At 54.6% G+C, this 57,671-nt stretch carries 42 protein-coding genes (1 of these 42 running past the window's edge); 34 read left to right on the top strand and 8 right to left on the bottom strand.

What is annotated here, in order from left to right; genetic code table 11:
• Window positions 1–851, top strand: partial view of a SpoIIE family protein phosphatase gene (locus JIN87_RS14670; RefSeq protein WP_200356333.1) — the end only. Its footprint begins 937 nt before the window's first position; only the last 851 of its 1,788 coding nucleotides appear in the window; the start codon falls outside the window, past its left edge; its stop codon occupies window positions 849–851.
• Here the strand turns inward: JIN87_RS14670 and JIN87_RS14665 are convergent.
• Complete coding sequence (locus JIN87_RS14665; RefSeq protein WP_200356332.1) at window positions 848–1,285, bottom strand: GatB/YqeY domain-containing protein; 438 nt, start codon at window positions 1,283–1,285, stop codon at window positions 848–850. The two genes, JIN87_RS14670 and JIN87_RS14665, sit on opposite strands and share 4 nt — an antisense overlap.
• Window positions 1,286–1,432: 147 nt before the next feature.
• Between JIN87_RS14665 and JIN87_RS14660 the strand changes: the two genes are divergently transcribed.
• From JIN87_RS14660 to atzF, 11 genes are all read left to right on the top strand, one after another.
• Window positions 1,433–1,879, top strand: coding sequence for a thioredoxin family protein (locus JIN87_RS14660; protein ID WP_200356331.1), 447 nt, complete (start codon window positions 1,433–1,435; stop codon window positions 1,877–1,879).
• A 199-nt stretch (window positions 1,880–2,078) separates the two neighbouring features.
• Window positions 2,079–2,588 (top strand): GbsR/MarR family transcriptional regulator, encoded by a 510-nt coding sequence (locus tag JIN87_RS14655; protein ID WP_200356330.1) that lies wholly within the window; start codon window positions 2,079–2,081, stop codon window positions 2,586–2,588.
• 222 nt (window positions 2,589–2,810) lie between these two features.
• Window positions 2,811–3,773: a TIGR01777 family oxidoreductase gene (locus tag JIN87_RS14650; RefSeq protein WP_200356329.1), complete on the top strand. Its 963-nt coding sequence runs from the start codon at window positions 2,811–2,813 to the stop codon at window positions 3,771–3,773.
• A 197-nt stretch (window positions 3,774–3,970) separates the two neighbouring features.
• Window positions 3,971–4,951, top strand: a complete 981-nt coding sequence (locus JIN87_RS14645; protein WP_200356328.1) for an ABC transporter substrate-binding protein — start codon at window positions 3,971–3,973, stop codon at window positions 4,949–4,951.
• A gap of 88 nt (window positions 4,952–5,039) precedes the next feature.
• Window positions 5,040–6,446 (top strand): ABC transporter permease, encoded by a 1,407-nt coding sequence (locus tag JIN87_RS14640; protein WP_200356327.1) that lies wholly within the window; start codon window positions 5,040–5,042, stop codon window positions 6,444–6,446.
• A complete protein-coding gene (locus JIN87_RS14635) occupies window positions 6,443–7,342 on the top strand; it encodes an ABC transporter ATP-binding protein (protein WP_200356326.1) in 900 nt (299 codons plus the stop codon). Before JIN87_RS14640 ends, JIN87_RS14635 begins: the two co-directional genes overlap by 4 nt.
• 86 nt (window positions 7,343–7,428) lie before the next feature.
• A complete protein-coding gene (gene nikR / locus JIN87_RS14630; RefSeq protein ID WP_200356325.1) occupies window positions 7,429–7,869 on the top strand; it encodes a nickel-responsive transcriptional regulator NikR in 441 nt (146 codons plus the stop codon).
• A 7-nt stretch (window positions 7,870–7,876) separates the two neighbouring features.
• Entirely contained in the window at window positions 7,877–8,593 is a 717-nt protein-coding gene (locus JIN87_RS14625) for an urea amidolyase associated protein UAAP1 (protein ID WP_200356324.1), read from the top strand.
• Window positions 8,594–8,604: 11 nt separating this feature from the next.
• Window positions 8,605–9,240 (top strand): urea amidolyase associated protein UAAP2, encoded by a 636-nt coding sequence (locus tag JIN87_RS14620; protein ID WP_200356323.1) that lies wholly within the window; start codon window positions 8,605–8,607, stop codon window positions 9,238–9,240.
• 120 nt (window positions 9,241–9,360) lie between these two features.
• Complete coding sequence (gene uca, locus JIN87_RS14615; protein WP_200356322.1) at window positions 9,361–12,948, top strand: urea carboxylase; 3,588 nt, start codon at window positions 9,361–9,363, stop codon at window positions 12,946–12,948.
• 88 nt (window positions 12,949–13,036) lie between these two features.
• The gene (gene atzF, locus JIN87_RS14610; protein WP_200356321.1) at window positions 13,037–14,830 is read left to right on the top strand and encodes an allophanate hydrolase; all 1,794 of its coding nucleotides are present in this window, start codon (window positions 13,037–13,039) and stop codon (window positions 14,828–14,830) included.
• Here atzF and JIN87_RS14605 read toward each other — a convergent pair.
• Window positions 14,827–15,537, bottom strand: coding sequence for a hypothetical protein (locus tag JIN87_RS14605; RefSeq protein WP_200356320.1), 711 nt, complete (start codon window positions 15,535–15,537; stop codon window positions 14,827–14,829). The genes atzF and JIN87_RS14605 overlap by 4 nt on opposite strands.
• Before the next feature lie 114 nt (window positions 15,538–15,651).
• Window positions 15,652–19,026, bottom strand: a complete 3,375-nt coding sequence (locus JIN87_RS14600) for a TonB-dependent receptor plug domain-containing protein (RefSeq protein WP_200356319.1) — start codon at window positions 19,024–19,026, stop codon at window positions 15,652–15,654.
• Between the two features lie 810 nt (window positions 19,027–19,836).
• On the opposite strand from JIN87_RS14600, the gene JIN87_RS14595 reads away from it, so the two are divergent.
• The 3 genes from JIN87_RS14595 to JIN87_RS14585 all read left to right on the top strand — a co-directional run bounded on the left by JIN87_RS14595 (window position 19,837) and on the right by JIN87_RS14585 (window position 22,892).
• Complete coding sequence (locus JIN87_RS14595; protein ID WP_200356318.1) at window positions 19,837–21,258, top strand: hypothetical protein; 1,422 nt, start codon at window positions 19,837–19,839, stop codon at window positions 21,256–21,258.
• Window positions 21,259–21,325: 67 nt separating this feature from the next.
• Window positions 21,326–22,255 carry an alpha/beta hydrolase gene (locus tag JIN87_RS14590; protein WP_200356317.1) on the top strand — a complete coding sequence of 310 codons (930 nt, stop codon included), beginning with the start codon at window positions 21,326–21,328 and terminating at the stop codon, window positions 22,253–22,255.
• Between the two features lie 175 nt (window positions 22,256–22,430).
• Window positions 22,431–22,892, top strand: a complete 462-nt coding sequence (locus JIN87_RS14585; RefSeq protein ID WP_200356316.1) for a helix-turn-helix domain-containing protein — start codon at window positions 22,431–22,433, stop codon at window positions 22,890–22,892.
• Between the two features lie 32 nt (window positions 22,893–22,924).
• Here JIN87_RS14585 and JIN87_RS14580 read toward each other — a convergent pair whose 3' ends face one another.
• The 3 genes from JIN87_RS14580 to JIN87_RS14570 are packed head-to-tail and all read right to left on the bottom strand — an operon-like array spanning window position 22,925 to window position 29,120.
• Window positions 22,925–26,155, bottom strand: a complete 3,231-nt coding sequence (locus JIN87_RS14580; RefSeq protein ID WP_200356315.1) for an efflux RND transporter permease subunit — start codon at window positions 26,153–26,155, stop codon at window positions 22,925–22,927.
• A 28-nt stretch (window positions 26,156–26,183) separates the two neighbouring features.
• Entirely contained in the window at window positions 26,184–27,632 is a 1,449-nt protein-coding gene (locus JIN87_RS14575; protein WP_200356314.1) for an efflux RND transporter periplasmic adaptor subunit, read from the bottom strand.
• Between the two features lie 48 nt (window positions 27,633–27,680).
• Window positions 27,681–29,120, bottom strand: coding sequence for an efflux transporter outer membrane subunit (locus JIN87_RS14570; RefSeq protein WP_200356313.1), 1,440 nt, complete (start codon window positions 29,118–29,120; stop codon window positions 27,681–27,683).
• A 243-nt stretch (window positions 29,121–29,363) separates the two neighbouring features.
• Between JIN87_RS14570 and JIN87_RS14565 the strand changes: the two genes are divergently transcribed.
• From JIN87_RS14565 to pta, 8 genes are all read left to right on the top strand, one after another.
• A complete protein-coding gene (locus JIN87_RS14565) occupies window positions 29,364–29,987 on the top strand; it encodes a TetR/AcrR family transcriptional regulator (protein WP_200356312.1) in 624 nt (207 codons plus the stop codon).
• Between the two features lie 21 nt (window positions 29,988–30,008).
• Window positions 30,009–31,388 (top strand): efflux transporter outer membrane subunit, encoded by a 1,380-nt coding sequence (locus JIN87_RS14560; RefSeq protein WP_200356311.1) that lies wholly within the window; start codon window positions 30,009–30,011, stop codon window positions 31,386–31,388.
• 18 nt (window positions 31,389–31,406) lie between these two features.
• Entirely contained in the window at window positions 31,407–32,624 is a 1,218-nt protein-coding gene (locus JIN87_RS14555) for an efflux RND transporter periplasmic adaptor subunit (protein ID WP_200356310.1), read from the top strand.
• Window positions 32,625–32,645: 21 nt separating this feature from the next.
• Window positions 32,646–35,813: an efflux RND transporter permease subunit gene (locus JIN87_RS14550; RefSeq protein ID WP_200356309.1), complete on the top strand. Its 3,168-nt coding sequence runs from the start codon at window positions 32,646–32,648 to the stop codon at window positions 35,811–35,813.
• Window positions 35,814–36,012: 199 nt separating this feature from the next.
• Window positions 36,013–37,086 carry a LacI family DNA-binding transcriptional regulator gene (locus tag JIN87_RS14545; RefSeq protein ID WP_200356308.1) on the top strand — a complete coding sequence of 358 codons (1,074 nt, stop codon included), beginning with the start codon at window positions 36,013–36,015 and terminating at the stop codon, window positions 37,084–37,086.
• A 196-nt stretch (window positions 37,087–37,282) separates the two neighbouring features.
• Window positions 37,283–38,248, top strand: coding sequence for a MerR family transcriptional regulator (locus JIN87_RS14540; protein WP_200356307.1), 966 nt, complete (start codon window positions 37,283–37,285; stop codon window positions 38,246–38,248).
• Between the two features lie 118 nt (window positions 38,249–38,366).
• Window positions 38,367–39,563 carry an acetate/propionate family kinase gene (locus JIN87_RS14535; protein ID WP_200356306.1) on the top strand — a complete coding sequence of 399 codons (1,197 nt, stop codon included), beginning with the start codon at window positions 38,367–38,369 and terminating at the stop codon, window positions 39,561–39,563.
• Window position 39,564: 1 nt separating this feature from the next.
• Window positions 39,565–41,676 carry a phosphate acetyltransferase gene (gene pta, locus JIN87_RS14530; protein ID WP_200356305.1) on the top strand — a complete coding sequence of 704 codons (2,112 nt, stop codon included), beginning with the start codon at window positions 39,565–39,567 and terminating at the stop codon, window positions 41,674–41,676.
• A gap of 2 nt (window positions 41,677–41,678) precedes the next feature.
• On the opposite strand, the gene JIN87_RS14525 is transcribed toward pta, so the two are convergent.
• Entirely contained in the window at window positions 41,679–42,326 is a 648-nt protein-coding gene (locus JIN87_RS14525; protein ID WP_200356304.1) for a LuxR C-terminal-related transcriptional regulator, read from the bottom strand.
• Between the two features lie 325 nt (window positions 42,327–42,651).
• Between JIN87_RS14525 and JIN87_RS14520 the strand changes: the two genes are divergently transcribed.
• A complete protein-coding gene (locus JIN87_RS14520; protein WP_200356303.1) occupies window positions 42,652–44,133 on the top strand; it encodes a SulP family inorganic anion transporter in 1,482 nt (493 codons plus the stop codon).
• Between the two features lie 39 nt (window positions 44,134–44,172).
• The gene (locus JIN87_RS14515; protein ID WP_200356302.1) at window positions 44,173–45,027 is read left to right on the top strand and encodes a universal stress protein; all 855 of its coding nucleotides are present in this window, start codon (window positions 44,173–44,175) and stop codon (window positions 45,025–45,027) included.
• A 116-nt stretch (window positions 45,028–45,143) separates the two neighbouring features.
• Here JIN87_RS14515 and rpsU read toward each other — a convergent pair whose 3' ends face one another.
• The gene (gene rpsU / locus JIN87_RS14510; RefSeq protein WP_008103948.1) at window positions 45,144–45,341 is read right to left on the bottom strand and encodes a 30S ribosomal protein S21; all 198 of its coding nucleotides are present in this window, start codon (window positions 45,339–45,341) and stop codon (window positions 45,144–45,146) included.
• Window positions 45,342–45,666: 325 nt separating this feature from the next.
• Here rpsU and dnaE point away from each other — a divergent pair, with 325 nt between their 5' ends.
• The 9 genes from dnaE (at window position 45,667) to JIN87_RS14470 (ending at window position 57,604) form a co-directional block, all read left to right on the top strand.
• Entirely contained in the window at window positions 45,667–49,461 is a 3,795-nt protein-coding gene (dnaE, locus tag JIN87_RS14505) for a DNA polymerase III subunit alpha (protein WP_200356301.1), read from the top strand.
• Between the two features lie 151 nt (window positions 49,462–49,612).
• Window positions 49,613–50,134 carry a response regulator gene (locus JIN87_RS14500; RefSeq protein ID WP_200356300.1) on the top strand — a complete coding sequence of 174 codons (522 nt, stop codon included), beginning with the start codon at window positions 49,613–49,615 and terminating at the stop codon, window positions 50,132–50,134.
• Window positions 50,135–50,350: 216 nt separating this feature from the next.
• The gene (locus JIN87_RS14495; protein ID WP_200356299.1) at window positions 50,351–51,742 is read left to right on the top strand and encodes a DEAD/DEAH box helicase; all 1,392 of its coding nucleotides are present in this window, start codon (window positions 50,351–50,353) and stop codon (window positions 51,740–51,742) included.
• Between the two features lie 156 nt (window positions 51,743–51,898).
• Window positions 51,899–52,645 (top strand): DUF5995 family protein, encoded by a 747-nt coding sequence (locus JIN87_RS14490; protein WP_200356298.1) that lies wholly within the window; start codon window positions 51,899–51,901, stop codon window positions 52,643–52,645.
• Window positions 52,646–52,748: 103 nt separating this feature from the next.
• A complete protein-coding gene (locus JIN87_RS14485) occupies window positions 52,749–53,975 on the top strand; it encodes a glycosyltransferase family 4 protein (protein WP_200356297.1) in 1,227 nt (408 codons plus the stop codon).
• A gap of 5 nt (window positions 53,976–53,980) precedes the next feature.
• Entirely contained in the window at window positions 53,981–55,348 is a 1,368-nt protein-coding gene (locus tag JIN87_RS14480; RefSeq protein ID WP_200356296.1) for a helix-turn-helix transcriptional regulator, read from the top strand.
• Window positions 55,349–55,488: 140 nt separating this feature from the next.
• Window positions 55,489–55,755 (top strand): hypothetical protein, encoded by a 267-nt coding sequence (locus tag JIN87_RS28815; protein ID WP_325176391.1) that lies wholly within the window; start codon window positions 55,489–55,491, stop codon window positions 55,753–55,755.
• Window positions 55,701–56,261, top strand: coding sequence for a 3-keto-disaccharide hydrolase (locus JIN87_RS28810; protein ID WP_325176390.1), 561 nt, complete (start codon window positions 55,701–55,703; stop codon window positions 56,259–56,261). Before JIN87_RS28815 ends, JIN87_RS28810 begins: the two co-directional genes overlap by 55 nt.
• 44 nt (window positions 56,262–56,305) lie before the next feature.
• Entirely contained in the window at window positions 56,306–57,604 is a 1,299-nt protein-coding gene (locus JIN87_RS14470; protein WP_200356294.1) for a Gfo/Idh/MocA family protein, read from the top strand.
• Window positions 57,605–57,671: the final 67 nt, after the last annotated feature.

Here is a 57,671-nt window from a genome sequence, read left to right as displayed (position 1 = left end):
AAGAAGCCCGCCACCTCTCGAAGCAGCTCGGAATGAAGAACGCCCAGTTCGAAGCCGAACTCCTCGTCGCTCGCCAACTACAGGAAACGCTCATGTCCATGGGCTTCGACCAGGAGCGGAGCTTCCTTCGCCACGGGCCAAGCTGGAACGTTGAAGCCAGCTACTTCTACAAACCGAGCCATCACCTCGCCGGCGACTTCTTCGATCTCATCCCCATTTCCGACACCAAGCTAGGCATCCTCGTCTGCGACGTCATGGGACACGGCGTTAAAGCCGCCCTCGTCACCATGCTGCTCCGCGGGCTCATTTCCGAGTTTTCAGCCATCCTCGACCAGCCTGCCAAAGTCCTAGCCCAGCTCAACAAACGCCTCTGCGCCCTCGCGGAAGACCAGGAATTCCCACGCTTCACCACCGCGGTCTACCTCATTCTCGACATCGAGAACGGCACCGCCCGAGTCGCCAACGCAGGCCACCCCGGCCCGCTCTGGAAAACCCGAGACGAGACCGGACGCGAAATGTTCGAGCCTTGCCCCTCCGCAGAAATCGGGCCCGCCCTCGGCCTGATCCCGGAACAGGAATTCGTTCGCCACGAGTTTGAGATCACGGAAACCACCGAGTTCCTCCTCTACACAGACGGCATCATCGAGCAAAAGGACGCCATGGGCCACGAGTTCGGCATTCAAAAACTCGAGGAAATTCTCCTCAACAACCAAGGCGACGGCCTGGCCAGCCAGATAAAAACCATAAAGTCCGCCCTCCGACTCACGGCCGGTACCGACGAATTCGACGACGATATCTGCATCGTCGCCGTAAAAATGACTCCTAACGCCCCGCGGGAAAACCTAGACTAGCCTAGGACTTTCTTAACCTCCGCGGAGGCCAGCTTCATATCGAGGGCAGGACCGTTGTCCGACTTTAGCTTCGCCATCACCGCTCCCATGTCACGCATGGACGAGGCACCGGTAGCTTCGACCGCGTCAGCAACCAGCTGCGGGTATTGATCCGCTTCCAGCTTGGCGGGAAGCAAAGCCTTCAGTAAATCCGCGCACGCAGCGATCTCATCCGCCTTGTCATCGCGGCCAACCTTCGCAAACGCCGCCGCCGACTCGGCAAACTTGCCCGCCTCTTTCTCCACCACCGCGAGAACCTTCGCTTCCGCGAAATCTTCGTTGGCTCTCACTTCGCCCTCCTGAATGGCCGCCAAAGCAGCGCCGTAGGCTTCAGTCGCAGTCGCGTCGCGAGCGATTCGGGCCTTTTGATGAAGTTCCTTGAGCTTGTTTTTCATTTCGCCGCCATTGTCGGATCGACTTGCCGCTTGGCAATTGCAAATTCAGGGGGTGAAACTCCTAGGAGAATTTCCTAGTTTCTTGCTTTGCCTACCCGAATCTCCAATTAGAAGTCCGATTCAGTTAAGCGAAATCCCGAATCCACCATGTCCGAATCCAAACGAACGCCCTGGCTCAAGTACGCCCTTTTCGCCGCCGCAATCGCAGCGGCCTACTTTATCAACGTCGAAGTGCAGACCCGACTCGGAGAAAACGTCCTCGAGAAAATGCCTTTGGAACGCCACTCCCTAGACCAAGCCTTCGCCAAAGCGAAAGCCGAAAAAAAGCTCGTTTTAGCCGATCTCTCCGCCATCTGGTGCCCGTCCTGCCGTAGTCTCGACAAACACGTCCTCTCAAACGCTACGGTTCAAAAAGCAATCGAGCAGAAATACGTCTTCGCCCGCATCGAATACGAATCGCCAGAAGGGGAGGCCTTTATGGAACGCTACAACACACGCGCCTTCCCAACCTTGCTCATCCTCTCTCCCGAAGGCGAAAAGGTACGAGAACTGCCCTTCACGACAGAGCCCAGCGAATTCCTGCCACTTCTCTAGCTTCACTTGCTTAGATCAAAACCACTCCCCTGCTTTCCGGCTAAACTTGACATATTATATTTTCAGTATTTTCTGAAAACCTAATCCAAAATATTCGAACCCCAAGAGGTAGCAGCCGCTGTCCCAGCGGCCAAACGCATTGCGCGAGCCACGCTGCAAGCTACCGGCTATTTGAAATCAGAAAGAACAAACTTTTCTCATGAACGAACTCGCTGAAATCAAAGAAGACTTCGTCACCCAATGGGGAGCGCTTGGCAGCCAATGGGGCGTCAATCGCACGATGGCCATGATCCACGCTCTCCTCCTCGTATCCCCCAAAGCGCTGACCACCGACGACATCATGCTAGAACTCTCCGTCAGTCGTGGGAACGCAAATACAAACCTCCGCGAGCTCGTAAGCTGGGGCTTGATACGGCAAATCGTGATCAAGGGCGAACGCAAGGACCACTACGAAGCGGAAAAAGATACCTGGAAAATCTTCTGCATCGTCGCGCGCGAACGTAAACGCCGTGAAACCGAACCAGCCAGCAAGGTCCTCTCCCACTGCATCGATCGCTCGAAAAAGATAAAATCCGCAGAGGGCAAAGAACTGCATCAACAGCTAACCGCTCTAAATGACTTCGTTGACCTAGCCAATACCATCATGGAGAAAGTAGCCTCAAAAGAACAAAGCGCCCTACTCCCCAAAGTTCTCAAGCTGCTCGCCTAGCAGCTTTTTTCATATGATTAGTCAGGCGAGGTAGGGCTGTCTGGCCCAGACAGCCGCAATGCAGGATCGAGTCTCCACGGCGGCCTGCGGCGAGGCCGCCCTACCTTTCACATCCAATGAGATAGTGCCTATTCATAAGAAAACTCGGCTAGCAGCTTTTTTTCAAACTCTAATTTTCAATTTTTCCTGAAAGTTCTATCTAACACGACAAGGTAAACGAAGATGAAAAAAATAGTGATCGCCGGAGGTACCGGATTTCTGGGTCAAGCCCTTGCTACCCATTTTGAGAGCAAAGGCTGGAAAGTCATAGTGCTGACCCGCTCAGAAAACCAAACGCTAGAGGCAGGACAAACAGTCTTCTGGGACGGCAAAGAAACAGGCCCATGGGTCGAGGAACTGGAAGGCGCTAGCGCTCTCGTCAACCTCAGCGGCAAGTCCGTAAACTGCCGCTATCACGCGCGTAACCGACGTGAAATCAGAGACAGCCGGATCCAGCCAACACGCACGCTTGCAAATGCGATCTCCAATGTCGCCAAACCTCCTGCCGTTTGGCTTAACGCTGCGAGCGCCACCATCTACCGACATAGCCTGGAAACACCCATGACCGAAGCAACGGGCGAACTAGGCCATGGGTTCTCGGTAGACGTTTGCCAGGCTTGGGAAAACGCATTCTTCCAAGAACACCTGCCGCAAACACGAAAGATCGCCCTCCGAACGAGCATGGTGCTCGGACATGCGAAAAACAGTGTCTACCCAATTCTCGCTCGTCTAGCGCGTTGCGGGATGGGAGGAAAACTAAGCCACGGCACACAAATGGTAAGCTGGATTCACCAAACCGACTTCAACCGTGCAGTCGAATACGTTATCGAAGACCACGACATCGAAGGCACCGTCAATCTCACCGCTCCCGCTCCAGTCACGAACTCCGTATTCATGAGCACCCTACGTGAGTCCCTTGGCGTTCCCTTTGGTCTACCTCATTACAAACCGATGCTCGAAGTCGCCGCTTGGCTACTGAGAACGGAAACCGAACTCACCCTCAAAAGTCGCTATGTCGTTCCAGAAAAGCTCCTGCAGCACCGCTTTCTATTCCGGTACCCATTCCTCGACGAAGCGCTCCGTGCGTTGAGCGGCAACCGTTCAGATGCCGAATCCTCGATTCGCAACCACTACAGCTTGCCGTAAAACGTGCCGCGCTCAATTCGAGGCGCCACCATAGCTAAATCGCTCGATTTCGAGCGAAATCACCCTTTTTCGAGACGAATTGTCGAGCCTAGGGACGATGGCGCGGTCGCTGCTTTTGCAAACGGGATTACGTAATACGTTTTTTCTCTTTCGTATTACCGACAAGAACCCAATCCGCAAAGCACAGCCGATACCTTATGAAGTTCGCTCGATTCGCCTCCCGCGCCCTTTCCGGGCTCGCCCTCCTCGCCACCTTGCCGTTCACGCAAGCTGAACCTCTCAAAATCGGCTACTCCGACTGGCCAGGCTGGATCGCTTGGGAAATCGGCATCAAAAAGGGCTGGTTCGAAGATGCTGGCGTTGAAGTGGACTTCCAATGGATGGACTACGTCGCTTCCATGGACGCCTATGTCGCTGGCCAACTCGACGCGGTTTGCATGACCAACGGTGACGCCCTCGCCATCGGCGGAACGGGCAAACCATCCGTCGGTATCGTCATCAACGACTACTCCAACGGAAACGACATGCTCGTCGCCGCTCCAGGCATCGATTCCGTATCCGAGCTCAAAGGCAAGAAGATCGGCGTCGAAGAAGGCTTCGTAGCTCACCTTCTCGCCCTTAAGGCTCTCGAATCCGCAGGACTAGGCGCCGATGACGTGGAATGGGTGAACGTCCCAACCAACGAAACTCCACAAGTTCTCGCAACAGGTGCTGTCGACGCAATCGCAGCCTGGCAGCCAAACTCCGGCCAAGCCCTCAAGACAGTTTCTGGATCCTCTCCTGTATTCACTTCAGCTGACGCCCCTGGCATCATCTACGACCTGCTCTACGTTTCTAGCGAAAGCCTCGAAGGCCGCCGCGACGACTGGCAAAAGGTAGCAAACGTCTGGTACCAGATCGTTGAATACATCAACAACGAGAACAACATCGACGAAGCTCTAGAAATCCTCTCCGCTCGCGTCGCTCTATCACCCGAGGAATACGAGCCATTCTTCAAAGGCACCAAAATCCTCCCCCTCCGTCTCGCGAAGAAAGTTTGGGAAGACAACGACTCTCTCAAAAGCGTATACGGTTCCAGCCGCATCGTGAACGACTTTAACGTAGACCAAGGCGTCTACGATGAAGCTCTCAACGTCGAGTCCTACCTCGACCCAAGCTTCACCAAGGCCGTTAAGTAACGGCTCCGCTTCCCCTAAACGCGAATTCGGTCACTCCTCTTAAAACAGTCGGGAACCGCCCACAGTCGGCGGTTCCCACGCTTAAGCCATGCCAAGCGCCAAACCTAAAGGCCCCAGCCCCTTCTCCCATTGGTTCGCCATCGGCAAACCGCTTTCGCCCCGGAGCCGCACCGTACTCACGATTTTCTCATTCATCATCCCGCTCGCTCTATGGAGCGCCGTGAGCTACCTGCCCTTCCTTTGGCACCCGGACATAAAGCTGACCATCTCCGCTGAACGGGAAGGCATTACCACAATCTACACTAGGGGCGACCATCTCAGCCGAGAGTTCTTCCCCCAATTCGAAGCCGGAGTTCAAGCCGAAAACCAAGCGGTCTTCGAAGCCCGGGAATCAGGAGAGGAACTCACTCCTGGACGTCGCAAAAATCTCAAGACACTCCGCCACATCTCAGCCTGGGGACTCGGCAACGGCTATCTAACTCCAAACGAGGCCAAGGATGACAAGCTCATCTACCAGCTATGGGCCCGAGCAGCCGGCGGCGACTTCGGAACGAGCCCTAAGCTCAGTCCTGAAAACATAAAGGTCGTCAAAGACAACTGGATACGCATCCAACATATCGGCGACAAGTTCAGCTCTCGAGCTCTGCCCAACGAAGCTCTGCTAAAGCTCGTCCCTCAAGGCAAACGAAGCAACCCAGTCTATCTGCCCGCTCCCCACGAAGTGGTAATCGCTGGCTACTACGACCTTTTTACCGAACAACGCGACCCGGACGATCCCTCCATGTGGCAAAGAGCCCTTCATTCCATGAAGATCGTCTTTGGCGGATTTCTTCTAGCCGCCCTCGTAGGCGTGCCACTCGCAGTTCTATGCGGCACCTACGACTTCTTCTCCCGCATTTTCGAACCGTTCATCGACTTCTTCCGCTACTTGCCTGCTCCCGCGTTCAGCACCTTGCTGGTCGCGATTTTCCTAGCTCACGACGCTCCCAAAATCGCCCTCGTTTTCGTGGGAACCTTCTTTCAGCTCGTACTAGTGGTCGCCAACACAACACGCGAAATCGACCGCTCCCTGATCGAAGCCTCCCAAACCCTCGGAGCCGACCAGCGAAACATACTCTTCCGCGTAGTGGTTCCGGGAATACTGCCGCAACTCTACAACGATCTACGTATCCTTCTCGGCTGGGCCTGGACATGGCTCGTCATCGCCGAACTCATCGGCGTCAAGTCAGGCCTCACCGAGTTTATCGAGACGCAAGGACGTTGGAGAAATTTCGACCGCGTTTTCCCCGTCATCTTCCTCATCGGCTTCATCGGATTCTTCACCGACCAAATCCTATCCTGGCTCCGTGTTTTTCTCTTCAAATGGACGGGCGAAACGCCAAACGCCTTCTCTCGCCTCGTAGCAAGCAGCGTATCCGCCGGACCACGCTGGTTCCAACGCGAAGTCCTCGACCAACGCCTTGATCCCCTCGCCGAACGGAGAAACAGAAAATGAGCCAAGACAGCACTCTCCCAGACTATAAACGGCAATCCCCCGAGGTAGCTCGACGATTTGCCGAACTGAAGGAACGCCCCGTCAAACTCGACGTACGCTCCCTCGGCAAGACCTTCGATTCAGCCAAAGGCCCAGTCACCGCCTTAAACGACATCTCCTTCCAATGCCACCGCCGCGAAATGATGGGCGTCATCGGCGCTTCCGGCTGCGGGAAATCGACCCTGATCCGCATCCTTGCAGGTCTCGAAACACCAAGCCAAGGCGAAGTTCTCCTCGAAGGAAACGCCGTCACTGGCCCAGGCCCAGACCGCGGCATGGTCTTCCAAAGCTACACCCTATTCCCATGGCTGACCGTGAAAAAGAACGTCATGTTCGGCCTGGAAATGACGGGTAACAGCATGACCGCAGCCGAACGCGAAGCCCGCCAGTGGATCGAGCTTGTCGGACTCTCCAAGTTCGAAAACTCCTACCCGCACGAACTCTCCGGCGGCATGAAACAACGGGTCGCCATCGCCCGGGCTCTCGCCAACCGCCCGAAGATCCTCCTCATGGACGAACCCTTCGGCGCCCTTGACGCCCAGACCAGAGCCTCCATGCAAGCCTACCTTCTCGAGATCTGGCGGCACATCGACCTCACCGTCCTCTTCATTACTCACGACCTCGACGAAGCCGTCTACCTCGCCGATCGCATCCTCGTCCTGAAACCGAATCCCGGTGAAGTCCTCGAGATGATCGAAGTCCCAGTCGCTCGCCCGCGCTCAGCCGACCAGTTTCACGATCCGGAATTCCTCGCCACCAAGGACCGACTTGAAGAACTCATCCACCCGAAAGTCCAAACGGAAAAAATAGAACTGCCAATCGTGCGCATGACCGAGGTCGGCGACGACGTTGAGTAATACTTTTTATCTCTTTCGTAATACTTTTAATTTGACCCAAACGAATCAAAAACTAATCAGCTATGCGTTCAAACTTACTCAGATCGATGCCAAAAAAGGAAACGACAGAGCGTATTAGCATGACCCTTCCCAAGTCCACCTTGCAGCAGTTGGACAAAATGGTGGAAACCCGCGGATACGCCAATCGCTCGCAAGGAATCACCGAAATCATCAACCGCGAGCTCGTCCAACATAGCCAACAGATGGACGACACCGTGATGGCTGGGACTATCACGCTCTTCTACGCACAAACCCGCAACAACCTCGCCGGACGTCTCGCTCAAATCCAGCGCGACTACGTAGCCGAAGTGATCAGCTCACTCCACGTCCAACTCGAGAACAACCACACCATGGAAGTCATTCTGGTGCAAGGACCAGCCGTCAAGCTCCGCCAGATAGCCGACGAACTAATCACCTGCAAAGGCGTGAAAAACGGGAGCCTCAACCTCACCACCACTATTCTTCCCCCGCTCCACCAAAAGAAGTAATTTCACCATGTCACTCATTCACAAAGAAACCCTAACCGGAGCCGGCATGTGGTCCAAAGTGATCAAACGAGGCCGTACCCTCCGCCTCACCGACCTCGAAGGCGGCGCTAATGTAGGCATGCTGCTCTACAACGCTTACGAGAAGCACGAGCGCTACAACATGCCCGACACTCTCAAGGGCCAGTACATCTTCCACCTCAAAGCGCCCTACTGCCTCCACTCAGATATGGGTCGCCTCTTCGCTTCCATCACTGAGGACACAGTAGGTTGGCACGACACAGTATCCGGAGCTACCGACGCGAAAGCCGTATCAGAAAAATACGGACAAGGAGACTACCAAGAACTTCGCAACGAATTCTACCGCAACTCGCAAGAGTGCTTCCTAATCGAGCTCGCCAAATGGGGACTCGGCAAACGCGATCTCGTTCCAAACATCAACTGGTTCTCCAAGGTTGTAGCAGACGAAGAAGGCAAGCTCAGCTTTGTCGAAGGACACTCGAAAGCTGGCGATTCCGTCGAGTTGCGGTTCGAGCTCGATACGCTCGTCGTTCTAAACACCTGCCAACACCCCTTCGATCCAAATACCGAATACGCACCCAAGCCGGTCGAAATTTCGATCTCAGAAGCAGAGCCCGTAGCCGACGACGACGCCTCGCTCCAAGTTCGCTCCGAGAACCAACGTGCCTACCACAACACGACCATTTACAACAATCTCCGCTTCTAAGCCAATCCGCCATGCTCACAGAATCGACACTCGATCCCGCAAACGCAGTCTACCGAAAAGTCATCAAAGCCGGCGACCATTGGAGCCACGTCATCAAAAAAGGGCAAACCTTCCGCATCCTCGATCTCGAAGGTAACCAAGCAGCGGATACTCTGTTCTACAACGCCCACGATCCAGTCGACCGCTACTCGGCGAGCGACACGATCCGCTGCCAACAAGCGCTCTACCTTACCTCGGGCAGCAAGCTTATGTCGAGCGGCGGAAACGAGCTTCTGGAGATCACAGCTGACACCTGCGGTCGCCACGATACGCTGGGCGGCGCTTGCTCCCGCGAGTCCAACACCATGCGTTACGCCATCGAAAAAGAGAATATGCACGCCTGCAGAGACTCCTTCATCTGCGGCCTACATGACCACTCTGACGATCTCGGAAAACGAGACATCACTTGTAACATCAATTTCTTCATGAACGTGCCCGTCACGCCAGAAGGTGGTTTGACTTTCGCGGACGGAATCAGCGCTCCCGGCCGCTATGTCGAAATGGTGGCCAAGATGGACGTCATCGCCCTCATCTCGAATTGCCCGCAGCTCAACAATCCCTGCAACGCCTACAATCCAACCCCTGTCGAGGCCATCATCTGGGATTAAAACCAATCTGCTTCTACTTCTTCATCTTCTTTTCACACATGCCCTTCGCCCACGAAAAAAAACAAAGACCTTCGTGAAACTTAGCGTCCTTCGTGGGCCCAAAACCTCTCAAACGCCAACGTGTTCAAAAAAGTTCTCATAGCAAATCGCGGCGAAATCGCCTGCCGCGTCATTCGCACCCTCCGCAAAATGGGCATCCAGTCCGTCGCCATTTACTCTGACGCCGACCGTTTCGCGCAGCATGTGGATCTGGCGGACGAATCCATTCGCATCGGTCCCGCCCCCGTTAAGCAGAGCTACCTGAACATCGAAGCCATCCTCGACGCCGCCCAATTGACGGGAGCAGAGGCGATTCACCCTGGATACGGACTCCTTTCCGAAAACGCGGACTTCGCAGCCAAAGTTGAAACTGCCGGTCTAGCCTTTATTGGTCCAACTGCGGACCATATGATCAAATTCGGTCTCAAGCACACCGCTCGCGAACTCGCCATAGCGAACAACGCCCCTCTGCTCCCTGGTAGCGATCTCGTGGATACCGAAGATGAAGCCTGCTCAGAAGCAGAGCGTATCGGCTATCCAGTCATGCTCAAGTCGACCGCTGGCGGCGGGGGCATCGGCATGCGCCTTTGCTGGAGCGAGTCCGAACTCCGCGAAGCCTACGAATCAGTAAAACGCCTCGGTGAAAACAACTTCGCCAACAGCGGGATTTTCCTCGAAAAATTCGTTCAACGCGCCCGACATATCGAAGCTCAAATCTTCGGAGATGGCGAAGGCAAAGTCATTGCGCTCGGCGAACGTGACTGCTCTGTACAACGCCGCAACCAGAAGGTCATCGAAGAAACGCCCGCGCCTGCGATCACCGAAGAGCTGCGTAAGAACCTTTTGGATACCGCGGTTCGACTGGCAAGCGCCGTCAACTACCGCTCCGCTGGCACCGTTGAATTCGTTTACGATGTAGACGCCGCAGAGTTCTATTTCCTAGAAGTAAACACACGCCTCCAAGTTGAACACTGCGTTACCGAGGAAGTCACCGGAGTCGACCTCGTTGAGTGGATGGTCAAGCAGGCCGCCCACGAAATGCCGGATCTGGACACTTTGGAGATCAATCCTCAAGGAGCCGCCATTCAGGCCCGCGTCTACGCAGAAGATCCAAACAAAGACTTTCAGCCTTCTTCTGGCCTCCTCACCCAGGTCTCCTTCCCTCAGACGGCTCGTGTAGACTCTTGGATCGAAACCTCCACGGAAGTCTCCGCCTTTTACGACCCGCTCCTAGCGAAAGTCATCACAAAAGGCTCCAACCGCGAGGAAGCGATCGCCAACCTCGCAAGCGAGCTCTCCCAATCCAGCGTCGAAGGCATCGAAACCAACCTCGAATACCTCGAGAATATCCTAGCTGCGGATACGTTCACAAAGGCCGAGCATACTACCAAGTTTTGCGATAGCCTCGACTATCACCCGAGCACCATAGACGTCCTCGAAGCTGGCACTCAAACCACTGTTCAAGACTACCCGGGCCGCGTCGGCTACTGGGATATCGGCGTACCTCCTTCGGGCCCCTTCGACGCCTACGCATTCCGCTTAGGAAACAAGATTCTTGGCAACGACGAAGCCGCAGCCGGCTTAGAAATCACCGTCACAGGTCCAACGCTCGTCTTCAACCACGCCACAACGATAGCCCTCACCGGAGCCAAAACGAACGCGACCCTCAACGGAGAGGAAGTCCCCTTCTGGCAAGCGGTCTCGGTCAAGGCCGGCGACGAACTTGTCTCGGGAAAGGTAATCGAAAACGGATGCCGAGCCTACCTAGCGATTCAAGGCGGGCTCGACGTGCCAGACTATCTTGGCAGCAAATCCACTTTCACTCTCGGGCAATTTGGAGGCCACTGCGGAAGAACGCTAACCGTCGGCGACGTTCTTCACTTCCACAGCACTCCTGACCAAGAGCTCGGCAATATCCAACCGTCCGTGATCCCTGAATACAGCCACCACTGGAACATCCGCGTTCTTTACGGCCCGCACGGAGCCCCAGACTTTTTCACCGACGAAGACATTCAAACCTTTTTCGGCACAGACTGGGAAGTTCACTACAACTCGGCACGAACCGGAGTACGCCTGATTGGTCCCAAACCCAAGTGGGCCCGTACCGATGGCGGCGAAGCAGGTCTCCACCCTTCAAACCTCCACGACAACGCCTACGCGATCGGTACGGTAGACTTCACCGGAGACATGCCGGTTATCCTTGGTCCAGACGGGCCTAGCCTTGGAGGCTTTGTCTGCCCGGCCACCATCATCAAGGCCGACCTCTGGATGATGGGGCAACTCAAGCCTGGCGACACGATTCGCTTCGAAAAGGTAGACCAGACAAGCGCGACACACTTCGAGATCGAACAAGAAACGGTCTTCACCAACCAACCCGCCTCCGAGCCTCAGCCATCAAGCTTCGGCTTAGAGGACGCGATTCTGGAGTTCCATGACGAACAGCCAGAATTCGATCGTCCATCAGTTTGCTACCGTCGTTCGGGAGACAAGTATCTACTCGTCGAATACGGCGAAATGAAACTCGACCTCAAACTGCGTTTTCGAGCCCACGCCCTAATGGAAGCCGTCAAGAGCGCAGACATTCCAGGCATTCTCGAACTCACTCCGGGCATACGCTCTCTTCAAATTCACTACGAAAGCTTGCAGCTTCCCCTCGACGAACTAGTCGACCAACTCAAACGAATTGAAGAAGACCTTCCTCCGATTACAGAGATGAAGGTACCAACTCGCACTGTTTACCTTCCGCTGTCCTGGGACGATGAAGCCACGAAGCTGGCAATCCAGAAGTACGAATCAGTACGCAAGAACGCCCCTTGGTGCCCTTCAAACATCGAGTTCATCCGACGCATCAACGGTCTCGACTCAATACAAGACGTTAAGGACATACTCTTCAACGCGAGCTACCTTGTCATGGGACTGGGCGACGTGTACCTAGGTGCTCCAGTAGCAACTCCAGTCGACCCACGTCACCGCCTCGTCACTACAAAGTACAACCCAGCCCGAACTTGGACCCCCGAGAATGCAGTTGGAATTGGAGGAGCCTACCTCTGTGTCTACGGAATGGAAGGCCCAGGCGGCTACCAGTTCGTGGGCCGAACGGTCCAGATGTGGAACCGCTACAAGCAGACCAAGGATTTCAAGGAAGGTAAGCCATGGCTCCTCCGCTTCTTCGACCAAATCCGCTTCTACGAAGTCTCCGCTGAGGAGCTCCTTGAAATGCGCGAAAACTTCGTGCACGGACGTTTCGAGCTCCGCGTGGAAGAGAGCGAATTCGATTTGGCCGAGTTCAACAAGTTCCTTTCCGACAACGAGGAGAGCATCAAAGAGTTCAAGACGAAGCAACAAGCTGCCTTCGATGCAGAGCGCCAACACTGGATTGAAACCGGTCAAGCGACCTTCGAAGCGGACGAGGCAGCAATCGGTGCCGTCGAAGAAAGCGAGGTTCCTGATGGCTGCCGAGCCATCCAAAGCCACGTCCCTGGAAGCGTATGGAAAATTTGCGTACAGGAGGGTGACTCAGTAAAGAAAGGGGATGTCCTTCTCATAGTCGAATCCATGAAAATGGAGATAAACATCACCGCGTCTTGCGACGGAACCGTGGAATCGCTCCTAACCTCCGAAGGCAACCCTACCAACAAGGGTCAAAACTTAGCGCTAATCAGAGAATAATTGCCCACTAAGACCACGAAGTACCGCTAAGGACACCATAGAAACAACTTCGTGAAACTTAGTGCCCTTCGTGGGCAAATATCCCAACATGACTCTCTCCTTCGACATCACCACACTCCGCCAAGGCTACTTGGCCGGCTCCTTCAAACCTTCGGACATCATTACCGAGGTCCTTTCTCGCATCGAATCTGGCGACTCAAAGATTTGGATATCCGTCGACACAAAGGAACGCCTCCTAGCGCAAGCCGCAGAGCTTGAAACAAAAGATCCAGCGACACTCCCCCTCTACGGCATTCCCTTTGGAGTGAAAGACAACATCGATGTTGCCGAGCTTCCAACCACCGCAGCCTGCCCAGACTACCGATACTTCGCAGAAAAGGACGCAACAGTCGTCGCTCAACTTCGAGCTGCGGGAGCGATCCCCATCGGTAAGACAAATCTAGACCAATTCGCCACTGGCCTCGTCGGCGTCCGCTCACCATACGGAGTCCCCGGAAACGCCTTTGATCCCGAGTACCTCCCAGGCGGCTCTAGCTCTGGTTCAGCCGTATCCGTGGCTCTCGGACAAGTTTCCTTCGCTCTCGGAACCGATACCGCAGGATCTGGACGCGTCCCAGCCTGCTTCAACAATCTCGTCGGTCTAAAACCTTCCCGCGGGTTGCTCAGTGCTAGCGGAGTCGTTCCAGCCTGCAAGTCGCTAGACTGCGTTTCCATCTTCGCTCTCAACGCTAGCGACGCCCAAACCGCGCTCCGCTCAGCAGCTGCGTTCGACCCCAGCGATGCCTATTCACGCCAGGCTCCTGTACAACTCGAAAGCCCTCGCCGAGCCTATCGAGAAGGGATGACATTCGGCGTACCCTCTCCTGAACAACTAAACTTCTTCGGAGACCAAGCCTACCTCAACCTCTATCTCGAAGCGGTCGGGCAACTGGAGTCCCTCGGCTTCAAAAAGCAGGTCGTCGACTTCTCGCCTTTCCTAAGCGCCGCTCGCTTACTCTATGAAGGACCATGGGTTGCTGAACGCTACTGGGCGATCCAAGAGCTGATCAAAGAAGCCCCAGACGCGCTTCACCCCATCACCAAAGCCATCATCGAAAAAGGAATCGATGGGACCGCGGTCGACGCATTCGATGCGTCTTACAAATTACAGGCCTTCCGTCAGGCCACACTTCCACTCTGGGACGAAATCGATTTTCTAGCAACGCCCACCGCTGGGACGCACTACAAGATCGAGGAAGTCGAGGCAGATCCGATCCAACTGAATTCAAACCTTGGATACTATACGAATTTCATGAACTTGCTCGACCTCGCTTCGGTCGCAGTTCCAACTGGTTTCACTCCTAAAAAGCTCCCGTTTGGCATCACTGTCATAGCCCCCGCCTTTCACGACGAAAAGCTACTCCAGGTAGCCAACAAACTCCACGTGGCCAGTGACCTCGCCCTCGGCACGAGCGATCAAAAAGTATTTCCTGAGCTCGCCCCTTTCCCGACCGAGACCCTCTCCATCGCCGTTTGCGGCGCCCATATGTCCGGCCTACCGCTTAACAGCCAACTCACTGAATTGGGAGCGACTTTCAACAGAGCCGAGAAGACAAGCCCCAACTATCGCCTGTTCGCCCTCCCGGGCACAACCCCTCCTAAACCGGGCATGGTACGCGACAGTTCGGCGGGGGCCTCCATCGACCTAGAAATCTGGGAGCTGCCCAAAACCCAATGGGCCGCGTTCATCGAGCAAATCCCCTCTCCGCTCGGGATCGCAAATATCGAGCTAGCGGACGGGACATTCGTCAAAGGCTTTTCGTGCGAAGCTTGGGCTACTTCAAACGCAACAGAGGTCACCAATCACGGTAATTGGAGAAAGTATATCGCAACTCTGGGCTAGCTAATTAGCAGCAGTCTCGGAGTTTGACCTACTTCAGTAGTAGGAGCTCTATGGATACAAGGGGCGACGGGACTATCCGGACACTGGGTTGCGATTCGCCACATGTTTCCAAAGCCAAACGAGTAAGGCTTCGCTCCCGCAAGAGGACGATAGTGCAAATCGTAAAACCGCTCTTTTAAGTACTCGCAGAATCCTGCCCCATCCTCTCCGCCGTAGCGCTTCAAAAGCTCAGATCGGATCTCCGGCACATCTACATACCGCTCGACCTCGTCATTCGCGAAGCCCTCCGACGCTGCTACCGTGTAGCTGCAGAGCAGCGTATCTGTTGGCACCGTGGCGCTATCAGCGTGCAGGTCATAAACATCCACTGGAACAAGATCCGCTGAATCGGCCTTCGGGTAGGCAGGAATCAAATCGAGGGAAGGTTGCAACCCCTCGCATTGAAGCAGCCTTAGATCCTCTATCAATTGCCTTCGAGCTACCTGGCCTTCGGAACTGAGCAATAGAGACATCAGATCATCCTCTTCCAAGCTGGTGATTTCGTCTAAATCCCCCACCACACGAGCAAACTCGTCATAGTCTCCCTTCAATTCACGCTCCCAGCAAATCGCGTTTACCTCCCCACAAAATGGCGTTCCGATCAGCTCCTCGAAGCTGTGAACCACTTTAACGCAGCGGTTTCCTAGACTGTCCCGGCTCAAACTCACTCGAAGACAAACGAGCGACGATTCAACAGACTGTCCACCTCAAAGAGAACAAAGAGAAAAAGCGCCTCCAGCCCAGAACCGGAGACGCTTCGCTATCGATCAAATAATCAGACGCTAAAAACTGAAGGTATTCGAAATCGTCCAGGTGGTAGGAGCTCCGATGCGGAAAGTACCCGCAGAACCATTCGGCTGAACCGTCACCGGATAAAGCTCGCTGCTCTCAAACGCATTGCGAAGATTCAGCTGCACCCGCCAATCGATCCGGTCTGAAAGCGACGTTTCATAGCCGACCCAAAAATCGACATTCGTTTCGCTATCACCCTTGTACGGATTTGGCACATCGTAGGTTTGATTGCCGTCCGCATCGTCGATAACGGGGAACCCGACCGTAGGTGCGTCCTGGGTACGCAAGCTACCTCCGATATTCAAACCATCGAACCTGCCGTCAGTGAAGGTGTAATTCACTACCGCGTTGTAGCGCCATTTCACGAGTTCCGGCACGTCGCTACCAAGCAATGCAGTCCAGAAGTTGAGGCCAGCCATCGTTTCACGGCTATACTTTCCACGAGCGGATTCTCCACCGTCGCCGTCAGGACCTGGTCCCCAGAGACGGATGTCACCTTGCGGAGTATTCGCAAAGTCGTCCCAGCGAGATTGCACCCATTCAGTGTATCCAGCCGCGAGGTTCTCCTGTTTCGCTGAAGTCTCGGAGGCGTTAAAGGAGATGGTCAGGTTTTCCGTAGGATTGTAGATCAACTCGAATTCCGTTCCCTTGGAAATGGTATCCGCAGTAACTACAAGTCCGGCCGGTCCGAAGTTTGTAACGCCCGCTCCATTCGCATAGTCGCCCAGAGCCCAAGCATCCTGGAAATTCCCAGGCACCGGATCAGCGAGCCAAGCATTGATCGCGGCGCTTTGGATAGCGTAAGCCTCGTCAAGCTCGGCTTGCGTGTAAACATCGTCATCACCATCCAAACGGCGAGCCGGACGATAAACCACGTCCTCTCCACTGCTGGACGTGCCAAATACAGTGCTGAACGATCCACGGCCATTGAGAGCGTCAATAGCGGCCTTCTGCCCCCACGCTTCAACCGCACCGATCAGATAGTTCCCTCCGATCGAACCGCCAGCCGTACTGTTGCGAACAATCGTCTCATACTCCGTCACCTTCAGGATAAGGCGATCCTCGAACGCGGAAACAGTGAAGCCATAATCTTCTGTTTCACCGTTTGGAGACGCAACCGGGGTTCCGAACACGTCGATGCGGCTCGCATCCGGCTGGAAGTTTTCGGACTTGCTGTAGTGGAAGCTGAGATCGAATCCGAGTTTGTCCTTGAACGACTTCGGCATGTGCAACACGCCGCTGGTCGTCAAGGAGTCGCCCTTTTCTCGGTTTCCACCGCTGGACGGAATGACCCAATTGGGATCATTGAAGTCGATCGTTCCTGGCAATGAGCCACCAGGAGGGTTGCCAGCATTGGTCGCCGTGTCTTCGTCCTCCCTGTATCCAACCATTGGAACAAAGTTTCCGTCGAAGAGGTATCCCTGCCAAACAAGAGCGTAGGAATCAATCTCACGGTTTAGCTTAGACGCCGTCCGATAAGGACGATCCATCTCGCTCATACCACTGGCATGCACGATTTCCAAAGGCGTGTTAACCCACTGATTCGCAGAATTGTCCCAAGCTCGAACCGTAGAGCTTTGCGGTACGATCACGTTTTGGATACGTCCGATATGAGCTCCAGCCGCGGAGCTTGCTCCCGCAAGACTGTCACCTAGGTAGGAGTAGACGATCGCGTCACGAGCCGCCTGTCCGATTGCGCTTGTATTGTTTGGTCCATAGCCTTGCCCCAAGAACCAAGGCGACCAAGTCCTCGTGACATCATCAATCTCATTGGTGCTGTAGAGAGCGGTGAATACATGCTTACCAAGAATACGAGCGAGCGAATCATTCGCGCTTTCAGTGAAGTCGATCTGACCGTAGGCCGTTGCTCGCATCACTTCGCGATCGCGGTTTTGGATGTAACCTTGAGCGGATCCCCCGCCTCCAATCGTGAACGGACGTCCGACGTTCGGGTTTGGAGAACCATCCATCAAAGTCTCCATCACATCAACAGTCACCACTGCGGCATCGGATGCCAAGAAGGTTTGATACCCCCAGTCAGCAGACTGCTTGTCGTACGCAAGCTCGTATCCAAACTTGTTGTCGAAGAAGTTTTGACGGAAAGTCACATTGTACGAGTCAAACTCGTTGAACTCGCTCTTATTCGGGCCTTCTATCAGTTGATTACGGAAGTCGAAGATCGATGTATCAGTCAAAGACTTCGACTTGAACGCTCCGATCGACGAACCATAGAGTCCCGCATTTGTCGCGTAGTTATTGTAAGCTTGGATACCAACGATATCTCCAGCACTCACAGACGAATCAATGCCTGCATCGGGATTGGGCCACCGTGAAATCGAAGTTACAAATGAACCTTGCTGATCTGGGTCAAATACGTTCACTACGCCGTCCCAGACACGTTGGCCAGGTGCGCCGAGCCAATCGTTGTTTAACTGAGTCGCTGTAGGACCTTCAAAGGTTCCCTTGTTGAGTTCGCTATTAAACCAAGGAGTGATCGCATCCGTAGGAGGAGTTAGACGCGGGCGGTTAGAGTCAACCTCCCCCGTCTCGAAGTTCGCAGACAGCTCCGTGTTATAGCTATCGGACGAGAGCGACTTAGGTCTCCAGTCAAGAGCGCCAAAAACACGTTGGTCGTCACGAAAAGCAGGATCCTGCCGATACTTTCTCTCGTCATTGAGCAAAGCAACGCGAACCGCAAGCTCGTCTTCGATAAGGACTCGATTGAAGTTGCCTGTCAGCCGAAGCGAACCGTAGCTGCCGAAATCTACGCCCACCTTCCCTTCATTCTCGAAAGACGCCCCTTGTAGGCCCGCATTTACGATGCCCGCGGGGCTTCCGATACCAAAAAGAATGGAATTAGGACCTCGCTGCAAATCGATGCGCGTTACGTTGTACGAGTCCCAAGGAATGTCCGAAAGATAGAAGTTTCGAGTATTGTCAGCGGCCGAAAGACCACGTACTCGCGTATTGGATACTGGCTCGCGCCTGATTGTCGGATCGAGATTCGGACCACTGCCCTCACCCAAGAAATTACCGCCTTGTCCAGCGACTTCCGTGCTCGGAGCGTAGACCAACAGGTCTTCAGCATTGTTCGACCCAGTATCAGACAGGAACTCACCGGTCATAACTGATATCGACGAGCCGACATCCTTAAGACTCGATTTCAAGCGAGTACCCGCTAGAGTCGACGTCGCTCTGTATCCGGTATCCTCCGACGCATCTACCGTAAACGGAGACAACTCATAGACCTCGTCGTCCTCTACATCTTGAGCAAGAACGAACGGTGTGCCAATTGATGCAACACCAATTAGCGTCGCCAGTCCCGGGACTGTTTGCGACAAACGTGCAGCGATTTTTGATTCCATATATGTGTTTCAGTTGCGAAACCACCACGCGATTAATCCGCAGTCATGAACCTAATCGTAATCAGTTTCCAACTACTCCTCAACAATCGGGCAACAACAGATCATCAGGAAGCCATTTGCAGGCGTCCCTAGAATTGAGTCCTCAATTGAAAAGGCTAACAAAAGTTAGCGAGAGTCAGGTGCAATACTGACCTAGCAGGTCATGGTGGGGCATCGGGTTTACGGGGCAGTTTCTATTTGTAGTTTAATCGGGATACAGAAGCGTTATGGGATCGCTCCTGTGCGACTAGTTCGTACGCATCATAGAAAAAGCATCCACAGCGAGCAATGTGATCCTTTGTTCGGCGCCCCATGTTCTTTTGCCCGAAGCGACCGACCGTTTTCTCAGCGAGTGCTCCAATCCACCTCGTAAGATTCCCTCAAAGACAAGCCCAACATTCACCCCCAATCGGGCCATAACATCATGGCTTCGAACGAGCTAAGAAATTCCAAGGCACACTCCAATCGATCAGCGCTGGAATCTTCTTTAGCCAACAGATCCGGCTTTTCCGCGAACTCCGACATTCGAACACTCTATTCACAGGAAAACACCAACAAATACCACCAATCTCAAATCCTAGAATACGAAGCTCAAATTCCGCTGCCTAAACAGGCCGCAAAATCGTGCCGTCCCCAATTAAGAAGAAACTCGCCCCGTCGACTTCAGGCTATCCGTAAACTGAAACATTAAACACCGGCGTACTTATCGAAGCATTACTTAAACACCAAAGGCTGACAACTTTGCGGTTTCCACCCTACCGTAGTTTGAGTATGCCTAAACCTCTCCCCGTATCGCTTCGCCGCATCCTCCTGTCGGCCTTTGTCCTTATCGCGTCCATAGCCAACGCCCAAACCAACTTCGTCGAAGACGCCGGCCAAGATGAAGAGGAGTTCTTTTTCCTACTCGAAGGCTACACTCGCTACGGCGGCGATATCGAAGTCATCGACGGCCTCACGGGAGAGAAATACACCAAGAGCAACGAAGTCGTCAAAGAGGTCCACTACACGCTGCCTCAGATCATGGGCGGCTTGCACAACCTCTTGCTCGACTACGAGTCCCGCCACATGGACTACCACCTCAAGATCGGCGAACTCAAAGAAAGCGCCATCGCCGAAGTCGCGAAGGGATTCGGTTTCAAGAATTTCAAAATGGACCGCAGCCAATGGCTCACGCGAGAACGAGCCATCCTCCGACGCCTGCGAGCCGAACCGTTCTTCAAAATCAAGGAAATCGTCATCTGGGAAGTCGACAAGCTGAGAGGCACCTTGCCCGACAACAAATACGCCCGACACATGAAATGGGACCCGGACAGCCTAAGCTGGCACAGCCGCGTCCTCACACACTGGGAAGTCGTGCACAAGCGCTACGGCAAAGACGGGCAGCCCTACTTTTTTTATCCGGAAAAATGGCAAGGCTTGAACCTTCAAACCAACGAAGGCTTCCACATCATAGACGTCGGCCTGCCCGGAGACATACGCCCCGAAGCCTTCAAGGAAGTAGACGTTTCCTACCCGATCATCGTACGCAGCCAAGAAGACGCCCAGGAGCAGATCAAAAAGTTGCAGCGCCAGATCTACCAGAACTTCAGCCACCTCTACGACCCCTTCACCTGGATCGCCCGCCGCAACGTACGTTTCCGCCAGGCCTATTCCTGGGAGCTGCAAAACTACATCGCCGACCGGGGATCCAAGTTCCGAGACCGCAAATGGTTCGACCCGATGATGGCTCGCTTCATCACCGACATCGTCACCGTCGAGCTCGAAGGATTGGAAGAGGTATACGACCTCTACATCACCCAACAGTTCGGCAACTCCAAGAACACCCTCGGCAAGGACCTTGACCTCCTAAATTGGCACGAAGATGAGAAACGCGAGGGCCAGGCCTCGAAGAAGGACGGCAAGATTTGGATCAACTTCGACAATGCCGACGGCGCCCGCCTCGTACTGCTCGACGTGTATTTGCGTTATGGCGACAAGTTTCTCGAGGCCCTACGCACAAACATCACAAGCGTGAAAAAACGTCAGGAAGCACGTCCATTGATTCGTCAGACGATTGAAGAAGTGACCGGCATACCTGCGGACAAATACATCAAAGCCGCTGCCAAAGCCCAAAAGCTCGGCATCGAAGACAAGCTTCGGGAGTACCGCGAGCTACGAGCGAAAGCCGATTCCGGATCTTTCGGCTACAATTAGACCTACTCCGAAACACTGGAACTCAGCAAGGATTGCGCTTTCCTCCACGGCGTTTTACGCACCTACTATGTCCCGATTTCTCGCCCTCTTCATCATTCTACCTATGACCGCTCTAGCCGGAGTCCTCGACAATCCGATCACACTTCCTCTCTACGAAGGAACTCCTCCCAACCATCAGGATTCCTCCCATCAGGAAATCATCGAATCAAACGATAGGCGTATCTTTATCCGCCAGGTCACTACACCAACGATCGAAGTCCGACTCCCCGCCAAAGGCAACGCTACCGGGCACGCCGTCGTCATCTGTCCGGGCGGAGGCTACCGAGGACTTTCCTACGACTGGGAAGGCATCGACGTCGCCAGCAGGCTAAACGGCCAAGGCATCGCCGCCATTATCCTCAAGTCCCGCTTGCCAGACGACGAAAGCAACCAAACACCCCACCTCAGCCCCTTGCTCGACGCAAAACGCGCCTTGCGCATCGCCCGCCACAACGCCGAGGCATGGGGCTACGACTCCGACAAAATTGGCATCATGGGCTTTTCAGCAGGAGGCCATCTCGCCTCCACCCTTGGCACAAGTTTCGATGCAGGCGAGCCAGAGGCCGCTGACCCGATCGAACGCCATAGCTCCCGCCCGGATTTCATGATATTGCTCTATCCGGTGATCAGCATGCGTGAGAGCTTCGCTCACTCGGGTTCCCGATCGAATCTGCTGGGAAATTCTCCCAGCGACGAGCTCCTCGAACGCTATTCCAACGAAACGCAGGTTTCCCCCAGTACGCCCCCAACCTTGCTAATCCACTCCTCCGACGACGAGTCAGTGCCTGTCGAAAACAGCATCGCGTTCTACCAGGCCTGCCTCAAACACGGCGTTGAGACGGAAATGCATCTGTATCCGTACGGCGGACACGGTTTCTCGCTCGCCATCAGCCACGGCGGCAGACTATCCACCTGGCCAGATCGCTGCCTTGAGTGGATCAAAGAGCTGGAACTCTAGAAAAAAGCACACGCCCAGAAGACTTCTGTCCTCCCTAAAAATACGGATGACAGCTTGCAGTTTCAAACGTGGAACCGTTATCCGGAGCACGAATCTAAACCGGTCATCGGTCTGACAGGACCATTCATCTAATCCACTTGTCGCGCTTTATATCACTTCTAAAAACCGACAAAACGTGTTCCACGAACATCTCCGATCCGTCCGCCAGAATTTAGGTCTCAACATAAAACAAGCCGCAAAACGCTGCGCCTTGAGCCAAAGCAGATATCTAGACTACGAACAAGGTTTCGAACAACTAGACCACCTGCAGCGCTTCGGAGTACTATCCTTGCTAGGACTAGATAGGCACGCGTCCCAGAGATTGATGCACCTGCTCAAAGACGAACGCCCCGAGTCACCCCCTCTCTCAGCCGACCAGCGAGACCAGCAATACGTCTACGCAAACAAGCACTCCTACGTCTTCGTCAACAGAGATGACCTTTCGGAATATTCGATTCCCGTGCACGATGTCGGCTGGACCGAGGACATCCTTCGCGTCATCAGCGAGATGATCAAACTCGACTGGATTTCAAACGTACACATCAAGGCCTTCATCAGACTAGCCTGCTCCCGTCTAGACTTTGAGAAAGTAAGCTAAAACCAGCGGTCCTCCGTCGAGCCCGCACGCAACTACTCTGCCTTGGCTAAAACCTCCGCCTCTTCCGGAAGGTCGCTCCTCACTTGCTTCTTGCCGTAAACCCAACGGAAGAAGTTCCCAATGTCATTCACCACAAGGTTTGTCAGTGGCACGAAATACAGGGTGATAAAGGTCGCGAACAAGATTCCCCAGCCGAGAGAGATCGCCATCGGGATTAGAAACAAAGCGCTGCGTGAGCTTTCAAACATGATCGGCAGGAGACCTGCGAACGTCGTCAGAGAAGTAAGCAAGATCGGTCGGAAACGCTTAACCCCCGCCAAACGAACAGCCTCCGGCAAGCCCATGCCTTCCTTGCGGCGTTTGTTGATGAAATCGACCATCACCAGACTGTCGTTCACCACGACTCCCGACAGGGCAAGCATCCCCAGTATCGACATCATGGTGACATTCACCACCGGATTAACGGCACGATTCAATATATCGTCATAGACAAAGCTCATCAGATCGTGCCCCACCAAAGCGCCTGCCACCCCAAAGGGGATAGCGGTCATAACGATGAACGGCTGCACATAGCTCTTAAACGGAATCGCCAGCAGGACATAGATAATGATTAGCACGAGATAGATGCCCCGCATCAACTCCGCATTATTGTCTCGCGTACGAGCTGCATTGCCCTGGAGCGTGTATTCCATCCCCGAATATTTGCTCACGAGCTGCGGCAAAAAGTTTAACTCGAGATCAGCTTGGATCGCTTCCTCGTCGGTCTGGTTCTCATCTCCATCAGCCGTCACCCGGATGATCCGATTTCGATTAAAGCGCTGAATCGATGGCAAGCTCTTTCCAGGGACAACTTGAGCGACCTCCTCAAACGGCACCTCTGCACCGCTCGGGGTTCGTATCTTCATGCTGTGCAAGGCCGCCACGCTTTTGCGTTGAGCTTCTGGATACCGCACCATCACGCGAATATCGTCCCTTCCCCTTTGGATACGCTGCGCCTCGATCCCGTAAAACGCCTGGCGTACTTGCGAGGCTAACTGACGAGAGGTCACTCCTAGATGCACAGCCTGCGGCTTGAGCTCGAGCTCAAGCTCCTCCGTCGCTCGCTGAAAGGAATCCTCGATATCGTAGAGCCCTTCATAAGTCGCCAACTTTCGCTGCAACTCCTTTGACGCCTCGACCAGCTCTTCGATTCGCGGTCCTTCGAGCTGTACATTCACAGCGCCACCACCACCAAAAGAGAACGAGAAGCTCATCGACTCCGCCTCTGGAACCGGGCCAACCATCTGCCTCAGCCTCATGGTCAATTCCCGCACACCGATGTCCACTCCAGTCTCCTGCGAAGACGCCAACTCGATTACGATCTCACCCTCTTCCGCGATACCAGCCGAAGTGCGCCAGCTACTAAACGGACGGCCACCCGCTGTCGCAAAAATGTTCTTCAAGATGTCTACTCCATGTTCTTCCTTGAGGTCCTCCTTCAAGGCCAAAGCCGCGTTCTCAACCTTGTCTACAACCACCTGAGTCGATTCGAATGCCGTACCCACGGGCATGAATACATTCGTTGTTATAATTCCTCGCGGCAGCCGAGGGAAGGTGGAGTATGAAATCTGTCCCGCCATATAACGGGCGATGAAAATTCCGAGCACCCCGATGAACACCATCAACACCGCGTAACGGTAGCGTAGCACTAGTTCCAGCGAAGGACGATAGTACTTCTCGATACCGTACTCTAAGCCGTTCGCAATCCTACGTTGCACACGAGTGATGATCGACTTCTTGGACGTGTTCGCGTTGTTGATCGGGCGACAGTGCTTCAAGTGAGCAGGCAAAATCAGCTTCGACTCAACCAACGAAAACAAAAGAACAGGAATGATCACAAACGGGATCTGCTTAAAGAAGTTCCCGCGGAAGCCAGTCATCTCCACGAGCGGATAAAAGGCCACCATCGTGGTCAGAACACCAAAAACAACCGGTACCGCGACCTCTTGCGTCCCCTTAATCGAAGCCGTCAGCGAATCCTCTCCAGACTGCATCCGCTGGTAAACATTCTCCCCAGTGACAATCGCATCATCCACCACGATACCGAGGGCCAAGATGAAAGCGAAAACCGTAATAATGTTAAGCGAGACGCCGACAACAGGCATCAGGAAGAAGGCCCCGCAAAACGCGATTGGAATCCCCAGAGAAACCCAGAACGCAAGCGAAGGTCGCAAAAACAAAGAAAGAACCATGACCACCAAAACGTATCCAAAAATAGCGCTCCCCTTCAGCATACTGAGACGCTCCACGATTCGCTCCGAGTCGTCTTGCCAATAGTCAAGAGTGATCCCCGCCGGCAGCTGCTCGCGCTTTCGATCTAGGTAAGCCTTCACCTCACCACCGAGTTCGATTATGTTCTGCTGCCCTACCCGATAGACATCCACCGCTACCGAACGCTGCCCGTTAAAGCGAGGATTGATCGGTGTTTCGTCGAAACCATCGCTCACTCGAGCCAGCTCACCAACCGTAATGCGAGTCCCGTCTGGGCGCGTAAACACTACGATTTCTTCAAACTCCTCTCGAGTGTAGGCCTGTTGCGATGTGCGCAACATGATGTCCCCGCTCGACGACTTGATACGTCCCGCCGACAGATCTAAAGAGTGATTTCGGATAGCCGAGCTAAGGTCATTAAAAGACAGTCCATACTGGCGTAGTGTCTCTTCGGATACTTCTACCGAAATCTCATAAGGCCGAACCGCTTTGAGAGAAGCGATAGAGATGCCATCAATATTCGTAACTTCATCTCGAACCTGCTCGCCGAGTCGCTTCAACTCCAGCTCACTTAGATCGCCCGAGATAACAATCGTTATAACCCGCTCGCGCCATTCAGGCATAGCCACACGCGGACGCTCCGCCTCCACCGGAAAGGTTCGAATCGAATCCACCCGATTCTTAATCGTATCCTGAGCTTCCGCCAAGCTGTAGCCTTCCTCGATTTCAAGCGTAACCGTGCCAGAGCTAGAAGTCGCCCGACTGGTCATTTCCTTAATGCCGTCTACATCGTAGAGCTCCTCCTCAAGACGCGTGATGATCGCTTGCTCTACTTCTCGCGGAGTCGATCCCGGATACGGGACCGTCACCGTGATAGAGCGGGACGGATAGTCCGGGAACTCCTGCAAAATGATCTTGTTGAAAAGCGTATAAATCCCGACCGACAAAATCGCGACCATCAAGATGTTCGCCGCAACGCTATTCTTGGTAAACCAGGCAATCAATCCGTTCATCTTAGTATCCGATTTATGGGTTCACACACTAGCTACGAGGACGTCCACCACCGCTTCTTGGCGGCATTTCCTCTCCATTAGCCTCCGCCCATTCAGAGATTTTCCCCATAAGCGGACGCATTTTAGAAAAGTCCATGTTCGCCTTCAGAGCAACCAACTCATCCTTCAGGTCTGCTGGCATCCTGTCTCCGAACTTCTCAAGAATCTGGTCGAAATAAGCAGTTGGTCCCCCTCCGCCACCGGAACTTGGGCGACGTCGTTTCTTAGGCTCCTCAGCTTCAGCGACCATCGCGTCAGGACTTCCCTTAACCTCTTCCATCTTCTGAGCGACCTGCCAACCTTCCAAGGCGTAAGGCACGTCTGTCATGCAAAGTAAATCCCCCGCAGAAAGGCCGCCATTGACGATGATGCTCTTATCATTCTCCCAAACGACATCGACCTTCTTACGCTCCAGATAGCTCTCGCCATCAACTAAAAGCACATAGCTATTTTCGCGGAACATGTTGCGTGGAACCACAAACACATCCTTCAAAGTCCTGCCCTCGATCGCTGCTTGCACGAAGGTCCCGACTTTCAACGGCGGGCGGCCGTGTACCGTCTCGCCGTAAGGATCCTCAACTTGGGCGACCACGAAGATCTGCCGCGTCCGCTCGTCCACCGCTCCTTCGGATCGAACGATACGACCTTCCCAGGTATGCGTCTTGCCGCCAACGGTAGATAAAAGCTCAACCTTCGGACCATTTTCGATCGAAGGATTTGATCCGCGATAGATCGAAGGCAGCGACAGATAATCAGCCTGCGAAGCCGTTAAAGGCAAACGCACTTCCGCGTAGTCGACCGCATAGATCTTAGCCAATTGATTTCCGGTCGAAACAAACTGTCCTACATCCACACTCTTGGTCAAAATTCTTCCCGCGTAAGGCGCTTTCACCTTGGTACGCTCCAGGTTAAGTTTCGCAGTCTCCACACGAGCTTGAGAAGAAGCCACCGCAGCACGCGCCTGACGAATCTGTGGCTCGCGCAAAGTCAACTCTGTCGCCTGCACTCCAGGATTGAGACGCTCCCAGTCGCGGCGAGCCTGTTCGTAGCGCGCCTCTTCCTGATGGAGGGCAAGCTCAGTTTGAGCCAAAGAAGCCTCCGCTACCCTTAGCTCCGAATGGTAGTCCCTGTCGTCTATCTCCAGCAACACCTCGCCTTCCTCAAAAAACGCTCCGTCCTGAAAATTCGGAGACACCTTTACGATCCGTCCACGGACTTCAGGAATCAGCGTGCTCTCAGTCCTTGCCTTGACCGATCCTTGAGAACGCAACGTCACCTGAAAATCCTCAGGAACCATGGAGCGCACCACGACCTCGGGACTCGGCGGAGAAAAACGTCGTCGCTGCGGCTCCTCCTTGTTGGCGAAAATCCAAAAAATGATCCCCCCGAAAACGAGGGCTATTACGACGGGAAGTACAAATTGAAGGGTGCGTCTCATGGCAAAAGCGTGTCAGTGGTCAGATGGTGCAATAGTAGAAATTAGTAATCAGCTCTCGGTCTCAAACCCGCCCCCAAGTGCGAGGTACAAGTCGATTCGGCTCTGTATTCGTCGATTCGCGACAAGAATAAAAGCACGCTGGGAATTGATAGCGCGACGAACGGAATCGAGCACCGTGGTTATTCCAGTCAAACCGCTGGAATACTCCTCCCAAGCGAGCTTCTCCGCCTCTATCGATTCCGAAGCGGCAACCTTAAGCGCCTCGTAATCGACAGCAAAGGAGTCCTGGTTTGAAAGCGCGTTCTCCACCTCTCGGAAGGCGGTCAATACAGTATCGGAATAGTTGGCGACATTCTGTTCGTAAGTCGCAATCGCTCTCTGGTAGTCAGCCTTCAACCTCCCTCCGCGAAACACAGTTTGGGCGACGCTCAAAGACTTCGACCAAATTCGATTGTCCATCAATTCGAAGATATCTTGAAAATCCTTCGCGCTGGTCCCGCGACTCAACGAAAGATTCACATTCGGAAGCCGAGCCTTGCTCTTCTCAAATTTCCGCTGTTCCGCAGCTGCCAATCTTCGCTCCGCAGCTACGATATCAGGCCGGCGCAATAGCAGCTCCGAAGGCAACCCCACCGGAATCGACGCCTTCAAGTCAGGAAATTCGGATACAACATCGATCTCCTTCTTCGGATAGCGACCCAGCAGAACCTCCAAGCTGCGTATCGACGCATCACGATTCCGGCGACGATTCTCCAAGGCGCTCCGGCTAGAGGCAACATTGGCTCGGATCAGTCTAACGTCTAGAGCCCGAGCAATTCCATTTGCAAAGTTTTCCTCGATGATCCGCGAACTCTCGGTGAGCGCTTCCAATGTCCTCACCTCCAATTCGTACTGCTGATTCGCTTCGATCGCGGAATACCACGCCTTGGCAACTTGGGCTGCGATCGAGAGCCTCGCCGCCTCGTAGTCCGCCACCGCAGCTTCCCCGTCAGCGAGATCACCCTTGTATCCATTTCGGACCTTACCCCACAAATCGATCTCCCAGGTCATACGCGCATTAAGACCGTAGGACTTGTTAGTCGGAGTCTGATTGATCCCGGACGCGCTGCTGCGACGCGACTCCGACCCATTTCCGCTGAGGATAACACTCGGGTACAGTTCAGATCGATTGAACCGCGTTCCCGCAAGTGCCGCATCCAACCGGGCCCCCGCACGCTTGAGGTCGTAGTTGTACTCCATCGCTTCGGCCAAAATCGATTCGAGCTTCGGATCCTCAAAGTCTTTCATCCACGACGAAGCCTCGAAAGCAACCTGCTGCTCAGATCTCGACGACCATTCCGTAGGGACCTCCGCATCGAGTTCACCTAATTTCGAAGGTGGCGTACTCACGCACCCCGCCAGGCCAAAAACGACGACACCGAGAAGCCCAGACTTCGCAGTCTGGCGCTTAAGTTTTGATTGTTGTGAGAAGTCAGGCCGAAGTGGCATATCTGGCTAACGAAGCTGTCTGGGTTGATTTTCTATGCGTCAAGGCGGCAGCGTTTGCAAATGCCGCGCCAATTCCCCTGCCTATCCCGCTCAAGGAACGCTTGGAACACGAAAGCGAATTCTAACATTTCAATTATTCTAATATATAGAACGCTTTCTCCTTCACGGGCCCGAAATTTCGAATTTGGAAGTGAATTGCCTTGCTCGCTTTTAAACAAACGTTTGATTTTTTTGAGCAAACGGATGAACAAAACCCAGATCAAGTTAATTGAGGCTGCGGAACGGGAGTTTGCCGACCGCGGATTTCATGGAGCCTCCGTACGGGACATCACCACACGGGCAGGCACCAATGTCGCTTCCATTAACTATCATTTCGGATCCAAGGAAGAACTGTTCCTCGCCATGATCCGCCACCGGATCGAGCCCATAAACCAAGAGCGCTTCGAGCTGCTAGAGGCGGCTCTACAAGAAGCGAACGGAACCCCACTCGAAGTAAGAAGCCTCGTCGAGATTCTGATTCGTCCACTGGTCAATTCCTTCAGTCGCGGCACAAACAGAAAATCCTTCATGCGAGCCATGGGACGAGGCATGTCCGAAGAGACGCAGTTCACCTCCATCCTCTACAAAGACGTACTCGGAAAACTCATAAAAACCTTCCGCTACGAGTTTGGCAGATCGATGTCTGACCACCCAGAGGAGCTCGTCGACCATTGCTTCGCCTTCCTCGGCAGCTCCATCAGTGGGGTCATGCACCACCGCCAAAAAGCGGACAACGGCCACATGCGTATCAATTTTCCTGATGCAGACCACCTCATTAACTTCGTCACAGGCGGAATAGAGGCAGTCGTCGCCGCCACCCGTCCGTAATTCCAACGAACTCTCCGATCTATGAAATCGAGCCTTAGAATTGGTCTGAGCGCTGCCATCGCCTTTCTCCTTTCCAGCTGCAGAACAACCGAGGTATCCACTGAAACCTCGCTTGATGACGTCCCCGTTCCGCAAAGCTGGAGCGAAAGCTCCGGCACCTACGCTAGCCAGGATTGGGTCGCTACCTTCGGCTCCTCCAAACTGAGCCAGCTCGTCATCGAAGCGCAGGAGAACAACTTCGGCCTAGAAAGCGCCTACCAAAACGTCAGGGCCGCCGAAGCGGCCGCCCGAATCAGCGGAGCCAACCGCCTCCCAAGCGTCGGAGCCGGACTTCGCTCCTCCGATAGCCAAAGCTTGTTCAGCTTCGATCCACCTATAACCGTCGATAGCGAGAGCCATGCTCTGAGCTTAAGCACCCGGTGGGAAGTCGATATCTGGAACCGCCTGGCCGAAGAACACCTCGCAGCCAAGTCCCAGTACCGAGCAAGCGAAAACGACTACCAGTCCTTCCAATTATCCCTCTCATCTCAAGTCGCTCGAGCCTGGTTCAATGTCATCGAATCGAAGAGCCAGTTCGAACTAGCCGACGCAAGCGCCAAGGCCTTCGACTCAAAACTCGAAGTCCTCGAAAGCCGCTATTCGCGCGGACTGACTGACGCCTTCGACCTACGCCTAACCCGAGCCCAAGCCTCGTCAACCCGAGCCTCCGCCATCGCTCGTCGCAGCCAGATGGATACCAGTGTTCGACAGCTAGAGACGCTGCTGGGACGCTACCCATCCGCCGAACTGCAAACCTCTGAAACGCTGCCAAGCCTTCCCGAAACGCCAAACGCCGGTCTGCCCTCCGAGCTCATCGAACGTAGGCCCGACGTGCTCGCCCAACAAAATCGACTCCTCGCAGCGCTCGCCCTCGAGAAATCCGCCTCCAAAAACTGGCTTCCCAGCCTCGTGCTCACCGGATCGGACGGCACGCTTTCAAACGATTTTTCCGATCTCCTCGACAGCGACTTCAACGTCTGGTCCATCGCCGGAGACCTCACCATCGCCCTCTTCCAAGGCGGTCGCCTCAAAGGACAACGCGACCAACTAAAAGCCAGCCAGCTGTCACAACTCGCCCGATACAAAGACACCGTCATTTCCGCATTCCGAGAGGTAGAGACCTCGCTCCGCGCCGAAAAGGACCTGCTCGACCTAGAGCAACAAACCGAAATCGCCTCCAATGAAAACCAGCTCGCCGAAGAGCAAGCCTGGAAGCTCTATGCCCGCGGCCTTGTAGACATCACCGCCGCGCTCGACGCCGAGCGACGCTCCTTCGAAGCGCAAAGCCAGCTTCTCTCCATCCGCAACCAACGCCTTCAAAACCGAATCTCGCTCCACATCGCCCTAGGCGGAGATCTCTAATTTCCAAAGACACACACAATGGACCAAGACCTAAACCGCCCCTCCGTTGCCAAATGGCTATTCCTGCACGTCGTCCCCGCCATTCTCATGCTCGTGATCGCATCTGGCGCCGTGTTCGGCCTCGCCATCGCCCTTAAAAAGCCGCCCGAAACACTACCGGCCGAAAAGATCCTTCCCGCAGTCGACGTCCTCGTCGTACAGCCAACCACTCACACGATCTCCGTCGAAAGCCAAGGCACCGTCGAACCTCGCACCCAGACCACCTTGTTCGCGGAAGTGTCAGGCCGAATCGAATCAATTTCCCCCGCCCTCTACGCCGGCGGATTCTTCAAAAAAGGCGATATCCTCGCTACCATCGACGATACTGACTACATCGCCAATTTGGCTTCCGCCAGGAGCCGCTACGCCGACGCAAACCTAGCCTACCAACAAGAACTCGCCACCTCCGCACAAGCTCAAGAAGACTGGAAAGCCCTCAGCAACGGAGAAACGCCCACCGACCTCGTCCTACGCAAACCGCAACTCGCCAGAGCCAAAAGCAATCTCGAAGCCGCCCAAGCCGCCGTAGCATCAGCCGAACGCGACTTTTCGAGAACAGTCGTAAAAGCCCCCTACAACGGCCGGGTACAAAGAAAATTCGTCGACGTCGGCCAATACGCCAACGCCCGCCAAAGCCAAATCGCGAGTATCTACTCTGTGGATACCGCAGAAATCCGACTAGGCCTATCGCTGCAAGACACCCAACTCGTAAGAGTTCCCGAAACCTACAGCGACGGCTCCGAGAGCGGAACGCGCCCTGGCGTAACCATAAAGTCCATCTACGGGGGAGAAGAATACAGCTGGCGTGGTACGATCGACCGCTCCGAAGGCGCCGTCGATCCGATGTCCCGCCTTCTCTACATAGTCGCACAAGTCGACGACCCCTACGGCAAAGACCCATCTGGCGAACGCCCGCCCCTTAAAGTGGGATCCTTCGTCACCGCCGAAATCGACGGTGCGAAGCTCCAAGACGCTTACGTCATTCCACGTCGCGCCCTGCGCGAAAACGACACCCTCTTCATCATACGAGACGACAGCACCCTCGAAATCCGCCCCGTCACTCCCATCCAAAAGACCACCGAGATAACTGTTATCCAAGGGCAACTCTCACCCGGCGAAAAGGTCTGCCTCACACCTCTCCAATACGTCGTCAACGGTATGGAAGTCATTCTGCCCGACGAGGAATCCGCAAACTAGAGAACCAGACAACCACTCGCCATGATCGCTTGGTTCACCAAAAACGGAGTCGCAGCAAATCTGCTGATGCTCATACTCGTCATCGGAGGAATCGGTTCCACCTTCACTGCCAAGACCGAGCTCTTCCCGGAATTCTCCCTCGACATGGTTTCGGTACGCGTGCCGTTTCTCGGAGCCGCTCCAGAAGAGGTCGAAGAACTCGTCGTCATTCGTATCGAAGAAGCCCTGCAAGGCGTCAACGGCATCAAGGAGATCAACTCTACCGCGTCCGAAGGATACGGCTCGGTGACCGTCACAGTAAACAAGGGCTACTCCATCTCCAAACTCAAGGACGACATCAAGACCCGCGTCGATGCAATCCCAAGTTTCCCAGCCAACACCGAACGTCCCATCGTAGAGGAAATCCTGATACCGAAAGACGTTATTCGCGTTTCAGTCTATGGCGACGCTAGCGAGATCGAAATCAAAAAGATCGCCCAACGCGTACGTGACGAGCTCACGGAAATATCCGGCATCTCCCAAGTATCCGTCGAAGGAGTACGTGCCTACGAAGTCGCGATCGAAGTCACCGAAAACGCTCTGCGTTCCTACGACTTAAGCTTCGACCAAGTCGTCAATGCTGTCCGCCAAAACTCCCTCGACCTCCCCGGCGGAATTATCAAAGCCAAAGGCGGAGAGATCCAGCTGCGCACTAAAGAGCAGGCCTACAACGCCTACGACTTCGAAAACATCGTGCTGCTCACCCAGCCAGACGGTGCCCGCGTGTACCTCAAGGACGTCGCTCACATCAACGACGGCCTGGAAGACACGGACCTGACTTCATTCTTCAATAACAAGCCAGCCGCCACGGTGCTCGTTCGGGAAGTGGGCGACGAAAATCCGCTCACAATCTCGGACGAAGTCTACACCTACGTCGAAAACGCACAGCAAACTTGGGTTCCCGAAGGAATCACCCTGGAAGCTTGGAGCGACTCGTCCTTCTACCTCAAAGGCCGTATCGACATGCTACTGGAAAACGGAGCTATCGGTTTCGTGCTCGTCCTCATCTCCCTCACCATCTTCCTGCGCCCTTCCCTAGCGTTTTTCGTAGCCATCGGCATCCCCGTCAGCTTTTTGGCCACCCTGGCAATCGGCCCCTTCGTCGGCATCACTGTAAACCTCATCTCCCTCTTCGCATTCATCCTAGTGCTCGGTATCGTGGTGGATGACGCGATCGTAGTGGGAGAGAGCGTCTTCACCGAATTCCAGACAAGCGGCCCCGGCACCGAAAGCGCCATCAAAGGCACCCACCGCGTATCCACTCCTGTAACGTTCGCGGTCATCACAACCATGGTCGCCTTCGTACCCATTTTGTTGTTACCTGGCATGCCGGGCAAATTCATGGGCGTCATTCCCTGGGTCGTCATTCCCACCCTAGCTTTCTCGCTCGTCCAAAGCAAACTCGTGCTTCCTTACCACCTCTCGCTCTGCAACGTGGGCGACAAGCACAACCGCAACGAGCTCAACTGGTTCTCCCGTATTCAGAGAGGCATCTCCGACGCCCTCGAGCGATTCATCCAAAAGACCTACCAAAAGTGGCTCAAGCGAGCCATTCGCTGGCGCTGGTTTACCTTCGCTTTCTTCGGCATCTTTTTCGCCATCGCGATCTCGCTACCCGTCTCGGGACTCATGCGCTTTGTCTTCTTCCCAAGCGTACCCTCGGACTACATCTTCACTAGCCTGACCATGATCGAAGGCACTCCCGTGGCCGAAACGCAAAAGGCGATGGACCGCATAGAATCCGCCCTCGAAGAAATTCGCCAGGAAGACTCCGCCTCAGGCAAAATCGATCCGGTGAAGAACAAGCTCGTCATGCTCGGGGCCGCCTCGGCTCCCGGCGATCCTTCCGGTGGCGGAGCGTCCGGCGGAAACGTCGGCCAGATCATTCTCGAACTCGCGAAAAGCGAGCTGACCGACTCGAACGCCAATGACGTAGTTGAACGGTGGAGACAAAAAGTCGGCAACATCCCCGGAGCCAAACGCCTAAACTTCCAAGCCAACGCCGCCGGCCCAGTAGGCCTTCCCGTCGACATCCAATTAACCGGACGCGACTTCGACAAACTCAAGGCCGCCTCCGTCGAAATCCAGGAAGAGCTCCGCAATATCAGCGGGCTCCACGATATCCGCGACACCTATTCCGAAGGAAAACGCGAACTCAAGATCCGCCTCAAAGACAACGCCCGCGCCCTCGGAATCAACGCTTCCGACCTGGGCCGCCAAGTTCGCAACGCCTTTTACGGAGCGGAAGTTCAACGCGTCCAGCGAGACAAGGAGGACGTAAAAATCATGGTTCGCTATCCACGCGAACAACGCCAATCCCTCGGCGACCTGGAAAACATGCGCATCGTGGCCCCCACCGGGGCCCGTATCCCCATGTATGAAGTGGCCGACATCGAAATGGGCATCGGCTATCCCTCCATCTCCCGGTTAGACCGCAAACGTATAGTCCGTATCCAGGCCGAAGCGGACAAAACAGCCATCACGACAGAGGAGATCCGTCAGAAAGTATACGTCGAGATCCTCCCCAAGATCTTGCAACGCTACCCGAGCGTGACCCCGGCCATGGGGGGCGAAGCAAAGGACTTCGCCGAGTCCACCCCCGTACTGATCGGCGGCTCCGTACTCGTGCTCACACTAATCTACATGCTGCTGGCCATCCCCTTCAGAAGCTACCTCCAGCCAATCATCGTCATTTCAGTCATCCCCTTCGGAGTAGCCGGAGCGATTGTCGGACATCTCTACGGCTTTCAAGAGCTCAGCCTGCTATCCTTCATCGGCATGATCGCGATGGCCGGAGTTGTAGTGAACGACTCACTCGTACTCGTCGAACGCATCAACCGCCTACGCGAAAGCGGGCACAGCTTGATCGACGCCGTCCGAATCGGAGGCATGCAACGCTTCCGCGCAATTTTGCTGACTTCGGTCACGACCTTCGTGGGACTCGTCCCCATTCTCCACGAAACCAGCCTGCAAGCTCAGTTCCTCATCCCTATGGCCACTTCGCTAGCGTTCGGGGTCGCCTTCGCCACATTCATCACTCTCTTCCTCGTTCCCTGCGTCTACTTGATGCTCGAGGACTTCAAATGGATCGTAGGCCTCTGGTGGAAAGGTTTGATCTCATACTTCAAGAAAAGCCAAGAGACAGCTTAGCCCACCCCTGCTGAGGAAAGGATTCTCAAGAGCATTCCGCAAGATCTCCTTTAAACAGGGCATTCTATAGCAAGAGCTCAACTAGCAATTCCAACGACTTGCACTTTGCTCCTTTCGCATACTCTCTCTTAAGAGTCAGCTCTTTCACAAGAGCGACCTAGAACATCACTCCAAAACTAAACTCATCACATCACCCCTCATGGACAAACCCCGCGTACTGATGAAGGACGTGGCGAAAGTCGCCGGCGTCCACCAAACAACCGTATCCCTGGCTCTACGTAATCACCCTAGCCTGCCTAAAAGCACGCGGGAACGTATTCAGAAGCTAGCGGACGAAATGGGCTACCGCCCCGACCCGGCACTATCCGCCCTCGTCGCCTACCGCCAAGCCACTAAAAACCGACCGAGCGAACAAGTTATCGCCTGGATCATAAACGTTCGCGACCCCAAGGGCGTCAGCGAGCACCACGTGCATCGCGACCTTCTCGCCGGAGCAAAGGAACGCGCTACCGAACTCGGCTACAAGCTCGACACCTTCTGGCTGGGCCATGAGTACAAAGACTCGAAGTCGCTCAACCGCGTTTTGCAGGCTCGCGGCATCCAAGGAGTCATCTTCGGAGCCTTCGACTATTTCGACGAACCATTCGAGCTCGACTGGGAGCAATACTCTCTCGTCAAAGTGAATCCATTCCCGGAATTCCTTGAGTTCGACTCAGTGCAAACCAATCAAATCGAGTCCATTCGCCTCGTGCATCGTAAGCTCAAGGAAATGGGAATCCATCGCATCGGACTAGCCGTGTCCGAGTTCGAGGAAGAGCACAAGCACTTCACCTACGCCTCCGGATTCTACAGCCTCAGACGCGAGATCCCCGCCGAGGATTGGATCGAGCCACACTACTTCCAGCACGGAGCCGACTACAAGGAGGACGTCCGTCCCGCAGCTTTGGAATGGGCCCGTGAAAACAAAGTCGAAGCCATCATCAGCAACTGGAACAACATGGCCGATGTCGCCAGATCCATGCTACAAGAAGGCAACGAATGCCGCTTCGTCCCCCTAGACGCAAATAAACGCTCCCTCAAGTTCGGCGGCATCGACCAAAACCACCACGAAAACGGACGACGAGCTGTCGACATGGCTGTCGGTCAAATCAAGACCTTCCGACGCGGAAACGAGAACACCCCCTGTACCACTCTCGTCTCGCCCAAATTCCTAAAAATCCCAGAGCAGTGCCCCATCAAAGAGGAACTCGCTCAATCGCTCGTCTCGCAATAGAGACATCGGATCAAGCAAACCACTCTCGCCCCTGCCACAAAAGGCAGGGGCTTTTTCTTGTTCAACCACGATTCAAAAATCAAAACGCCTTACCTAAACGCTCTTTTTTGAACAACATAGCCGCCGAAATTTGAAATCAGCCTAGTCCGCCACTAGTTCAGCTTCTAAAGAACAACATTTAAAACCAAACACATCGATGAACCTAGAAACAGAAACCGGATACAAAATCGGCACCGCCGCCAAAATGGCAGGCATCTCACCCAACACCATTCGCACTTGGATGCGGCGCGACTACTTCGCCGCCTCGATCGAAACGGAATCCGGCGAGCGCATCCTCAGCAGCCAAGACCTCAAACGCCTCATCAACCTCAAGTCCCTCATCGACCTAGGCGACTCGATCGGACAAATCGCCAGACTCGACAGCGAGGACCTGCAAACGCGCCTCGCGGAGTTGAAGTCCACCAGCGAACTCGCTTTCTCAAACGAAATTCCCTCGCTCTCCAATTTGGAGGCAGGCTTCGTCAGCCCGTCAGCCAGCATAAGGCTAAGCGCCGCCAAGCCGCTATTCTGGAACTCCAAGTCCTTCACCACTCTCGAAGCGCTTTCAGAGTACATCAGCGGAGACCATCACCTGAGTCTCGTCCTCATCGACAGCCAAGGCCCCAATCCCGCAGAAAAATCCGCCGTTCTGGAATTTTCACGACAAAACCCCGACATCACCGTCATTCTCATCTTCGACTTCATGCAGCGAAGCTTGCTCAGGGAACTCGCCAATGCCCAAGTCCACCTCCTGCGTTGGCCGGTCAACAGCATCATGCTCGAGCGATACCTCTACAGTATCATGCCATCCCTCAACAAGGCTCAGACAATCACCCCCACCCAATCAACCGAGCCTCCGCCAAGACTCCTTACCGAAAAACAGCTAACCGAACTCGCTAACTCCGCGCCAGATCTCGATTGCGAATGCCCACGGCACGTGAGCTCACTCATCACTAGCCTCTGCGCCTTCGAGAACTACAGCGAGCAATGCGAAAACGAAACGCAACAAGCCAAAGAACTACACCAATACCTTTACCGCGAAACCGCCAAGGCCCGCCACATCATGGAACACGCCCTCATCAAACTCTGCAAAGAGGACGGAATCCAAATTCCACCTGCCTAAAACTTGCGAATGTCAAATGATGCCGTTAAATAATTACAAAACTTTCTTTAATTAAAGTTTGTAAGAGCACATCGATTAGTCGATATGATGATTCTGATTCACCAAATGCATTCGGCTAATGAACATACTGGTTATAAACTGCGGTAGCTCATCACTAAAATTCTCGGTCATCGATACGGAAACCGGCTCCGATCTCGCTCGCGGACTCTTCGACAAGCTCGGATCCGAATCCCCCAAGTTCAAGATGGAGAGCAGTCTCTTAGACGCTCCCCAGACCGGCAACCTGCCACCAAACGGAGAACACGGTGCGGCCCTTGATACACTCTCGCAATTTCTCGCCTCCGATGCCGTCCAGGTGAAAATTGAAGCCGTCGGTCATCGTGTCGTACATGGCGGAGAGCGCTTCACAGGAGCCTGCCTCATGGACGACGCCGCTCTCGAAGTCGTAAGAGATTGCTCGTCACTTGCGCCGCTGCACAATCCGGCTAATCTACTCGGCATCGAGTCCTCCACACAGCACTTTCCAGATCTTCCCCAAGTAGGCGTCTTCGACACCGCCTTCCACCAAACGATCCAGCCGGAAGCCTACCTCTACCCGATCCCGATGGGACTCTATCGAGAGCACGGCATTCGCCGCTACGGTTTCCACGGATCGAGCCACAAATACGTCACCGCCGAAGCAGCACGCATTCTCGGGAAACCACTCTCCGAAACAAGCATCATCACCGCCCACCTCGGCAACGGCTGTAGCGCCGCGGCAATCGAAAACGGCAGCTGCGTCGATACCACCATGGGACTCACTCCTCTAGAAGGTCTCGTAATGGGAACCCGCAGCGGAGACATCGACCCAGGCATCATCCTGCATCTGAGCAGATCTCTCGGCATGAGTATCGAAGAAATCGATACCACGCTCAACAAAAAGAGCGGACTCCTTGGACTCTCTGAAATGTCCAACGACATGCGCACGCTACGCCAGGCAGCCGCCGAAGGGAACGAGGCCGCAAAACTCGCCGTAACGATCTTCACCCGCCGACTCGCGAAAAGCCTCGCCGCCCTCAGAGCTACGCTCGGCGAGTGCGACGCCCTGATCTTCACTGGCGGAATCGGCGAGAACGATTCAAACGCCCGTGAGGAAACCCTCGCCCGCCTCGCCCACCTCGGCATCGAAATCGATGCAGAAGCCAACCAGAACGCAGGCCGCGACAATCAAGGCATCATTTCCAAACCGAATTCTCCCGTAAAGGCCATCGTCATCCAAACCAACGAAGAACTGATGATCGCCCGCGAAACAGAACAAGTCGTCGGAAACCTTTAAAATGAAGCACGTTTTCTTAACCGTACCGACGGGAGCCAAAGTAGGGCTCTCTACCGTATCCATCGGACTCGTACGAGCCCTCGAGCGGCAAGGTGTCCGCGTCAGCTTCTTCAAGCCGATCGCCCAGCCTGTAACGCCAGACGAGTCTGGAGACCGTTCCACCAGCTTTATCCGAGCGGTGACGACTCTCACGCCTCCCGATCCGATACCGATGGAGGAAGCCAAAAAGCTTCTCAGCGAGGACCACCTAGAGCTCCTCCTCGAAAACATCATCCAGCGCTTCGAGGAAGCAAGCGCAAACGCGGACGTAGTCATCGTCGAAGGCCTTCTGCAAACAGAGCGTTTCCCCATGGGGGCTCGACTCAACTCCAAGCTCGCCCAAACCCTTTCATCGAAACAAATCCTCGTCTCCGCCCTCGGCAACCGAAGCCTGGACAGCTTCAACAAAGAGATCGAACTGTCCGTATCCGATTTCAAAGGACGCGTTGCAGGAGTGGTCATCAACAAGGCGAACATCGAAACCGCCCGCGAAACGATCAACTTCGACGGCATAGGCATCGAGCCTCTCAAGCAATTCATCATCGCGAACTGCCCTGTCTTCAAAAACGAAGACCTTGAGCTCATCGGCATGATCCCTCATGACGAGAAGCTACTCGCTCCTCGCGTCTCAGATGTCGCTCGCCTCATGCAAGCAGAGATTCTGAACGAAGGAGATATGGCAAATCGCCGCGTTTTCCATATCGAGCTCTGCGCCCGCAACGTTCCAAACATGTTGCACACTCTCAAAACAGGCAACCTGCTCGTTACACCTTCAGACCGTAGTGACATTATAATGACAGCCAGCATGGCTTCACTCAATGGCACACGTCTCGCAGGTCTCGTACTCACAAGCGACCAGCGCCCGGATGAACGCATCGTCAAACTTTGCAATATGGCTTGGAAAGGAGGGCTCCCAGTCCTCCGCGTAGGCAAGACCTCCTTCGAAACCGCCCGCGACCTCTACGACATGAATCTGGAGATCGCCCCCGATGACAACGATCGCATCAACCAGGCCATGGAAACAGTTGCGATCAATATCAACAGCAATTGGATACGCAGCACGCTCTCTTCCGAAATGAAGCGGCAGCTCTCGCCTCCCGCATTCCGCCACATGCTGACGCGCTCCGCGCGAAAGACACCCAAGCGGATCGTACTCCCTGAGGGTGACGAACCACGCACCATGCAAGCGGCCGTCAATTGCACCGAACGCGGCATCGCCAAGTGTGTTCTCCTCGGCAACCCCTACGCGATCCAGATGAAGGCGGACGCCATGGGCCTCTCCCTCCCGACTGGACTCGAGATCGTAAATCCCGATGTCATTCGCGAGCGCTACGTCCCCTCTCTCGTCGAGATGCGTAAGCACAAGAACATGACCGAGAAGATCGCTCGCGACCACTTGGAGGATCATGTGATGCTCGGCACCATGATGCTGGCCCATGACGAAGTCGACGGCCTCGTGTCTGGCGCAGTTCACTCCTCGGCCAATACCGTTCGTCCGGCTATGCAATTGATTAAGACCAAGCCGACAGCGAAAATCGCTTCGTCCGTCTTCTTCATGTGTCTGCCCGATCAGGTACTTGTCTACGGTGACTGCGCGATCAATCCAGACCCGAACGCGGAACAACTCGCCGACATCGCGATCCAGTCAGCCGATTCCGCGAAAGCGTTTGGAATCGATCCCCTCGTAGCCATGATCAGCTACAGTACCTTGGGATCTGGAGCAGGAGCAGACGTCGACAAAGTGGTCGAAGCGACTCGCCTCGTCAAGGAGCTCCGCCCTGACCTCGTAGTCGATGGGCCACTACAGTACGACGCGGCAGCGATCGCCGATGTCGCCCGCACCAAGGCTCCCGACAGTCCAGTCGCAGGAAAGGCAAACGTATTCATCTTCCCTGACCTGAATACAGGCAACACCACCTACAAAGCCGTGCAACGTTCCGCGAACGTCATATCGATCGGTCCAATGCTGCAAGGTCTCAGAAAACCAGTAAACGACCTCTCAAGAGGCGCCTTGGTCGACGATATCATCTACACCATCGCCCTCACCGCGGTCCAAGCGCAGCAAAACGACTAGGATCAATCCGCAAATTTAACCGCTACTAGACGATGCTCGACGGCGTAGCGCGTAATCGCTGCGACGTTGTGCACGTCTAGCTTGCGCATCATGCTACAGCGGTGGTTATCCACTGTCTTGACGCTCAGACTTAGCTTCGAGGCGATCTCCTTGTTGCTATTCCCCTCCGCGATCAAGCAGAGCACTTCGCGCTCACGATCGGTCAGACTATCCTTCTGAGCCGCCACTTTCTTCTTGGCGGATACCACGGTACGCAACACTTCGGTGATGTTGAATCCAAAGAAGCAACCACCTTCGTCGACCATTTTTACCGCCTTGAGAAACATCCCAAACTCCACCGACTTCTCTACGAAACCATGAGCTCCCGCTTGCAAGCACGCCTTGATGTTCTCTCCTTCCTTGTCGTCGGAAAAGATTAGGAACCGGGTATCTGGAAGCGCTGCTCGCACCCGCTCGATAAGGCTAGCGCCTTGCCCATCAGGTAAAATCATTTCCAATACGACCAAATGCGGCTTGGCCTCTACGATCTCCTCGATCGCTTCTGTGATTTTTTCTGAAGTACCGGCAACTATGTAGTCACGGGATGACAGACTCTCAGCAAGCATCTGACATACCGCCTTTTGGCCGTCGACAATATAGAGCGTGTTCATTGGTGGGATAACACAAAAAGGCAGGAAACCATACGATTCCCTAGCGAATTTTTTCAAAGATTACGGATGAAGCAGCTAGAGTTGGAGAGATTCTGGGGCTATGACAAATGTAATTCCTGAAGTGAAATCCACTAAGGGCTTTTTTCTAAGTTTTTTCAATTCCTTGCCTTAGTATTGAAAAAAGGGAGCGAACCGCAATCAAGCTTTGGGAATTCAAGCGAAGATTATTGACCCAATCGCTCCCACTACTACCCCTAGGCGGCTTTCCGCCTTGCTTCTCGAGAGCAAGAAGACGGATTCCGTTGTCCGAGCAATTAATTACACCATGAAAAACTCATTCCGAGAAAACTGGATCTCAAACGCTCCGCGCGACCTTCTCGCCGGCACAGTCGTGGCCCTCGCCCTCATCCCTGAGGCGATCGCGTTTTCCATCATCGCGGGTGTAGACCCGAAGGTCGGACTTTACGCCTCCTTCAGCATCGCGGTCATCACCGCTTTTGCAGGCGGACGCCCAGGCATGATCTCCGCCGCCACCGGAGCGATGTCCCTTCTCATGATCGACCTCGTCAAGGACCACGGTCTGCAATACCTCTTTGCCGCCACCGTCCTCACAGGGATAATACAGATAGTCGCCGGCGCACTGAAACTTGGTGACTCCTTAAAGTTCGTCTCCAAATCCGTGATGACCGGATTCGTAAACGCTCTGGCGATCCTCATCTTCATGGCCCAGCTCCCTGAGTTTGCCGGACAAGATTGGCGAATGTACGCCATGGTAGCTGGCGGCTTAGGCATCATCTACCTGCTTCCGCTTTTAACCAAAAGCATCCCTTCACCCCTCGTCTGTATCGTCGTGCTCACAGGTCTCGCCCTCTACTTCGACATGGACTTCCTCCGCACCGTCGGAGACATGGGCGACCTTCCCTCCGCCTTCCCTCCATTCCTAATTCCCGAAGTTCCTTTCAACCTTGAGACACTCCTCATCATTCTGCCTTACTCCGCTCCGCTAGCGGTCGTTGGACTTCTCGAGTCCCTCATGACTTCCACCATAGTCGATGAGTTAACCGATTCCGAGAGCGACAAGAACCGCGAATGCCGCGGCCAAGGCATCGCCAACCTCGTCACAGGTTTCTTCAGCGGCATGGCTGGCTGCGCCATGATCGGCCAATCCGTCATCAACGTAAAATCCGGTGGCCGCGGACGCCTTTCCACTCTCTGGGCCGGCATCTTCCTCCTCATCCTTATCCTTCTTCTAGACGACTGGGTCAGCCGCATCCCGATGGCCGCCCTCGTGGCCGTGATGATCATGGTCTCCATCGGTACCTTCAGCTGGAGCTCGATCATCAACCTTAAGCACCACCCGAAGTTCACCTCATTCGTCATGCTCGCCACCGTCGGCGTCGTGGTCTACACCCACAATCTAGCCCTAGGCGTCTTCGTCGGAATCCTGCTCGGCACCCTCCGCTTCGCCCATAAAATCGCCGAACTCGTCGGCGTCCACAGTACCCGAGAACCCAATACACGCGTACGCACCTACTTCGTCGAAGGACAACTCTTCTTCGTCTCAGCCTCCAACTTCTCGGACAGCTTCGACTTCTCCGAAGTCCTCGAAAAGGTCACCATCGACGTCAGCCGAGCTCACTTCTGGGATCTTTCAGCCGTCGCCTCCCTCGACAAGGTCGTGCTCAAATTCCGCCGTGAAGGAACCGAGGTGGAAATCCTTGGCCTCAACGAAGCAAGCGCTACCCTAGTCGGAAAACTCGCCGTACACGACAAGCCAGGCGCGGACAAAAACCTAGGCGGCCACTAATCCCTTCCCAAAAAACAAACCGATCCCACTCCTTTTCGCATGAAAACAGTTCTCAGCTTCACCGACGGGTCACGTTACGCCGCAAGCGTGTACGACCACGCCCTCTGGGCAGCCCAACAGCTCGACACCCAACTTCGCGTTGTACACACCCTGAACCCACACCGCGAAAAAGCCGCCCTCGCCGACTTCTCAGGCAACATCGGCCCTGAAGCCTACGACAGCTTGATGAACGAGCTCGTTGACGTTGATCGTCAGCGCGCGCGCCTCGCCCAAGCTCGCGGCGAAGCCATCCTCGCCGAGGCCCACCGCCATATCACCGAAGGCGATTTCAAAAACGTCGATACCGAGCTCCGTCACGGACTCTTCGTTGATGTCCTCGAAGACATCCAGGACAACGTCGACCTCATCGTCATCGGCAAACGAGGCCAAAACCACTCCATCGCCATGAAGCACCTCGGCACAAACATCGAGCGTACGCTCCGCGTCGCCAAGTGCCCTGTTCTGGTTTCTGCCCGAGCCTTCAAACCCGTCAAACGCTGCCTCCTCGCCTACGACCACGGACCTAGCGCGATCAAGGCCCTCGATTTCATCGCCACCCACTCCCTCCTTAAGGACGTCGAAATCGACATCCTCCTAGTCGGCCGCGACGACGATCGCCACCGCAACGAAGTAAGAGACGCGGCAGAAAAACTGACCCAAGCAGGCTTCACCACCACTTCCCGAATCCTTGACGGCGAGCCCGCCAAGGTGATCACCGATCAGGTCGAAAACCACGACTACGATCTCCTCGCCATGGGCGCCTACGGACACTCCCGAGCAAAACGCCTACTCATCGGCAGCACAACCGCCACCTTGGCTCGCGACTGCCACGTACCCATCCTAATGTTCCGCTAGGAACGAAAAAACGGTAGGGCGTGACCGCCGCGTCACGCCTCCAACATCAGACGGCACAAAAAAAGACTCTCCTAGCTCGGAGAGTCTTTTTGAAATTCTAACGAGTAAGTATCGACTTAGTTGTCGTACTTGCAGCGGATCATGTTGTTGAACGCTGCTACCTTCTTCTGGCGACGCTTGGTCTGCGAAGGCTTTTCGAAGTAGCGGTTAGCGCGTACGTCCTTGATGACGCCTTCGCGGTCGAGCTTCTTCTTCAGACGGCGGAGTGCACGTTCTACTGGTTCGTTTTTGCGGATTTTTACTTCGATTGCCATGATGGAAAAATTGAAAGACGCCCAACAAGGGACTTTTCCCCCTCCTCGTCAACCCATTTTTGGCTCCTTCCCTTTAAATAAGAACAGGATCGCAAAAAGTGTCTTCAAGAACGGCCTTCAAACTACCTGCTTTTGCTGGTTTCGTCAAATTGACTCCCATGCTGCTTATTTCCCATATCAAGGGCTCGGACCAACAGCAAATTCCCGTTACAGCAAGATCCTCAAGAGCTTGCAAATGCGGTGAATAACCCCTGCGCAACCTTGTGAACAAGTCCGCATTTCTTTGCTTTGAAAATCCGGTAAACACCGCTTTCCTTCCTCGCTTATGTCGAATCCCGCAGAAGGCCCCTTTGTCCATCTTCACAACCACACTCACTACTCCCTCCTAGACGGCTGCGCCAAGCCAGCCCGCGCCGCACAACGCTGCGTCGAACTCGGCATGCCAGCCCTCGCCATGACCGACCATGGCAATCTCTTTGGCGCCATCGACTTCTACCGTTCCTGCAAGAAGGCCGGCATCAAGCCGCTCATCGGTTGCGAACTCTACTACGTCAACGACCACAAGCAGTCCGAACGCCCTCGCCGCGAACGCAAACGAACTGACGATATTGGCGACATCCCCGAAGATTACATCCCACCCAAGGAGGATTTTCCAAAGTACCAGATCCACCACAAAGGTGTCATCGCCAAAGATTTCGAGGGCTACCAAAATCTCTGTAAGCTCGTCTCCGACGCCCACGTAAACGGGGTCTACTACAAGCCGCGCGCCGATATCGAAACCCTCGCCAAGTACTCCAAAGGCCTGATCGGCCTCTCCGGCTGCATCAATGGCGTCGCCGCCCAGTACCTCATCTACGGTGACGAAGAAAACGCCCGCAAAGCCACCGCCAACTTCGTCGACATCTTCGGCAAGGAAAACTACTTTATCGAAATCCAGGACCACGGCATGCCGGTACAGCGCCGTATAATCCCAGGCCTCCTCAAGCTCGCCAAGGAGTTCGACCTGAAGGTCATCTGCGCCAACGACTCCCACTACGTCTACAAGGAGGACGCCCTCCCCCACGATGCCTTGCTCTGTATCCAGACTGGCAAGATCATCAATGACGAGAATCGCATGAAGTACCCTTCCCAGGAGTTCTACCTCAAGAGCCGCCAGGAAATGTACGAGATCTTCAAAGAGGTTCCGGAGTCACTCGACAACACTGTGCATGTCGCGGATATGGTCGACCTGGAGATCACCTTCGGCGAGGACCACTACCCGATTTTCGAGTGTCCTCCAGAACTTGGATACAAAGATGACCACGCGTCCTTCGACCGTGTCCTCGACATCTACGAATTCGAAAAGACGAAGGTCAACAAGCAGAACGGCGACGACACCGTCTGCAAACTCACCCCAGAAGAACGCGCCGGACATAAGAAAAACGGCTTCGTACTACTAGACCTTTGTAAACAAGGCCTCAAAGAGCGCTACGGAGTCGACTACGATAACCGCTCCGCTTATGTGCCCAAGGAAGGCCAACGCGAAGATTTCGCTGAATTTGTCTGTCAACAGATGGACTTCCAGCTGGCCATCATCACTGGAACCGGCTTCGTCGACTACTTCCTCATCGTTTGGGACTTCATCAATTTTGCACGTAGCCAAGACATCCCCGTCGGGCCAGGCCGTGGATCGGGTGCAGGCTGTATCATCGCCTATGTATTGAAGATTACCGATATCGACCCACTCCGGTTTGGTCTTCTCTTCGAGCGTATGCTCAACCTCGAGCGTGTTTCCCCGCCTGACTTCGATATCGACTTCTGTATGCGTCGTCGTGACGTAGTGGTAAATTACGTACGCGACAAGTACGGCCACGACTCCGTCGCCAACATCATCACCTTCGGTACCTTCGGGGCGAAGATGATCGTCCGCGACCTCGCTCGTGTAAACGACCTGCAGTTCGCCGAAGCCGACAAGCTCGCAAAGATGATCCCGGACGAGCTCAACATCTCGCTCGACGACTCCGTGGAGAAGTCCGCAGATCTGCGCAATGAGATCCAGCACAACCCCGTCGCCAAGAAGATCGTCGAACACGGCAAGGTCATCGAAGGCATGGTTCGCAACACCGGCAAGCACGCCTGTGGTATCATCATCGGCGACCAGCCCATCCACAACCTCGTCCCGGTCACCAAACAAGAAGGCGACCTCACCACCCAGTATCCAAAGGGACCATCCGAGGACCTCGGTCTCCTCAAGATGGACTTCCTCGGGCTCAAGACGCTCACCGTCATCTCCGACGCCCAGGACAACATCAAGCAAACTCAGAATCTCCCCGATTTCGACATCGAGAAGGTTTCGCTCGAGGATCCGAAAACCTACGACCTACTCAACGCCGGCAACACCGTCGGCGTGTTCCAGCTAGAGTCGGGTGGCATGCAGAACCTCTGCAAGCAGATCGGCTTGTCTGTCTTCGAGGAAATTATCGCGTTGATCGCCCTGTATCGACCAGGGCCGATGCAGTTCATTCCACAGTTCATCGAAGGTAAGCGCGACCCGAAGAAGATCCAGATTCCTCACCCACTACTCAAGGAACTCGTATCCGAGACCTATGGCGTCCTTGTCTATCAGGAGCAGGTTATGGAATCAGCTCGTATCATCGCGGGCTATACACTTGGCGGTGCGGACATGCTTCGCCGTGCGATGGGTAAGAAGATCGCTTCCGTTATGGAGGCCCAAAAGCAGATCTTCGTCGACGGAGCTGAAGCGACTCACGGCATCAAGGAAAAGGAAGCTCTTAGCATCTTCGCTATCCTGGAGAAATTCGCCCAGTACGGTTTCAACAAGTCCCACTCCGCAGCTTATGCGATGCTTTCGTATCGTACCGCCTTCCTCAAAGCGAACTACCCGGTTGAGTTCATGGCGGCCCTTCTATCCGCGGAGCTTGGCAACGCGGACAAGGTTTCCCATTTCATCGATGAAGCCAATAGCATGGGCATTCGTGTCCTCAGCCCGGACATCAACAAGTCCAACGAAATGTTCACCCCAGTTCTCGATGCAGAGGAAGGAGACGAACATCTCGGCTCCATCCTCTTCGGTATGGGTGCGGTCAAGGGCGTGGGCGACGCCGCTGCCAAAACCATCATCGCGGAACGCGAAGAGAATGGTCCCTACGAGGGTCTAGACGAGTTGCTCGAGCGTGTGGATACAAAATCCGTCAATCGTCGCGTACTCGAGTGCTTGATCAAAACCGGAGCCTTCGACTTCACCGGAGAGCCTCGTGGTTGCCTTTTCGACCGACTCGAAGGTGCCATGAGCCAGGCGGCCGAACAACAGAGAGACCGGGAAGCCGGACAAAACTCGTTCTTCGACATGCTCGCCGAGGAACCTGCCCCCGCTAAAGGCGGCTCCGATCGCCCTGCCGTCAAACAGTGGGATCCTCGCAAACAGTTCACCAAGCCGGAAATGCTCCAATACGAAAAGGAGCTCCTCGGCTTCTACGTATCCGGGCATCCACTCGATGAATACAAAGGCCTTGCTGAGGCGCTCACTAACTTCGACTTGGAGAAAGTCGACGAACTCGGTGACAAAGTTGAGTTCCAAGCCTGCGGCGTCGCTGGTGGCGTAGTCAAAAAACTCTCCCGCCGCGACAACCGCCCCTGGGCCTTCTTCAACTTGGGAACCCGCAAAACCTCGCTCACCGTCAATTGCTACGCGGACGCATTCGAGGAATACGGCCACAACCTGGAAAACGACGCCCTCATCGTCATCAAAGGCACCGTCATCAGACGCGACGGCGAAGTCCGGCTCAACGTTCTCGAAGTCCATCCGCTCCCCTCCTTCCTCCCCGGTCAGATCAAACACATCACTTGGGTGCTCGACCCGGACAAGGACACAGACGACTTCCTCTACAAATTCCGGGCGGCCCTCGACAACAGCAGAGGCTCCACCGGAAACTCCATCGCCTTCCGCATCACCGACAGCTGCATCACTTCCGGCCAGACCGCAAAATCCTTGAGCTGGAGAGTAAACACCAAAGAGTGGAGCGAACTCAGAAAAAATCCCGCCGTTGTCGGCTGCATCGTCGAGACCGAACCTGTAAAGGTAAAGCAACGCGAACGACGCTGGGCCCCTAAAGCGAGCTGACGGGGCACACCTCAGCCCACAAGTACGTATTCACACTAGTTCTTTTCCGGAAAAATCCACTTTTCCGGAAAAAACCGGTGTATTCTACGCATACAAGGTCAAGAAGAGCCCCCTAGGGTCGATCCCCAAAGAGCCCGAAATCCGCCTTGCCATGAGTTCATCACGCTCCAAACACCGCATCCTCGTCGTCGAAGACGATCGTACCTCCCGCAAACTCCTTAGCCGTATCCTAGAACAAGACGGATACGACGTAATAGAATGCGAAGAAGGTCGCGATGCCCTTCATTTCGCTGAAATGAACGCCCCGCGAGCCATGGTGATAGACATCATGCTACCTGATATGAAGGGGCACAAAATCCTCGAGGAGCTCGAGAGCAACAAAGACTGCCGCTTCACCAAGTACATTTTCCTGACTGGGATCCTTTCCAAAAAAGATCGATCCAAGAAGTACTTCTTCCAACTGAACGGCAAACGTTACCGAGCCCTCCCCAAGCCCGTTAGCAAGAGCAAGCTCCTCAAGCAGCTCGCAAACTGCGTTAACGCATCGATCGAAGAGGAGCACGCAGAGAGACGCGCGAACAGCGAGCGCAGCTCTCTGCCTCCCCTCAAATCCCTTCGAGAACAGATCGAAGAAACGAGCGAAGAGGAAGAAGAGGTCGTCCTCGCCCTTTGAGGCTTGTTCACTTTTTCCTAGGCGAACGCCGCGCTTTGCGCTACCAATCCGCCCCTTCCATGAAGCGGTTCGCCCTCTGATCGGCAATCGCATCGCATCGACAGAAAACAACTTCTGACGCCGCGAACTCAACAGCGCCCAATCGGGCAAAGCAGTCGTCAGATCGGAGCCAACGCGAAAACGCGTGTGGCCGCGACCGCTTCCAACGCACACCAAATGCCATTCGACCAACTCGGACTACGTCCGGAAATCACTGATGCTGTCGCCGCCAAAGGCTACACGGAACCATCACCCATCCAGGCCAAAGCCATTCCCGCCATCCTCGAAGGGAAAGACGTCCTAGGAGGCGCTCAAACCGGAACCGGTAAAACCGCCGCCTTCAGCCTCCCCCTATTGCACAGGCTCTCCCAGTCGCAGTTCAAAAACAAGCGGCCACGCGCCCTGGTTCTCGCGCCGACCCGCGAACTCGCAGCTCAGGTTCATCAGAGCATCATCGACTACGGTTCCGAACTACGGCTCCACTCGGCCTGCTTCTTCGGTGGCGTAAACATCAATCCGCAGATAACCAAGCTCCGCCGTGGAGTCGACATCATCGTCGCCACCCCAGGACGCCTGCTCGACCTCTGCGAACGCCGCGAGGCCAATCTCGGAGCCATCGAAACTCTCGTCCTCGACGAAGCCGATCGCATGTTGGATATGGGCTTCATCCACGACATTAAGAAGGTTCTTAAACTTCTCCCCAAAGAACGCCAAAACCTCTTCTTCTCCGCCACCTACGCCAAAGAAGTAAAAAAGCTCGCCGACACGATTCTGCGAAATCCAGTCGAGGTGGAAGTCGCCCCACGCAACTCCACCGCAGACCAGATCGCCCAAGAGGCCTACTCAATCGGTCAAAAGAACAAGCGCACCGCCCTCTCCGCCCTCATTCAAGACGGCGACTGGCAGCAAGTCCTTGTATTCACTCGCACCAAACACGGAGCAAACCGCCTCGCCAAGCAACTCGAGTCCGACGGCATCACAGCCTCCGCTATCCACGGCAACAAGAGCCAATCCGCTCGCGAACGCGCCCTCGAAGACTTCAAAACCAACTACATCCGCGTCCTCGTCGCCACCGATATTGCCGCCCGCGGCATCGACATCGCGGACCTTCCACATGTAGTTAACTTCGAACTACCAAATATACCTGAAGACTACGTGCACCGCATCGGACGCACCGGACGAGCAGGCAAAAAAGGCAAGGCCATCTCCCTCGTATCCAACGACGAAGAAGCCTATCTCGTCGCGATCGAGAAACTGCTAAAACGCGAGATCAAGCTCCTTGAACTCAGCCCTAAAGGCAAGATCGGCAACGAAGCGAAACGCATCACCAACCCACAAAAGCCCAAGAAAAAGGCGAAGCAACAACCCGCGCGCCACGATCGTTCGAAGCCCAGACCTAAGAAAGGCAAAGACGAGCAGCAACGTAACAGCCAACGTCCCGCGAATTCGAAGCCCTCGCGTCCCCGCAAAAATCGCAAGCCACAAACGAGCAGCAATTCTGAAGCCGCTCCCGCGAAACCTGCAGCTCCGAGCCGCCGAAATCGCTCTCGCCCACGTAACAGATGGTAGGACCACTCGTACGTCGGTAGCCACTTCTAGACCTTCCTCGATTCATACAAAAATCGAGAAGGTTCATAATCTAGCGACCATTGTTGCAGTCGCCCCCAAGCACGTGTAGAGCTAGTTTCTTCACGTGCTTTGCTCTATCCAACTCTCGACTTAAACATGCCTGATTCCATCGACGCAGTCATAGAAGAACTAGATGCCATCGTCAAAAACAGCATCGAACAAGCAAGCCCACTAGGCTACTTCGCCGCATTGTACAAACGAGTAACCATCCAAGTACGAGACGCGATTAAAGAAAATCGTTTCGAGGATAACGAGCGTATGGAGAAACTGGATATCATCTTCGCCAATCGATATCTAGAAGCCTACCGCTCCTTTCAGGAAGACAAAGTCCCAACACAGTCCTGGCAGGTCGCGTTCAAGCAAGCCGACTCAAACAAGCTAATCGTTTTGCAGCACCTTCTTCTCGGCATGAGCGCCCATATCAACCTCGATCTCGGTATTGCCGCGGCCCAAGCCACTAGAGAGAACCCGCTCGCCAGCAAGTCCGATTTCATGAGCATCAACAAGATTCTCAGCGACCTGATCAACGATACCCAAACACGGCTCACCCGCATCTTCCGTCCTCTCGGACTCATAGACCGCCTACTCGGTCCCATCGACGAGAAACTCAGCCTATTCAGTATCGGCTACGCCAGAGACAAAGCCTGGACCCAAACACTCGAACTAAGCCTCAGCAACGGAAGCGAACAACTCAAACTCATTGCTGAGCGTGATCAAGCCGTCGCAAACTTCTCCTCCAGCTTAGTCCGCCCTCCAAAGATTAGCCTCAGGATCCTGCTCCGTCTGATCCGCCTACTGGAACGAGGCCGCGTCTCGGACCGTATCAAAACCTTAGATACTTAAATGTGGATTAGGAATGATCCTTAACGCCGACGAAGCGGTCCCAATAATTCGACAACTTTAGGCTCGTCACTAGATTGCCAAAAAGCGAAGAACTCAGCGAAACATGAGAGTTTTGATAGTCGGAAAAATTTGGCCGGAGCCTACTTCATCCGCCGCTGGCACACGTACCCACGATCTCATTCGTGCACTGGTCTCTCGCAATTGGGAACTCCACTTCGCCTGCTCCGCTCAGACGAGCCCTTACAGTTCTCAGCTCTCTGAACTCTTCCCAGTTCAAACTCACGAAATCGAACTCAACTCCTCAAGCTTCGATCTCTGGGTCCAAGCACTAGGGCCTGACATCGTAATTTTCGACCGATACATGACCGAAGAGCAATTCGGCTGGCGAGTCGCTCAAAGCTGCCCCAACGCTCTACGCGTAATCGATACCAGCGATCTTCACTGTCTACGCGAAGCTCGACACCAGAGCCTAAAAACCGGGCAACCAATAAACCTGCAAAACGAAACAGCGCTCCGAGAAATCGCAGCCATCCTGCGTTCCGACCTATCACTTATCATTTCCGAAACGGAAATGGAGATCCTGTCAAAACACTTTCACGTCCCTCAAAACAGCATCGCCTACTGGCCATTCGCCCTCCCTCGCCCACAACAGGACTCCCCAACGTTCTCGGAGCGGGAACACTTCGTGATGATCGGCAGCTTTCTCCACGAGCCCAACTGGGACGCCGTCCGTTTCTGCAACGAAGCCATCTGGCCTAAAATCCGCGAAAAACTTCCAGAAGCCCAACTCCACGTCTACGGCTCCTACCCGCCGCCCAAAGCGCAACAACTCCACAACGAGTCAAAAGGCTTCCATGTTCTCGGCAGAGCGAAAAACGCCATAGAAACCCTTTCCCGCTACCGCCTGAACCTCGCCCCACTTCGCTTCGGAGCTGGCTTAAAAGGCAAAATCGTCGACGCCTTCCTCGCTGGCACGCCCAGTATCGCTACCCCCATTGCAGTCGAAGGCATGGGAAACAACACCGACTGGAGCAGTCAAGTATCCGACGATCCCCTACAATTCGCAAACGAAGCATCCAGACTTTACCAAGATCAAATTGCCTGGTCACAAGCACAGGCAAACGGCTACCAGATCGCAGAGACACGCTTCGCTGAATCCGAATGGCTACCAAGGCTTCCCGAAATCCTCGAGAAAGCCCAAGCCAACAGAGAAGAAAACCGGAAACGCAACTTCGTGGGCCAACTCCTAAACCACCACCATCACCGTTCTACGGAATTCATGTCCCGCTGGATTGAGGCCAAGAATCGCAATCAACCTCACTCCCCATAGTTCATATGTCCGAATTGCCCACCGAAGAGCAGCTCAGCCACACAGTCACCCACCTACTGGCCCCATCGCTATCCGCACTCATTTTCCTATTTGTGCTAGTGTACTTCAGCCTGGTCAGGAAGCGTATCAGCCACGTCTACCCCTACTATGCGCTCTTTCTAAGCTCCTTTGTCATCTTCCTCATCGGCCGTCCCATCCAGGCATATACCTCGTATTTAAACGGCAACGACACCCTCTTTATTCGGTTCATCATTCTCTACGGGATAGGAATCCCTTCCCTACTGGTTGCCGCCTCAATCCAATCTGGCATCAAAAATAGGAAGACCTGGCTACGCTACTCCTACGCCTTGGGCATGCTTATCGCCGTTCTCTACTGTATCAGCGTCGACGCGGCCATTCATGAACGATACGTATCCAGCAAACTCCTAAGCGATCTCGGACTCCCCGTTTCACTAAGCGTCGCTCATACCTTTCAAGTACTAGGAGCGATACTCCTGCTTGTCATTCCCTGCTCCCTACTCCTCGTCACGGAGCTTCGCTCCGAACGTAAGCCCCAATTAATCGCCTACCTGAGTGGCTCTCTTATTTTCGGAATTCTCATTACCATCGCCATCGTCAAGCCGATGAAGCTCGAATACATGTATATCGGCTCGATTCTCACCGCCATCATCTGGGTTTGGGCAGTGTTTCGAGACATCGGTGAAATGACTGGCCGAGTCGGCATGCTGAAAGACGAGCTGCAAATGCTTGTCCGTTCTGGAAGCCCATCAATCACTCCTGAGGTCGAGCGCCTCCTTGACGATCTCGAGCGACACTCGGAAGGGAATCTCGACATCTACAAAATGCGTGTCCGCGAGATTCTTAGCCGAATCGCCGACTCCACAATCGAAGCCGGTGGCGACTCCGAGGAGCTCCTCAAGCGAAACCGAGATCGATCCCAAGCCGCCGATGCAGCCCAGGCTCCAGAGGATCTCCGTAGAATCGTCACCGACGAGGCGGTTGCCCTCTCCGAACTGATCGCTTCTATCCCGGATACACCAAGCAGTCCGATCGTCGAAAATGCGAAATCCTACATCGCTGAACACTTCAAAGAAGCCATCACCGTTGATCAGATCGCTGAACACCTGAACGTCAGCCGCTCCCACTTCATGCGTCGTTTCAAGCTAGAGACCGGCAAAACGGTAAACCAGCATATCACTGGAGTGCGCATCCAAAACGCGAAACAACTGCTGCGGACCCAATCTGTGACCGAAACAGCGTTCGCCGTAGGCTTCAACGACTCCAATTACTTCAGCACTGTATTCAAAAAACAAACCGGCAAGACACCACTTGAGTACAAAAAGGTGAACGACGATACAAATAACCAAGCCTAGGGAGGAATATCAAAACGACCACTACAGTCTATTGTTCAACAACTTACGCGCATATCGCACGATTTTAGAGATCAGGAAGCACGAATTTCGAGGCACTAGCGTGAGGGATCCGCTAGATTGGGGCCACACGAACCCCACGTATGAAAAGATTCCTAATCGCTATAATCTGCCTCCTTCCGTTTGCCTCAATGCAAGCGGAGGATGGCTTCCAAATCTACAAGCTCAAAGGCTACGAAGGTCTCCCAAAAATCGGAGACACAGAGTTCACCGTCCACCAGCCAGACCGTCCTCAGCCACCACGGGTACAGCCCCCCGGGGACGACGGCAGCATCGGCACTCCGACGCTAAAGTCATTTTCGACGGCACTTCTCTCGACCAATTCCAAGAGAACGAGTGGAAGATCGTAGATGGCAATCTTATCGCCACTCACAAAGGGCTCGTCACTAAAGGTCACTTCGGCGACTTCCAGATGCACGTGGAGTGGAAAACGCCTGAGGATCCATCCAAGGCCCCCAAGCCGGGCGACATCGGCAACAGCGGTCTCTACATCATGCGGCGCTACGAGCTGCAGGTTTACGATTCCTACTCCTGCAAAATCTACGCCGACGGATCCGCCGGCGCCATATACGGCCAAACGCCTCCCCTCGTAAACGTTTGCCGCAAGCCCGGCGAATGGCAGAGTTTCGATATCGTCTTCACCGCCCCCGTATTCGACGGCGAGAAACTCGCCTCCCCGGCTCGGATTACCGTCTTCCACAACGGCGTTCTGATCCAAAACGACACCGAAATTTTGGGTCCTACCAAACACAAGCAAGCCAGACCCTGGGTCGCTCATCCAGCCAAGCAACCGATCGTCTTCCAAGCCCACGGCAGCCCTGTCGCCTACCGCAACATCTGGATACGCGAACTCTAGCGCCGCTTCATACCTCATAAATCATTAATTCATACATTAAGCACATGAACCGCAGAACTTTCATCAACAAGTCTTCCGCCGCCGGCCTCGCAGCCGCTGCGATTGCCCCGACCATTCTACCTTCCACCCTTTTCGGAGCCAACGCTCCTTCCAAGAAGGTGACACTCGGTGTCATTGGCCTCGGTCCGCAGGGCATGAAGTCTAACCTAGCAGGTATGCTCCGACATCCGAAAGCCCAAGTAGTCGCGGTCTGCGACTGCAAGCTAAGCCTTGCCCATGAAGCGAAAATCATGGTCGACAAAGAATACGGAAACCAAGACTGCAAGGTGTACCAAGATTTTCGCGACATAATCTCTCGCAAAGACATCGACGCAGTTGTCATCTCCACTCCCGACCATTGGCACGTCCCTATGTCCATGATGGCGCTCGACGCTGGCAAGGACGTCTTCTGCGAAAAACCAAGCCTTACCATCACCGAAGGTCGCGATCTCGTCGAACACGCCACCAAACTTGGCAAGGTCTTCCAATGGGGAATCGAGGACCGCAGCTTCATCAAGTACTGGATGCTCGCTGGCATCGCCCGCACCGGAGCCATCGGAAAGATCCACTCTGTAGAATGTTGTCAGCCCTATAAACCACTCTACGACAAGGAAGCCCCCGGCCCAATCCCTGCCGACCTCGACTGGAATCTCTGGCTTGGCCCAGCCCCTTGGGTTGAACACACTCCTCGCATAACTGAACGCCAACGCTGGCGTCAAAACACCGACTACTCCGGTGGCAGCCTTACCGACTGGGGTTCCCACCTTTGCGACACTGCCCAGATCGCCATCGGCATGGAGAACATCGGTCCCTCAGAGATTCTAGGCACGAGCAACCAGCTTCCGGATACATCCTACGTCAATACACCATCCGGCTACGATGTTCTCTACCGTTACTCCAACGATGCGACCATCCGCGTTCGTGACACCGCCAAAAGAATCTCTATCCGCATCGAAGGCACCGAAGGTTGGGTCGAGTGCAAGAAATGGAACGGTGAACTCGCCGCCAGCGACATGAATCTCTTCCGCAACAAGGAACTCGGCAACCACCCGGACTACTGGCCACGTCCCGATCGCGAGCAAAAGGAATTCATCGACGCTGTCATCAGCCGAGGTCAGACTTCCTACAATGCCGAAGCCGGTCATCGTCTCGCCACTACACTCCACCTCGGACACATAGCCATCCGCTCCGGCGAGACCATCCATTGGGATCCAAAAACAGAGTCCTTCACAAAGGACGCTGCCGAACACAAAGCCAGCATCATCTACCAACGCGAATCCCGCGACTGGGAGAAAAGCTCATAGTGTCAGCCCTCACACGTAGCGCGGTGCTTTAGCCCGCGTCCGTAGAATACCCAGGCCTGAGAGCTGA

The sequence above is a fragment of the Pelagicoccus mobilis genome (genome assembly GCF_016595505.1).
Classification (GTDB): domain Bacteria; phylum Verrucomicrobiota; class Verrucomicrobiia; order Opitutales; family Opitutaceae; genus Pelagicoccus; species Pelagicoccus mobilis.
Note: the sequence above shows the minus strand (reverse complement) of the source record. Positions and strands in the feature narration are given on the sequence as shown.

Excerpts from the sequence above, each read along its gene's own strand:
- JIN87_RS14665 (WP_200356332.1), bottom strand. The coding sequence starts at position 1,285 with ATGAAAAACAAGCTCAAGGAACTTCATCAAAAGGCCCGAATCGCTCGC.
- JIN87_RS14660 (WP_200356331.1), top strand. The coding sequence starts at position 1,433 with ATGTCCGAATCCAAACGAACGCCCTGGCTCAAGTACGCCCTTTTCGCC.
- JIN87_RS14655 (WP_200356330.1), top strand. The coding sequence starts at position 2,079 with ATGAACGAACTCGCTGAAATCAAAGAAGACTTCGTCACCCAATGGGGA.
- JIN87_RS14650 (WP_200356329.1), top strand. The coding sequence starts at position 2,811 with ATGAAAAAAATAGTGATCGCCGGAGGTACCGGATTTCTGGGTCAAGCC.
- JIN87_RS14645 (WP_200356328.1), top strand. The coding sequence starts at position 3,971 with ATGAAGTTCGCTCGATTCGCCTCCCGCGCCCTTTCCGGGCTCGCCCTC.
- JIN87_RS14640 (WP_200356327.1), top strand. The coding sequence starts at position 5,040 with ATGCCAAGCGCCAAACCTAAAGGCCCCAGCCCCTTCTCCCATTGGTTC.
- JIN87_RS14635 (WP_200356326.1), top strand. The coding sequence starts at position 6,443 with ATGAGCCAAGACAGCACTCTCCCAGACTATAAACGGCAATCCCCCGAG.
- nikR (WP_200356325.1), top strand. The coding sequence starts at position 7,429 with ATGCCAAAAAAGGAAACGACAGAGCGTATTAGCATGACCCTTCCCAAG.
- JIN87_RS14625 (WP_200356324.1), top strand. The coding sequence starts at position 7,877 with ATGTCACTCATTCACAAAGAAACCCTAACCGGAGCCGGCATGTGGTCC.
- JIN87_RS14620 (WP_200356323.1), top strand. The coding sequence starts at position 8,605 with ATGCTCACAGAATCGACACTCGATCCCGCAAACGCAGTCTACCGAAAA.
- atzF (WP_200356321.1), top strand. The coding sequence starts at position 13,037 with ATGACTCTCTCCTTCGACATCACCACACTCCGCCAAGGCTACTTGGCC.
- JIN87_RS14600 (WP_200356319.1), bottom strand. The coding sequence starts at position 19,026 with ATGGAATCAAAAATCGCTGCACGTTTGTCGCAAACAGTCCCGGGACTG.
- JIN87_RS14595 (WP_200356318.1), top strand. The coding sequence starts at position 19,837 with ATGCCTAAACCTCTCCCCGTATCGCTTCGCCGCATCCTCCTGTCGGCC.
- JIN87_RS14590 (WP_200356317.1), top strand. The coding sequence starts at position 21,326 with ATGTCCCGATTTCTCGCCCTCTTCATCATTCTACCTATGACCGCTCTA.
- JIN87_RS14580 (WP_200356315.1), bottom strand. The coding sequence starts at position 26,155 with ATGAACGGATTGATTGCCTGGTTTACCAAGAATAGCGTTGCGGCGAAC.
- JIN87_RS14575 (WP_200356314.1), bottom strand. The coding sequence starts at position 27,632 with ATGAGACGCACCCTTCAATTTGTACTTCCCGTCGTAATAGCCCTCGTT.
- JIN87_RS14570 (WP_200356313.1), bottom strand. The coding sequence starts at position 29,120 with ATGCCACTTCGGCCTGACTTCTCACAACAATCAAAACTTAAGCGCCAG.
- JIN87_RS14565 (WP_200356312.1), top strand. The coding sequence starts at position 29,364 with ATGAACAAAACCCAGATCAAGTTAATTGAGGCTGCGGAACGGGAGTTT.
- JIN87_RS14560 (WP_200356311.1), top strand. The coding sequence starts at position 30,009 with ATGAAATCGAGCCTTAGAATTGGTCTGAGCGCTGCCATCGCCTTTCTC.
- JIN87_RS14555 (WP_200356310.1), top strand. The coding sequence starts at position 31,407 with ATGGACCAAGACCTAAACCGCCCCTCCGTTGCCAAATGGCTATTCCTG.
- JIN87_RS14550 (WP_200356309.1), top strand. The coding sequence starts at position 32,646 with ATGATCGCTTGGTTCACCAAAAACGGAGTCGCAGCAAATCTGCTGATG.
- JIN87_RS14545 (WP_200356308.1), top strand. The coding sequence starts at position 36,013 with ATGGACAAACCCCGCGTACTGATGAAGGACGTGGCGAAAGTCGCCGGC.
- JIN87_RS14540 (WP_200356307.1), top strand. The coding sequence starts at position 37,283 with ATGAACCTAGAAACAGAAACCGGATACAAAATCGGCACCGCCGCCAAA.
- JIN87_RS14535 (WP_200356306.1), top strand. The coding sequence starts at position 38,367 with ATGAACATACTGGTTATAAACTGCGGTAGCTCATCACTAAAATTCTCG.
- pta (WP_200356305.1), top strand. The coding sequence starts at position 39,565 with ATGAAGCACGTTTTCTTAACCGTACCGACGGGAGCCAAAGTAGGGCTC.
- JIN87_RS14525 (WP_200356304.1), bottom strand. The coding sequence starts at position 42,326 with ATGAACACGCTCTATATTGTCGACGGCCAAAAGGCGGTATGTCAGATG.
- JIN87_RS14520 (WP_200356303.1), top strand. The coding sequence starts at position 42,652 with ATGAAAAACTCATTCCGAGAAAACTGGATCTCAAACGCTCCGCGCGAC.
- JIN87_RS14515 (WP_200356302.1), top strand. The coding sequence starts at position 44,173 with ATGAAAACAGTTCTCAGCTTCACCGACGGGTCACGTTACGCCGCAAGC.
- rpsU (WP_008103948.1), bottom strand. The coding sequence starts at position 45,341 with ATGGCAATCGAAGTAAAAATCCGCAAAAACGAACCAGTAGAACGTGCA.
- dnaE (WP_200356301.1), top strand. The coding sequence starts at position 45,667 with ATGTCGAATCCCGCAGAAGGCCCCTTTGTCCATCTTCACAACCACACT.
- JIN87_RS14500 (WP_200356300.1), top strand. The coding sequence starts at position 49,613 with ATGAGTTCATCACGCTCCAAACACCGCATCCTCGTCGTCGAAGACGAT.
- JIN87_RS14495 (WP_200356299.1), top strand. The coding sequence starts at position 50,351 with ATGCCATTCGACCAACTCGGACTACGTCCGGAAATCACTGATGCTGTC.
- JIN87_RS14490 (WP_200356298.1), top strand. The coding sequence starts at position 51,899 with ATGCCTGATTCCATCGACGCAGTCATAGAAGAACTAGATGCCATCGTC.
- JIN87_RS14485 (WP_200356297.1), top strand. The coding sequence starts at position 52,749 with ATGAGAGTTTTGATAGTCGGAAAAATTTGGCCGGAGCCTACTTCATCC.
- JIN87_RS14480 (WP_200356296.1), top strand. The coding sequence starts at position 53,981 with ATGTCCGAATTGCCCACCGAAGAGCAGCTCAGCCACACAGTCACCCAC.
- JIN87_RS28815 (WP_325176391.1), top strand. The coding sequence starts at position 55,489 with ATGAAAAGATTCCTAATCGCTATAATCTGCCTCCTTCCGTTTGCCTCA.
- JIN87_RS14470 (WP_200356294.1), top strand. The coding sequence starts at position 56,306 with ATGAACCGCAGAACTTTCATCAACAAGTCTTCCGCCGCCGGCCTCGCA.